The 57,671-nt window shown below is 39.8% G+C and carries 46 protein-coding genes and 2 pseudogenes (2 of these 48 only partly in view); 26 read left to right on the forward strand and 22 right to left on the reverse strand.

The features are described from left to right. On the forward strand, window positions 1-955 hold the 3' portion of the coding sequence (locus tag EU510_RS08825; RefSeq protein WP_149593173.1) for a threonine/serine exporter ThrE family protein. 272 nt of this gene lie to the left of the window's left edge; only the last 955 of its 1,227 coding nucleotides appear in the window; the start codon falls outside the window, past its left edge; the stop codon is at window positions 953-955. 61 nt (window positions 956-1,016) lie between these two features. On the opposite strand, the gene EU510_RS08830 is transcribed toward EU510_RS08825, so the two are convergent. From EU510_RS08830 to poxB, 3 genes are all read right to left on the reverse strand, one after another. Further along, complete coding sequence (locus tag EU510_RS08830) at window positions 1,017-2,075, reverse strand: alcohol dehydrogenase family protein (protein ID WP_149593174.1); 1,059 nt, start codon at window positions 2,073-2,075, stop codon at window positions 1,017-1,019. Continuing rightward, on the reverse strand, window positions 2,075-2,593 hold the full coding sequence (locus EU510_RS08835) for a TetR/AcrR family transcriptional regulator (protein WP_149593175.1): 519 nt from the start codon (window positions 2,591-2,593) through the stop codon (window positions 2,075-2,077). Before EU510_RS08835 ends, EU510_RS08830 begins: the two co-directional genes overlap by 1 nt. A gap of 147 nt (window positions 2,594-2,740) precedes the next feature. Continuing rightward, complete coding sequence (poxB, locus tag EU510_RS08840; protein WP_149593176.1) at window positions 2,741-4,465, reverse strand: ubiquinone-dependent pyruvate dehydrogenase; 1,725 nt, start codon at window positions 4,463-4,465, stop codon at window positions 2,741-2,743. Between the two features lie 322 nt (window positions 4,466-4,787). Here poxB and EU510_RS08845 point away from each other — a divergent pair, with 322 nt between their 5' ends. Then, a complete protein-coding gene (locus tag EU510_RS08845; RefSeq protein ID WP_149593177.1) occupies window positions 4,788-6,443 on the forward strand; it encodes an RluA family pseudouridine synthase in 1,656 nt (551 codons plus the stop codon). Window position 6,444: 1 nt separating this feature from the next. On the opposite strand, the pseudogene EU510_RS19955 reads toward EU510_RS08845, so the two are convergent. Then, window positions 6,445-6,664, reverse strand: a pseudogene (locus EU510_RS19955) (DUF6500 family protein). Between the two features lie 28 nt (window positions 6,665-6,692). Next, on the reverse strand, window positions 6,693-6,950 hold the full coding sequence (locus EU510_RS08855) for a hypothetical protein (protein WP_149593178.1): 258 nt from the start codon (window positions 6,948-6,950) through the stop codon (window positions 6,693-6,695). Between the two features lie 659 nt (window positions 6,951-7,609). Here EU510_RS08855 and EU510_RS08865 point away from each other — a divergent pair. Beyond that, window positions 7,610-8,035: a hemerythrin domain-containing protein gene (locus tag EU510_RS08865; RefSeq protein ID WP_149593179.1), complete on the forward strand. Its 426-nt coding sequence runs from the start codon at window positions 7,610-7,612 to the stop codon at window positions 8,033-8,035. A gap of 93 nt (window positions 8,036-8,128) precedes the next feature. On the opposite strand, the gene EU510_RS08870 is transcribed toward EU510_RS08865, so the two are convergent. Beyond that, on the reverse strand, window positions 8,129-8,542 hold the full coding sequence (locus EU510_RS08870; RefSeq protein WP_002960120.1) for a hypothetical protein: 414 nt from the start codon (window positions 8,540-8,542) through the stop codon (window positions 8,129-8,131). Window positions 8,543-8,970: 428 nt separating this feature from the next. Here EU510_RS08870 and EU510_RS08875 point away from each other — a divergent pair, with 428 nt between their 5' ends. The 10 genes from EU510_RS08875 (at window position 8,971) to EU510_RS08920 (ending at window position 25,025) form a co-directional block, all read left to right on the forward strand. Continuing rightward, on the forward strand, window positions 8,971-11,331 hold the full coding sequence (locus EU510_RS08875) for a TonB-dependent receptor (protein WP_149593180.1): 2,361 nt from the start codon (window positions 8,971-8,973) through the stop codon (window positions 11,329-11,331). Window positions 11,332-11,355: 24 nt separating this feature from the next. Further along, window positions 11,356-13,509 (forward strand): FAD-dependent oxidoreductase, encoded by a 2,154-nt coding sequence (locus tag EU510_RS08880; protein ID WP_149593181.1) that lies wholly within the window; start codon window positions 11,356-11,358, stop codon window positions 13,507-13,509. A gap of 2 nt (window positions 13,510-13,511) precedes the next feature. Next, on the forward strand, window positions 13,512-14,330 hold the full coding sequence (locus EU510_RS08885) for a DUF547 domain-containing protein (protein WP_149593182.1): 819 nt from the start codon (window positions 13,512-13,514) through the stop codon (window positions 14,328-14,330). Then, window positions 14,317-15,651 carry an ABC transporter substrate-binding protein gene (locus tag EU510_RS08890; protein WP_149593183.1) on the forward strand — a complete coding sequence of 445 codons (1,335 nt, stop codon included), beginning with the start codon at window positions 14,317-14,319 and terminating at the stop codon, window positions 15,649-15,651. The genes EU510_RS08885 and EU510_RS08890 overlap by 14 nt, the downstream gene beginning before the upstream one ends. Further along, window positions 15,648-17,402: an ABC transporter permease gene (locus tag EU510_RS08895; RefSeq protein WP_149593184.1), complete on the forward strand. Its 1,755-nt coding sequence runs from the start codon at window positions 15,648-15,650 to the stop codon at window positions 17,400-17,402. Before EU510_RS08890 ends, EU510_RS08895 begins: the two co-directional genes overlap by 4 nt. 22 nt (window positions 17,403-17,424) lie before the next feature. Beyond that, window positions 17,425-18,063, forward strand: coding sequence for an ATP-binding cassette domain-containing protein (locus EU510_RS08900; RefSeq protein WP_149593185.1), 639 nt, complete (start codon window positions 17,425-17,427; stop codon window positions 18,061-18,063). 27 nt (window positions 18,064-18,090) lie between these two features. Further along, window positions 18,091-18,738 carry a CDP-alcohol phosphatidyltransferase family protein gene (locus EU510_RS08905; RefSeq protein ID WP_149593186.1) on the forward strand — a complete coding sequence of 216 codons (648 nt, stop codon included), beginning with the start codon at window positions 18,091-18,093 and terminating at the stop codon, window positions 18,736-18,738. Further along, window positions 18,728-19,519 (forward strand): sterol desaturase family protein, encoded by a 792-nt coding sequence (locus tag EU510_RS08910; protein WP_149593187.1) that lies wholly within the window; start codon window positions 18,728-18,730, stop codon window positions 19,517-19,519. The genes EU510_RS08905 and EU510_RS08910 overlap by 11 nt, the downstream gene beginning before the upstream one ends. A 367-nt stretch (window positions 19,520-19,886) precedes the next feature. Further along, window positions 19,887-22,013 (forward strand): glycoside hydrolase family 16 protein, encoded by a 2,127-nt coding sequence (locus EU510_RS08915; RefSeq protein WP_149593188.1) that lies wholly within the window; start codon window positions 19,887-19,889, stop codon window positions 22,011-22,013. Window positions 22,014-22,091: 78 nt separating this feature from the next. Beyond that, window positions 22,092-25,025: a TonB-dependent receptor gene (locus EU510_RS08920; RefSeq protein WP_149593189.1), complete on the forward strand. Its 2,934-nt coding sequence runs from the start codon at window positions 22,092-22,094 to the stop codon at window positions 25,023-25,025. 245 nt (window positions 25,026-25,270) lie between these two features. Here the strand turns inward: EU510_RS08920 and EU510_RS08925 are convergent, their stop codons facing one another. After that, on the reverse strand, window positions 25,271-26,029 hold the full coding sequence (locus EU510_RS08925; RefSeq protein ID WP_149593190.1) for an SDR family NAD(P)-dependent oxidoreductase: 759 nt from the start codon (window positions 26,027-26,029) through the stop codon (window positions 25,271-25,273). A 130-nt stretch (window positions 26,030-26,159) separates the two neighbouring features. Between EU510_RS08925 and EU510_RS08930 the strand changes: the two genes are divergently transcribed. After that, window positions 26,160-27,062 (forward strand): LysR family transcriptional regulator, encoded by a 903-nt coding sequence (locus tag EU510_RS08930; RefSeq protein WP_008134514.1) that lies wholly within the window; start codon window positions 26,160-26,162, stop codon window positions 27,060-27,062. A gap of 62 nt (window positions 27,063-27,124) precedes the next feature. Next, a pseudogene (locus EU510_RS08935) lies at window positions 27,125-27,298 on the forward strand (IS110 family transposase); the annotation flags it as partial. A gap of 40 nt (window positions 27,299-27,338) precedes the next feature. Here EU510_RS08935 and EU510_RS08940 read toward each other — a convergent pair. The 3 genes from EU510_RS08940 to EU510_RS08950 all read right to left on the reverse strand — a co-directional run bounded on the left by EU510_RS08940 (window position 27,339) and on the right by EU510_RS08950 (window position 30,109). Then, complete coding sequence (locus EU510_RS08940; protein WP_149593191.1) at window positions 27,339-27,626, reverse strand: hypothetical protein; 288 nt, start codon at window positions 27,624-27,626, stop codon at window positions 27,339-27,341. Window positions 27,627-27,740: 114 nt separating this feature from the next. After that, on the reverse strand, window positions 27,741-28,121 hold the full coding sequence (locus EU510_RS08945) for a hypothetical protein (RefSeq protein ID WP_149593192.1): 381 nt from the start codon (window positions 28,119-28,121) through the stop codon (window positions 27,741-27,743). A 467-nt stretch (window positions 28,122-28,588) separates the two neighbouring features. Next, window positions 28,589-30,109, reverse strand: a complete 1,521-nt coding sequence (locus EU510_RS08950) for an aldehyde dehydrogenase family protein (protein ID WP_149593193.1) — start codon at window positions 30,107-30,109, stop codon at window positions 28,589-28,591. A gap of 162 nt (window positions 30,110-30,271) precedes the next feature. Here EU510_RS08950 and EU510_RS08955 point away from each other — a divergent pair, with 162 nt between their 5' ends. Together EU510_RS08955 and EU510_RS08960 are read left to right on the forward strand one after the other, a co-directional pair. Next, window positions 30,272-31,168: an AraC family transcriptional regulator gene (locus EU510_RS08955; protein WP_149593194.1), complete on the forward strand. Its 897-nt coding sequence runs from the start codon at window positions 30,272-30,274 to the stop codon at window positions 31,166-31,168. A gap of 80 nt (window positions 31,169-31,248) precedes the next feature. Next, on the forward strand, window positions 31,249-32,280 hold the full coding sequence (locus tag EU510_RS08960; RefSeq protein WP_149593195.1) for a LacI family DNA-binding transcriptional regulator: 1,032 nt from the start codon (window positions 31,249-31,251) through the stop codon (window positions 32,278-32,280). 70 nt (window positions 32,281-32,350) lie between these two features. Here EU510_RS08960 and gtfA read toward each other — a convergent pair whose 3' ends face one another. After that, window positions 32,351-33,823, reverse strand: coding sequence for a sucrose phosphorylase (gtfA, locus tag EU510_RS08965; RefSeq protein ID WP_149593196.1), 1,473 nt, complete (start codon window positions 33,821-33,823; stop codon window positions 32,351-32,353). 176 nt (window positions 33,824-33,999) lie between these two features. Between gtfA and EU510_RS08970 the strand changes: the two genes are divergently transcribed. From EU510_RS08970 to EU510_RS08980, 3 genes are all read left to right on the forward strand, one after another. Beyond that, window positions 34,000-35,226, forward strand: coding sequence for an MFS transporter (locus EU510_RS08970; RefSeq protein WP_010553613.1), 1,227 nt, complete (start codon window positions 34,000-34,002; stop codon window positions 35,224-35,226). Between the two features lie 172 nt (window positions 35,227-35,398). Then, on the forward strand, window positions 35,399-37,789 hold the full coding sequence (locus tag EU510_RS08975; protein WP_149593197.1) for a TonB-dependent receptor: 2,391 nt from the start codon (window positions 35,399-35,401) through the stop codon (window positions 37,787-37,789). Window positions 37,790-37,902: 113 nt separating this feature from the next. Continuing rightward, a complete protein-coding gene (locus EU510_RS08980; RefSeq protein ID WP_149593198.1) occupies window positions 37,903-38,850 on the forward strand; it encodes a carbohydrate kinase family protein in 948 nt (315 codons plus the stop codon). Between the two features lie 44 nt (window positions 38,851-38,894). Here the strand turns inward: EU510_RS08980 and EU510_RS08985 are convergent, their stop codons facing one another. The 4 genes from EU510_RS08985 to EU510_RS09000 form a co-directional block, all read right to left on the reverse strand. Further along, on the reverse strand, window positions 38,895-39,347 hold the full coding sequence (locus EU510_RS08985; RefSeq protein ID WP_149593199.1) for a nuclear transport factor 2 family protein: 453 nt from the start codon (window positions 39,345-39,347) through the stop codon (window positions 38,895-38,897). 156 nt (window positions 39,348-39,503) lie between these two features. Continuing rightward, window positions 39,504-39,884, reverse strand: coding sequence for an STAS/SEC14 domain-containing protein (locus EU510_RS08990; RefSeq protein ID WP_002960091.1), 381 nt, complete (start codon window positions 39,882-39,884; stop codon window positions 39,504-39,506). Window positions 39,885-39,982: 98 nt separating this feature from the next. Continuing rightward, complete coding sequence (locus tag EU510_RS08995; RefSeq protein WP_149593200.1) at window positions 39,983-40,675, reverse strand: cupin domain-containing protein; 693 nt, start codon at window positions 40,673-40,675, stop codon at window positions 39,983-39,985. Window positions 40,676-40,724: 49 nt separating this feature from the next. Beyond that, window positions 40,725-41,345: a glutathione S-transferase family protein gene (locus EU510_RS09000; RefSeq protein WP_149593201.1), complete on the reverse strand. Its 621-nt coding sequence runs from the start codon at window positions 41,343-41,345 to the stop codon at window positions 40,725-40,727. Window positions 41,346-41,731: 386 nt separating this feature from the next. Here EU510_RS09000 and EU510_RS09005 point away from each other — a divergent pair, with 386 nt between their 5' ends. Beyond that, window positions 41,732-42,250, forward strand: a complete 519-nt coding sequence (locus EU510_RS09005) for a TetR/AcrR family transcriptional regulator (protein WP_149593202.1) — start codon at window positions 41,732-41,734, stop codon at window positions 42,248-42,250. Between the two features lie 84 nt (window positions 42,251-42,334). Here EU510_RS09005 and EU510_RS09010 read toward each other — a convergent pair whose 3' ends face one another. The 5 genes from EU510_RS09010 to EU510_RS09030 form a co-directional block, all read right to left on the reverse strand. After that, the gene (locus tag EU510_RS09010; RefSeq protein WP_149593203.1) at window positions 42,335-43,804 is read right to left on the reverse strand and encodes a carbon starvation protein A; all 1,470 of its coding nucleotides are present in this window, start codon (window positions 43,802-43,804) and stop codon (window positions 42,335-42,337) included. Window positions 43,805-44,063: 259 nt separating this feature from the next. Continuing rightward, window positions 44,064-44,981 (reverse strand): carbohydrate kinase family protein, encoded by a 918-nt coding sequence (locus EU510_RS09015; protein WP_149593204.1) that lies wholly within the window; start codon window positions 44,979-44,981, stop codon window positions 44,064-44,066. A 2-nt stretch (window positions 44,982-44,983) separates the two neighbouring features. Next, window positions 44,984-46,507, reverse strand: coding sequence for a mannitol dehydrogenase family protein (locus EU510_RS09020; RefSeq protein WP_149593205.1), 1,524 nt, complete (start codon window positions 46,505-46,507; stop codon window positions 44,984-44,986). A 60-nt stretch (window positions 46,508-46,567) separates the two neighbouring features. Next, a complete protein-coding gene (locus EU510_RS09025) occupies window positions 46,568-48,289 on the reverse strand; it encodes a purine-cytosine permease family protein (RefSeq protein ID WP_149593206.1) in 1,722 nt (573 codons plus the stop codon). Between the two features lie 210 nt (window positions 48,290-48,499). After that, on the reverse strand, window positions 48,500-49,174 hold the full coding sequence (locus EU510_RS09030) for an HAD family hydrolase (RefSeq protein WP_149593207.1): 675 nt from the start codon (window positions 49,172-49,174) through the stop codon (window positions 48,500-48,502). 426 nt (window positions 49,175-49,600) lie between these two features. Here EU510_RS09030 and EU510_RS09035 point away from each other — a divergent pair, with 426 nt between their 5' ends. After that, a complete protein-coding gene (locus tag EU510_RS09035) occupies window positions 49,601-51,127 on the forward strand; it encodes a catalase (RefSeq protein ID WP_149593208.1) in 1,527 nt (508 codons plus the stop codon). 94 nt (window positions 51,128-51,221) lie between these two features. Further along, complete coding sequence (locus tag EU510_RS09040; protein ID WP_410477412.1) at window positions 51,222-51,683, forward strand: ankyrin repeat domain-containing protein; 462 nt, start codon at window positions 51,222-51,224, stop codon at window positions 51,681-51,683. A 100-nt stretch (window positions 51,684-51,783) separates the two neighbouring features. Here EU510_RS09040 and EU510_RS09045 read toward each other — a convergent pair whose 3' ends face one another. Beyond that, on the reverse strand, window positions 51,784-53,832 hold the full coding sequence (locus tag EU510_RS09045) for a TonB-dependent receptor (protein ID WP_149593210.1): 2,049 nt from the start codon (window positions 53,830-53,832) through the stop codon (window positions 51,784-51,786). Window positions 53,833-54,213: 381 nt separating this feature from the next. Here EU510_RS09045 and EU510_RS09050 point away from each other — a divergent pair, with 381 nt between their 5' ends. Both EU510_RS09050 and EU510_RS09055 read left to right on the forward strand, forming a co-directional pair. Next, the gene (locus EU510_RS09050) at window positions 54,214-54,510 is read left to right on the forward strand and encodes a hypothetical protein (RefSeq protein ID WP_010553597.1); all 297 of its coding nucleotides are present in this window, start codon (window positions 54,214-54,216) and stop codon (window positions 54,508-54,510) included. Next, on the forward strand, window positions 54,507-56,063 hold the full coding sequence (locus EU510_RS09055; RefSeq protein ID WP_149593211.1) for a PepSY-associated TM helix domain-containing protein: 1,557 nt from the start codon (window positions 54,507-54,509) through the stop codon (window positions 56,061-56,063). Before EU510_RS09050 ends, EU510_RS09055 begins: the two co-directional genes overlap by 4 nt. A gap of 115 nt (window positions 56,064-56,178) precedes the next feature. Here the strand turns inward: EU510_RS09055 and yddG are convergent, their stop codons facing one another. Continuing rightward, window positions 56,179-57,087 carry an aromatic amino acid DMT transporter YddG gene (gene yddG, locus EU510_RS09060; protein WP_149593212.1) on the reverse strand — a complete coding sequence of 303 codons (909 nt, stop codon included), beginning with the start codon at window positions 57,085-57,087 and terminating at the stop codon, window positions 56,179-56,181. Window positions 57,088-57,581: 494 nt separating this feature from the next. Between yddG and EU510_RS09065 the strand changes: the two genes are divergently transcribed. Next, on the forward strand, window positions 57,582-57,671 hold the 5' end (the start) of the coding sequence (locus EU510_RS09065; protein ID WP_024597735.1) for a TetR/AcrR family transcriptional regulator. Its footprint extends 564 nt past the window's final position; only the first 90 of its 654 coding nucleotides appear in the window; it begins with the start codon at window positions 57,582-57,584; its stop codon lies off the right edge, out of view.

The following is a 57,671-nucleotide window of genomic DNA, read 5'->3' on the forward strand; positions in this document are numbered from 1 at the left end:
TCAAATGCTTGACGACAAGCTAACTTTACAAGAAGTTGACGCCCAGCTAGATGCTATCTACGACATGCCAAACCCATACAATAAACTTGTTACGGGCGTTGCCTTTGCAACTTCTGGTGGTGCGTTTGCAATGTTAATGGGTACTAGCTGGACTGATGTTATTTGGTCATCGCTTCTTACTTTGGTTGTTTATGTGTTTGTGCTTTGGTCTGGACGCTCAAAACGCGTAGCCCATATGCTTGAGCCATTGGTAGCCATAATATCGGCAATACTTGCATGTGCAGTAAGCGTGTACATAACGCCTGAAATAAACATACGCTTGGTGGTACTTTCGGCCATTATTGTATTTATACCCGGTTTAGCACTTGCACTTGGTTTGGCAGAGCTTGCAGCGCGGCATTTAGTATCGGGTACGGCAAGAGTCATGGACTCGTTTATGCTGTTATTTAAACTGTATTTTGGCGGTTTTATTGGTATAGGTATTGGTTTTGCACTTTTTGGGCAAGCTGACTTTGTACAACCTGAGCCATTACCAAAGTGGACAGCATGGCTGGCTATATTTTTACTTTGTAGCAGCCTAATCGTTATTTTTAGAACCAAACTTAAGCACGCTGTGTGGTCTATTGCGTCAGGGTTTATAGCGTACGGCACCAGTATTGGCTCGGCTATGTATCTTGATTACACGTTAGGTACGTTTGTGGGTGCTTTATCGGTGGGTATTTTTAGTAACTTGTTTAACCGCGTTGCTAATGCGCCGGCCTCTATTGTTGCCATGCAAGGTTTAATTGTATTAGTACCAGGAAGCAAAACGTATATTGGCTTAAACTCACTTATTGAAGGCCAAGACTTTGTATATGCAGAGCACATAGGTCAACAAACGTTTTTAATATTTATGTCGCTTGTTGCAGGACTAATATTTGCAAACGTGGCTCTTCCGCCTAAAAAGAGTTTGTAAAACCCCTTTGAGGCAAAAGCTCGCTGCTCATTTTACAGTATCGCGAGCTTTTAAAATAAACTTAATCACTATGAGGGATAGTTAATACAATCTTACCCACGTGTTGTTTTTCACTAAACGCCTGCTGTGCATTTACTATTTGTGTAAGAGGAAAAGTATGCGCCACGATTGGCTTTATTTTGTCTTGCTCAATAAAGCGTATTAAGTTTTTAAATACCCCAGCCTCTAACTCTGTGCAGCCAAAAAAGCTTAAATCTTTTAAATAAAGTGTGCGTATATCAAGCTCAACTAACGGGCCACCAATTGCTCCCGAAACCGCATAACGCCCTTTAGGTTTTAATACGTCTAATAATTTAGGCCATTGCTCACCAGCAACTAAATCAACAACAACATCTATACTGTTTTTTCCTAATGCTTGGACTAAATCGTCTTCGCGAAAAATAACTTTATCTGCACCTAAATCTTTTAATTGCTGCGCCTTACTTTTACTCGTAATAGCTACAACGTACGCACCACGCGCTTTAGCTAGCTGCACTGCAGCTGAGCCTACTCCGCCAGATGCACCAGTAATTAAAACGGTTTCGCCGTGTTTAGCGTTAGACCTATAAAGCATGTTTTCGGCTGTCGAGTACGAGCAAGGAAATGATGCAAGTTCCACATCACTATAATGACTATCAACTTTATAAGCATGACTGGTATCAACAGAGGTATATTGTGCAAAACCACCATCGCATTCAGAGCCAAAATACCACGGTGTTTCAAGCTCTTTACCATCCGCATTAACAATACAAGGCTCTATAAGCACGCGCTCGCCAATTCTGCTTGGCTTTACATTATTACCAACAGCAACAATAACGCCGCACACATCAGCACCTTGAATACGTGGAAATACCAGAGCATTACCAGACCAACTTGCATCCTCACTACCTTCATCTTGTTTAGAGTACCAAGCTAAACGCGTATTTAAATCGGTATTATTAACACCCGCTGCCATAACTTTAATTAAAACATCGTCTGCGCCAAGTGTTGGTAGCGCTATGTTTGCCGCGTATTTAAGCATACTAAAGCCACCGTGCCCTGTAAGCTGAACACCTTGCATAGTTTTTGGTAAGTGAGTCATTAACTTTTCTCCTTCATTAGTAATAAAGCGCTCTGCTGCGCAGAAATAACGGCGGTGTCACCCATTACAGGCCATGCACTTGAAACGCCTTCGTGCAGTAAAAATAAAACATCGGCAAGTGACTGCTGTAGACTTTGCTGTGCAAGCAATTGCCTCACCTCATTTTTGTGTTTTTGCACGGCGCTACTAATTTCTAAATCATCAGGAAAAGCACTCAGCGCATTAATCGACAAACAGCCATTAGGGGCAAATTGCGCCATCCAATGCTTTAATCGTGAAAAAATATGCACTATACAATCGGCTCCCTTAGCTGGAGCGTTTTCGAGTAAAAATGCGATATAGCGCTGATGTCGATACTCAAGTGCAGCAACGATCATAGCTTGTTTTGAAGGGTAATATTTATAAAGCGTACGAAGGCTAACGCCACTCAGCTTTTGCAATTTTGCGACGCTTGGCTCAGCAAAGCCATACTGACTAAAGGCGACTTCTAAAGCCCCTGCTATTTCCTGTTTAAGCATAGTATCAGACCTATGTAGAACGAACACTCTACCTACATGGTAGAGCATTCATTCTACATGGTCAATATTCAAAAAATTATACGGTTTTATTAATTAGCACTCGTGCAATTTTAGAGCGCTATCAATTTGCTAAGAAAAGTAATTCACTTAGCGTGACCAGTTAGTTTTGGCAAGCTCTACAATCTCGTTTCCTTTGCCGTTTATCAGCGCCTTCATCATGTAAACACTAAAGCCTTTTGCTTGCTCTAATTTGATTTGCGGTGGCATTGAAAGCTCTTGTTTTGCAGTATCGACTTCTAAAACAACAGGTCCTGAGTGATTCATCATTTCGTTCATTGCCGATGGTAATTTTTCAGGGTCGTCCACATGAATCCCTTTTAAGCCACAGGCCTGTGCAATGTTAGCAAAGCTTGGGTTTTCTAAATCGGTATCGCTTGATAAAAACCCACTGGCTTTCATTTCCATAGCCACAAAACTAAGTGAGCGATTATTATAAACAACAATCTTTATTGGTAAATTAAGCTGCTTAAGCGAGATTAAATCGCCCATTAACATCGAAAAGCCACCATCGCCACACATTGCAATTACTTGGCGGTCTCTATCTACAGATTGTACCCCCATTGCCTGCGACATCGCATTTGCCATAGAGCCGTGATTAAACGAACCAATTAAACGGCGCTTTCCATTCATTGATAAATAACGCGCAGCCCACACTGTTGGTGTACCTACATCACAAGTAAAAACAGCATCGTCAGCTGCTTTATCGTTGAGTAAACGCGTTAGGTATTGCGGGTGAATTAAATTTTGCGAGGTTTTACCGCTGGCAAGTTCATCGAGTTCTTGTCGAGACTCTTTGTAGTTTTTAACACTTTTTTCTAAGTGCGAACTTGTCCGTTCACCTTTAATATAATCAAGCAGTGAGGTCACTGAGTTTTTGGTATCCCCTAGCACGCCACAGTCAATTTGCACGTGTCGCCCGAGTGAAGCAGCCTGATTATCAATTTGCAATATGGTGGTATTTTCAGGGTAAAAAGCACGATAAGGAAAACTAGTACCAATCATTAATAACGTATCGGCTTCTTGCATTGCATGATAGCCAGACGCAAAGCCAATAAAACCGGTCATACCCACATCGTAAGGGTTATCGTATTCAATAAATTCTTTACCGCGCATGGCATGCACAATCGGTGCTTGTAATTTTTCGGCTAGCGCAACAATTTCGTCGTGGGCATCTTTACAACCTGCACCACATAATAAGGTTACTTTTTTACTTTTATCAAGGTGAGTTGCCATTGCTTTAATATCAGATAAAGCGGGAGTATACGTTGCAGGTTTTGGCACGTTCCATTTTGGCTTGATAGCTTTAGGCATATCTTTTAATGCAATGTCGCCAGGTAGCACAAGTACACTTACGCCTTTGTTTAGTATTGCTTGTCGCATTGCGGTTTCTAGCAGGTACGGCATTTGCTCAGGGCTCGACACCATTTCACAATATACACTGCATTCTTTAAATAACTCTTGCGGATGGGTTTCTTGAAAATAACTACTACCAATTTCAGATGAAGGAATATGTGCGGCAATAGCTAATACCGGTACATTATTACGCTGACAATCAAATAAGCCGTTAATTAAATGAAGATTACCCGGCCCGCAAGAACCCGCACACACCGCAAGCTCCCCTGATAAATGCGCTTCGCCACCGGCTGCAAATGCGGCAACTTCTTCATGTCGCGTTCCTAGCCATTCAATTGTTCCCATTTTTCGCAGACTTTCACTAATCCCGTTAAGTGAATCACCAGTCACTCCCCAAATACGTTTTACGCCCGCTTGTTCGAGGGTTTTAGTGATAAAACTTGCGATATTTTGACTCATAATATAGAACTCCTAAATATTCAGTTATTCTGTAAATTGATTTTTCGCCTCTGATCTATCAGGTAAGTCATAGTTTCGAAATGCGCTCAATTATTGAGAATCGATAAGCTTAGGTATTTTGATAATGATAGATATATTACTACTGAGACTTTACTAACAAACGATACTCGTAGGTTTGCTGCCCCCCCCATATTGATACATAAAACATGAATGTCCGCTTTAAAGTGTTTATGAATATGCGGGTGCGAGATTTTTAGTGGCTTAACTATGAATATGTTATTATGCGCTCAATTATTTTACTGAATGCTTTTCTCTTACTTCTATGTCAAATTCTGCTTCTTGCTTTACATTATTCTCTCAAAATATTGATGCTCTCGCGCTTCCTGAAAAGTTTACTTTCCCTTTTTATTACGAGCCGCAACCATTAGCTGTAGCCGCCACTAAACAATTACAGCAGCAACTTGAAACGTTAACGCATTTAAAAGCAGAAAATGCAGGTAAAATGTTTGGGGTTTTAGTGGTGCAAAATGCTAAGCAACAATTAGGTTTTTTAAGTGCTTATTCGGGACAAGTTGAAGGTGATAAAGGTAATATTAGCTTTGTGCCGCCTGTTTCTAGCATGCAACTGCAAGACGATACCTATTTGGCTCAAAGTAAAATAATTAACGATATTAATGCTCAAATTGAGCAGTTAGAAAATAGTGAACAAATGCATGAAGTTAATAGCAAACTTGATGATGCAACACAGAGTTACCAGCAAGCGCTATTAGCTCAACAGGCCATTATGCAAGCCGGTCGCCAGCAACGAAAAATACAACGTACCGAAGGCGAATTAGAGCTTAGCGAAAGTGATTTTGAGCAGTTAAAAAATAAGCTTGCAGGACAAAGCATCGTAGAAAAAAAGCAACTACTGGCACTTAAATCCTATTGGCAAAATATAATCGAGTCACTGCAGCAAACACACATCAATATTTCTGATGAAATTGCTCATTTAAAAAAGCGCCGTAAAACGCTTTCTAAAAGCTTACAAAAAAAGTTATTTGCGCAGTACCAATTTTTAAATGCAAATGGAGAAACTACAGATTTAAATGCTATTTTTGCAGCATTACCTGAGCACACACCTCCTTCGGGTGCTGGCGATTGTGCAGCGCCTAAATTATTACAATACGCCTATAAACATGACTTAAAGCCACTTGCTATGGCTGAATTTTGGTGGGGAGCAGCGCCTAAATCTGCAATTAGGCAGCATAAAAATTACTACCCTTCTTGTTACAGTAAATGCCAACCAATACTTGGGCATATGTTAAAGGGTTTAAACGTTGAAGATAACCCGCTACTTATCAACCCAGCTCAGGGTAAAGATTTAAGTATTGTTTATAAAGATGACGACTTACTTGTGGTAAATAAGCCCGCTGAGTTTCTATCGGTACCTGGCGTTAATATTGATGACTCAGTTTATATGCGAATCAAAACGCAGTTTCCAGAGGCATCAGGCCCACTAATTGTACACAGATTAGATATGTCGACTTCTGGGTTATTGATGATTGCACTCAATAAACGCGTGCACAAAGCACTGCAAAAGCAGTTTATTGAACGCACTATAGATAAACGTTATGTCGCACTAGTCGATGGAAATGTGAGTCAAGATAGCGGCGAGATAAACTTGCCGCTTGTGCTCGACTTTGATGACAAGCCGCGCCAAATGGTGTGTTACAAACACGGTAAGCCATCACTTACTACCTGGCAGGTTTTAGAACGTAACAACAATATTACCCGATTACAGTTATACCCTAAAACAGGGCGAACTCATCAACTAAGAGTGCATTGCGCGCACAGCTTAGGTTTAAACATGCCTATTATAGGCGACACACATTACGGACAAAAAGCCGATAGATTACATTTGCATGCAGAATACTTAGCATTTACTCACCCAATTACGCTTAAACGATTAGAGTTTGAAGTAGCCGCAGATTTTTAAGCTAAAGCTCATCTAAGATCATTTGTTTGATGGTCTTTGCTTTTACAAAATGATCTAATTTATGAGTGTGTATCCACCAAGTAGCTGCTTCCATGAGCAGCTCTGGGTCGTCGTTTTTATTGGCAAAAAATGCATAAAAAGAAAGCCCAACGTTTTCGCCTTTGGCTGCTATTTTTTTTATCGCATACGGTAATTATTTTTGCTCTTAGTTCTTCTTTCATACATACCTTTAATCATATTAGTGCCGCACTACTGAAACACACCATTTAAAACACTAACAAGTATTTGTAAAAGACTTCTATCAACCACACCATGATTCTCAAGCTCTTTATTAGGCGTATTTACTTTTGTAGCTTTGCATTCATTATCTAATGACTCGTTTTTACGTGTATCTGTTTCGTATGCAATATCAGCTTGTTCCATACATTTTGCCGAGCCTGCGTAAGGCTGCGCTGCACAAGCGCTTAATAATAAAAAAAGTGAAATTGCTATCAACAATTGCTTCATAACTAATCCTATTTTTACGCAACTTATTTACTTTAAATTACAGCTGCAAGTTAGCCCATTTACTTTTCTACCACCATTACAAAAAATTCAAAAAAGAACGTCCCGATAACATCAAAAAAGTATCATTTTTTTCATCCTTTTTAATTTGTGCGCTAATGCATTGATTGTAAACCTGTGAGCTTGTTTGAGCACCATTTCGATCAAACGTTTCGCCTTTTCAATGCATAAGTTAGGGTCAGAACGCGAGGCAGTACTACATGCACTCAGTAGAGCCCACAGCAATAATGCGGCGATGGGGGTTTTTATGTTCATCCTTAAACTATCCTATTAAGTTAACGTGCTACCTGCATTTATACCGATTGGTATTATATGTGGGAGTAACATATAGGTTGTAGCTAAATAACGCTGCTACTTTATCACTGCAATAAAATAAACAATCAGTAAATATTTGTAAGGTTCTGTAGGGATTTATACTCACTTTTATAATTGAACTACGCAAAAACCTGAAATTATTGCATTCATGCAAATGTAAAATTTACAGTGATAGCAGCCTAAGAATAAAAAAATTAAAATATATTCATTAAAATACAATAACTTAATATTTGGCATTTCGTTTGCTAGTTAGTGTTATAAGCAAATAAATTGTAAAAGGACTAATTATGAATATTTTTGAAGCACTACGTCATGACCATGACAAACAACGAGAATTGGTAGATGCGCTTATTCAAACACACGGCGACACAGAGCAGCGCCACAAGCTAATGGATGAGCTAAAAACAGAATTAGAAGATCACGCAAAATTTGAAGAACGTTACTTTTATAACCCACTTATGTTTGATGACTTAACTCATGAAAAAGCGCGCCACAGCGTAGCTGAGCATCACGAAATTGATGAATTAATCGAACAACTTGAAGATACCAAAATGAGCTCATCTGCATGGTTAGTTGCAGCTAAAAAGCTACACCATTTAGTACATCATCATTTAAGTGAAGAAGAACACGAAGTGTTTCAATTAGCAGGTAAAGCACTTACTGAAGGGCAAAAAGAAAGCCTTGCTGAACAATACAACGACGCTATGCATTAGTTGGAAACACGCAAACCGACTTCCACACACTCCCTGTGTACTTATTGGTTATAAGCCTTATGGCTTATAACCAATTTTTTTGCATGTACTTTATTACTTTACAGTAAATTTCACGTCTTGGTCGCGTAATAAGTAAAGTGCAAAACACGCAGCCCACATCGGCCATGCAGTAAAGAATAATAAGTTATTAAAGCCATCTATGTACTGATTGTACGAAGAAAGCGTAGATAACCCATGCATTACAAAAATGATACCGTACGTTATACGCTTTTTAATACCTGCTAAAAACGCTAAAACAAGCACTAACTGCACCGCACCAATAATGTAAGCCACTATATCTGTAGAGCCACTAATACCGTAAAAATGCTCAAAAATACGCGCGCTATGCCCAGGATTAACAAACTTATCGAATGTCCACATAACCATTACAATAAACACGCCTAAACGCAAAGATAAAAGTGACCACTGCAAACGGTTTTGCACATCAGAATTCATTGAACCTGTCATAAAATTTCCTTAAATGAATATTAATAAACATAGAAGTAACCTAGACCGTATAAGTTATTTTTTATTTCAAAAAATTTCAAAAATTTTTAATTAAATTCATTAGTTAAGCCATGCAGTACTGAAAGTGAAGCTAATTTAAGCAATTTAAAAATGCTGCATAAAAGTTAACAACTTTAAAATGTTAGCAGGCTGAAAGTAGTCTATAATTAATAAATCTTATTAAAAGCAATTATTTATATCTAATTGAATACAGTTGCTTCATTAACATTTTATCGACTAATAAAACAATAGTACTTAATTACCAACTTTATAATGCATCAGTTTTGTTATGTTCTAAAAAACAAAAAGAATCAAAATTTTACTGAAAGTTATTTTTAATCCTTTCGGTCTTTATCGCCAACAACATTTTAACCGCAGAGAGAAAACGTTTGAAACACGCATATTTAGCACTTTCCTTAGCCACCATATTAAATACACCACTTAATGCTTTTGCAGCCGAAGAATCAAAAACAGCAAAAGAAGGCGCAATTGAGCGTATTGAGGTGGCAGGCCAAGTTATTAAATCTCAAGGTCTTTCGGTTAAAAATGCCACTGTAGACGGCCCTTTTGGCGACAACTTAGCTCTACAAGATATAGCACGTTCAGTAACACCAATTTCAAGTGAGTTAATAGAACAACTTAATATTACGAGCCTACAAGATGTACTTGCAGTAAGCCCTAATACCTATTCAGCCAGTGGTTTTGGGGCACCAAGCTTACCTACTATTCGTGGCCAATTAGGTGAGCTTTTCCAAGATGGTACACGCCGCCAAGCAGGTAATAATGGCTTTGGCGTGCCATTATCGTTCAACTCTATAGAACAAATAGATGTAGTAAAAGGCGCGCCACCGGTATTATTTGGTTCAAGCCAACGCAACGGTGGTTTTGTAAACTTACATTCTAAAAAAGCATCAACTGACGACAGTAAAGGCAAAGCAACTGTATCTGCAGGTCGATGGGATCAGTACAGTGTTTTAGTGGATTACAGTGCACCTATAGTAAAGGACAAAGTAGGTTTTAGAGTAAGCGCTGAGCACATTGATAACGGCAGTTACTACGACTTTTCTGGCACGAAAAGCGACAGCCTATTTGCAGCACTTAGAGTGTTACCTGATGACAAGAGCAGCTGGGATATTAACTTTGAGTTATACCAAGTTGAGTTTACCGATAACGCCGGTATTAACCGCCCTACTCAAGCGCTAATAGATAATGGCCTTTATATTACCGGCCAAGGCGTGCAAGCAAATGGCAGCACAGTACCGGCAGCAGGTTCAATAATCTCACCTACTGGGCAAGTAAAAATTGACCGTAGTACAGTACTTACCGATCCTGATAATCAAAATGAAGCTACTACCTATTTACTACACAGTATTTATAAGCGTGAACTTTCAAACAATGCATCAATTAAAAACATCACGTATTTTCAGCACTTACAACGTGAAGAAATTGCACAAAATAGCTTTGTTGAAATTATAGATGGTGCCGATACCGCGCAAAACCGTACCGAGCTTACCTACCTTTGGAATAGCGATCAGCAAACAATTTTTGCTTTTGATGTGCGTTATAACCGCGTATTAGGTTATAGCCAATTTACAACAGAAGCCGACTTACCGATTGATTTAACTGGCCCAATTTCAAATCGCCGCATTCCTTTAACTAATGCACAACAAGCACGTTTAATTGAAATTAGCCCAGGTGTATTTGTATCACCTGGTGGTCAGTACGATATTAATAACGATGGCAGCGGCGACTTTAACTTATCAGATACTACCGATTCGCGTTCATGGCAAACGGGTTTTGCTATTCAGCAAGATTCTGATTGGACCGATAAGTTTCATACAAGTGTTGGCTACCGCATAGATTTTTATGACGTAGACGCGCACGACCCAATAGCACCAGAAGGTGAAATTGCAGCGAGCGATAGCATTAACGATAAGCTACATTCGGGGCAAGTAAGCTTTAATTACCGATTAAACGGTGATTACACCACTTATGGTGCCGCAAGTTATAACGAAGCCACATCAAATAGTATGGCTGGCGGTACGTCTCTTGGTGGCGACAACACGATTAGTGCGCAAAACTTTTCAACCGAAAATACCTTAGTTGAATTTGGTTTAAAATACGCACCAACCGACAGCGATTGGTACGCCGATGGTGCAGTGTTTAGCCAACGTCGTAGTTTACGTAATCGCGATGGTAGTAATACTGGCATTCGTACTACCGGCTTTGAAAGCCAAGTATTTTACGATGCTTACCCTTATTGGTTAAGTGCCGGCTACAGCTATATTGATGCTCGCTACGATAATTCTGCAAGCAGCCAAGATTCGGCTCAAGTCGCTGATGCATTTGACAACTCACGTCCAGATATTATTGCAGGTACCAGTGTTGGCGCACCTAGCTTTACCGCTTTTGCACCTTCAAACACCCGTGTACAGGGCATTCCTGAGCAATCTTTCAGCTTTAACGGAAATTATTCAATTAATTCGAAATGGCAAACGGGTTTTTCAGGTCTATATACAAAGAGTTACCCATTAGACTTTTTGGCGACAGTAAAAATTCGTGATCAGTACACACTAAACGTAAATACTAGCTATGCTTTTACGCCTAGTACCAAGTTACGATTAGATGTGAACAACGTGACGAATCAAAAAAACTGGCGCCCAGTATTTGAAGGCGGTTACTTTGGTGCGACTTTAGCTTTTCCTGAGTTGCCAATTAACGCCAAGCTTACGCTTACCCATAATTTTTAAAGACAAGTTTGAAAGAGAGAGAACATGATTAAAAAAATATTTCTATTATTGATTGCAGCGGCCGCCGTCGGTCTGTTCTTTCATTTTGACTTACATCAATTACTTACGCTTGATGGCTTAAAAGGGTCGATGGATCAATTTAACCAATACAAAGAGCAGTCACCATTACTCGTTATTGGTGGGTTCTTTTTACTATACGTAGTAGTAACTGCTCTCTCTTTACCAGGCGCCGCTATTTTAACACTTGCCGCAGGTGCATTGTTTGGCTTAGTTGAAGGCTTATTAGTTGCATCTTTTGCCTCAACTATTGGCGCAACACTTGCCTTTTTAGTATCGCGTTACTTACTGCGTGACACTATTAAACAACGTTTTCCTGAGCGCTTAGCCGCCATTGATGCAGGCGTTGAAAAAGAAGGTGGATTTTACTTATTTACCCTTCGTTTAGTGCCAGTGTTTCCATTCTTTTTAATTAACTTACTAATGGGTGTTACTTCAATAAAGTCATGGACTTACTACTGGGTAAGCCAAGCAGGTATGCTCGCCGGTACATTTGTATTTGTTAACGCAGGTACACAACTAGCGCAAATAGAGAGCTTATCTGGAATTTTATCATTCAACTTAATCTTATCATTCGCTTTATTGGGTATATTCCCATTCATTGCTAAAGGAATCTTAAACGTGTTTAAAAAACGTCGCGTATACAAAAACTACACTAAGCCTAAAAAATTCGACCGTAACATGATTGTTATTGGCGCAGGCGCAGGTGGTTTGGTAACAAGTTATATAGCAGCTGCTGTTAAAGCAAAAGTAACCCTTATTGAAGCGGGCGAAATGGGCGGCGACTGTTTAAACTATGGTTGTGTTCCAAGTAAAGCAGTTATCAAAAGCGCTAAAATTGCAGAACAAATTCGCCATGGTGAAAACTACGGCTTAGAAAACGCAACACCGCAGTTTTCGTTCAAAAAAGTAATGGCACGTGTACACAAAGTAATTGCAGATGTAGCACCGCACGACAGTGTTGAGCGCTACACCGACTTAGGCGTAGATGTTGTAAAAGGTTACGGTAAATTAATCGACCCGTGGACTGTAGAAATTAAACTTAACGACGGTGGCACGCAAACACTCACCGCTCGTACTATTGTGATTGCCACTGGCGCACGCCCATTTGTACCGCCACTACCTGGTATTGAAGAAACAGGTTATGTAACAAGCGATACATTGTGGAATAAATTTGCAGAGCTAGATGAAGCCCCTAAAAAACTTGTAGTACTTGGTGGTGGTCCAATTGGTAGCGAATTAGCACAAAGCTTTGCACGTTTAGGTTCAAGCGTTACGCAAATTGAAATGGCGGAGCGCATCATGATCAAAGAAGATCTTGAAGTGTCTACTTTTGCTCACGAAGCGTTAACCGAAAGCGGCGTTAATATTTTAACATCGCATCAGGCATTACGTTGTGAAGCTCGCGATGGTAAAAAATTCATTATTGTTAAACATAATGACCAAGAAATCGAGATTGAATACGACGAGCTATTATGTGCTGTTGGCCGAAGTGCACGCCTTAAAGGTTACGGCCTTGAAGAGCTTGGCATTGAAACAAACCGCACAGTAGTAACTAACGAATACTTAGAAACACTGTACCCTAATATTTTTGCAGCAGGCGATATTGTAGGTCCATACCAATTCACACATGTTGCAGCCCATCAGGGTTGGTACGCTGCGGTAAATGGCTTATTTGGTCACCTTAAAAAGTTTAAAGTAGATTACCGTGTTATTCCGTGGACTACGTTTATTGACCCAGAAGTGGCACGTGTTGGCTTAAACGAGCAAGACGCAAAAGACAAAGGCATAGATTACGAAATTACTCGCTTTGAATTTGAAGAGCTAGACCGTGCAATTACCGACAGCGCTACAGAAGGCTTTATTAAAGTAATTACACCCAAAGGCAAAGACAAAATATTGGGTGTTACCGTGGTATCTGAACATGCTGGCGATTTAATTGCTGAGTTTGTACTGGCAATGAAACACGGCTTAGGTCTTAACAAAATACTCGGTACTATACACAGCTACCCTACTTGGGCTGAAGGTAATAAATACGCAGCAGGTGAGTGGAAACGCGCTCATGCACCTGAAAAAGTGCTTAACTTGCTTGAAAAATACCACACTTGGCGTCGAGGTTAATTATGTTTAAAACTCCTCTAAAAGCATTGCTACTTGGTTCGGCCTTAGTTGTAACATCGTTTGCAACGTCATTTTCGGCCCAAGCCCAAAACATGCACGATAGCTGGAACGCATTGTTAAATAAGCATGTTGTTGCTATTAACCATAATCACAGTACTGAGGTTGATTACGCTGCTATAAAACGTGAGCATGCACAGCTAAAAACGTATTTAGATTCGTTAACGGCTGTAACGCAAAGCGAATTTGACGCATGGGAAAAGCCTAAGCAACTCGCTTTTTTAATCAATGCTTATAATGCGTGGACTGTTAAACTTATATTGACTAAGTACCCTGATATTAAGTCAATTAAAGACTTAGGGAGCTTTTTTAGCTCACCATGGAGTAAAGAGTTTGTGCCATTACTTGGCAAAACTCGCAGCCTTGATGATATAGAGCATGGTTTAATCCGTGGTAGTGGTAAATACAACGACCCACGCATTCACTTTGCGGTAAATTGCGCGAGTATTGGTTGCCCCGCATTACGTGAAGAAGCGTATACAGCCACTGATTTAGAAAGCCAATTGCAAGAGCAAACGGTGCGCTTTTTATCAGATATGACACGCAATATGGCTCAAGAAAATACGCTAAGCGTGTCTTCAATATTTAAATGGTACGGCGATGACTTTGAAAAAGGTTTTAGAGGTGCAAACACGCTACAGCAGTTTTTCTTGCAATACAGCGATGCACTTAAATTGATACCCGCTCAGCAAAAAGCACTTAAAAATGATGACATGAAAGTTAAATTTTTAGACTATAACTGGGATTTAAATGTTCGCCATTAAGTTTTGGCAAACACAAGCGCGATACAGCTTTTGCTGTGTCGCGTTTTGCGTTTGTACAATCGCAAATTTAGCTGCTTTTTCGAGCATCGCGTTTGCTAATACCGTTATTAACTCAAATAGTAAAAGTAATTTAGTAATAAACACACAACAGGGATCTCGCTGGCAACAAGTTCAAGCACTTGGTAGCAATCAAGATGTATACTTTTATGCATGGGGCGGCGACGCGCAAATAAATGCTTATATTCAATGGGCAGCCCAGCAAGTTAAAACTAAGTACAACATTAACTTAGTGCATGTAAAACTAAGCGACACCAGCGAAGCAGTAAGCCGTGTACTTGCCGAAAAATCAGCAAACAATAACAACCAAGGCAGCGTAGATTTAATGTGGATCAACGGGGCTAACTTTGCCACCATGAGTGAGCACTCTCTGCTTTTAAAGCAATGGGCAAATAAACTCCCCTACTTTGCATTAACCGATCCGGCTAATAACCCTGCTGTAACCTTTGATTTTGGTTTACCTACCAATGGGATGGAAGCGCCATGGGGGCAAGCGTCACTTACGTTTTATTACGACAGCATTGCAATAAATGGTAAGGCAAACAATAAATTGCCGACGACATTAAACGAATTATTAAACTGGAGCTCACAAAACCCTGGTCGCTTTAGTTACCCAAAGCCACCTGACTTTTTAGGTATGAGCTTTTTAAAATACGCCTTAGTTGTACTGCATCAGCAAAGCAGCGAAAACGTTAAAGCGCAGCTAAACCAACCAGCTACAACTAAAAATACTGCACAAGTATTAAACCCACTGTGGGACTTTTTAGATAAACTACACCCAACTCTTTGGCGTGGTGGCACTCATTTTATGCAAAGTGGTGCTCAAATGCGCCGCCTTGTGGACGATACAGAATTAAGTCTCGCATTTACTTTTTCATCACCTGAAGTACCAGCGGCTGTAAAACGCTATGATTTACCAAACAGCATTCGCAGCTATGCAATGAGTGATGGCAGTTTAAGTAATACCCATTTTGTGGCAATCCCTTACAATGCAAGCCACCAGCAAAGTGCGCAATTAGTGGCTAATTTTTTAATGAGCCCTGAAGCGCAAGCTCATAAACAAAAAGCGCATATATGGGGCGATAAAAGCGTACTTATTCAATCAACGTTAACGCCTGATCAGCAAACCTTATTTAAAACAGCTAAACCGCACCCAAGTGCACTGCCTTTAAACAGTATTAAACGCACATTGAGCGAACCTCATCCAAGCTGGGTAAACGCCATTATGCAAGGTTGGCAAACCCGTTATGGAGTAAGCCAATGAGCGTTATTTCAAAAAGTGTACCTGTAAATACCAAAGCAACAACGCAGTGCAGCACCGATATGTTTACGCGCATTGTAAAATTTAGCCCGCGATTTTTACTCGCTTTACTTATACTACCCGTACTTGGTGGCTTAATTAGCGTATTGCTGCCTGCCTTTGGTTATGCGCCCGTACTTGAGCAAACAACGTTTAGCTTGCAAGGTTTTAATGCCCTTTGGCAAACACCCGGCCTTACCCAAATGGTTACCTTAAGCGTTGCAACAGGCTTAATAAGTACTCTGCTTGCATTTATCATTACTTTAATGATTCTAGCTGCGTTTTTTAATAGCCCGTGGCTTAACCGAATTCAGCGTTTATTGAGCCCTATATTAGTTATACCTCATGCCGCAGCGGCTATTGCGGTGGGGTTTTTAATAGCCCCTTCAGGTATGATTTCACGCTTAGCGTCGCCTTGGTTAAGCGGCTGGGAACTTGCGCCAAACGGTATGTTTCCGCATGATTCGTTCGGTATTAGTATTATTTTAGGCTTAACACTCAAAGAGCTTCCCTTTTTATTACTAATGGCACTGGGCGTACTTGCTCAACCTGAGCTTGGAAAAAAATTACGCCAACAACATAAGGTTGCGCTTAACTTAGGTTATTGCCCAATGACCGCCTTTTTTAAAGTAATACTGCCAAGCCTTTATCCACTTTTACGTTTGCCCCTTTTAGCCGTGCTTGCCTATGCAAGCGCCAGTGTAGAAATGCCACTCATATTAGGCCCAAATACACCACCCACGTTGGCCGTTGCAATAATGCATTGGTTTAACGATGTTGATTTAAACCTGCGTATTAAAGCCTCAGCAGGTGCTTTATTACAACTAGCTGTTACAGGCGGTTTGTTAGCGCTTTGGCTTGGCGGGGAAAAGGCCGTAAAAGTGCTCTTTAGCGACTCTCTTACTAATGGAGTGCGCGAATACGGCGGATTTTATTGGCAAAAAATAACGGTAGTACTCACCACATTAGTAATTAGCTTTATACTGTTGTCACTTATTGGTCTAGTTATGTGGTCGGTTGCAGGTTTTTGGCGCTTTCCAGATGCAATGCCTGAGCAATTTACACTACTGCATTTTAAAAGTGCGCTAATGCAAATGGGCAGTCCGCTTTTTAATACCCTAGCAATCGGTTTAGTAACCACACTATTTGCCATTATTCTTACTTTATTGTGTTTAGAATCAGAGCCGTTGAGTGACAAACCTATTTCTCGTTTTACCAGTTTAATTATTTACTTGCCGTTATTAGTACCCAGTATTGCCTTTTTGTTTGGGCTAGTATGGATACAACAATTGGTAAATAACCAAGCCGCATTTTTTAATGTAGTACTTACTCATTTACTGTTTGTGTTGCCTTACGTGTTTTTGTCACTTGCGAGCAGTTATAGGCGCTTAGATCCTCGTTTTGCTCATGTTGCTGCAAGCTTAGGTGCAGCGCCATGCAAGGTGTTTTTTAAAATAAAACTACCTCAATTGTTTGCTCCTATTTTAATTGCAGCCGCACTGGGTTTAGCAATTAGTTTTGGGCAATACCTCCCCACGCTTTTAGCTGGCGGCGGGCGCATAGCCACAATAACAACCGAAGCCGTTACGCTTGCCAATGGTGCAAGTAGGCGCACCAGTGCAGTGTATGCCATTATGCAAATGGCATTGCCATTAATTGGCTTTATACTAGCGTGGGTTTTACCTAAGTATTTTTTTAAAAGCGCACAACGCTAACCCATAAATTAAAAGGTTTTTAATGCAGTCATCTTTAGAGATTAAAAATTGTGAGCTTTATCGTCAACACGAGCAATTACTTAGTTTAAACGAGCAAGTAAAAGGCGGTGACATACTTACCATTATGGGGCCATCAGGCAGTGGAAAATCAAGTTTATTAAACTGGCTTACCGGCACATTACCCAGCGGCTTTAGCGCAAATGGTGAAGTGTGGCTTAACGGTGAAAACATTAATAACTTACCTACTCATTTACGTCACATAGGAGTACTTTACCAAGACGCGTTATTATTTTCGCATTTGTCGGTAAGCGGTAACATTGCCTTTGCTATGCCTAAAGGCAATAAAAAACATCGCCTCGACAAAATAGACCATGCGCTTGAGCAAGTAGGTTTAAAAGGGATGGCAAACCGCCACCCTGACAATCTCTCAGGGGGGCAACAAGCCCGCGTTGCTTTACTGCGTATGCTATTGAGCGAACCAAAAGCCATATTACTTGATGAGCCATTTAGCAAGCTCGACACCCAATTAAGAGTAGATACCCGCGAGCTGGTATTTAGCCAAATACGTGAGCATAAACTGCCCGCTATTATGGTAACCCACGATCATAGTGATGCAGAGGCCGCAAACGGCAAACTGATCACCTTAAATTTAGCCAAATAAACACACAAAAAGCACAAGGCACCAAGCATGTTAGACAAATACATCACCCCGGTAATAAAGCCACTGTTAACCCCTGTTGTAGCGTTAATGCACAAGCGCGGTATAACGCCTGACCAACTCACTGTGGCCGGTTTTTTAATAGGGCTATTGGCTGTGCCATTTATTGCGTTTGAAATGTGGTACGCAGCGTTAACAGCTATTGCTTTAAATCGTATTTTAGATGGGCTGGATGGTGCATTGGCACGCCATGCAAATTTAAGTTCAAGCGCTGGCGGTTTTTTAGATATTACCCTCGACTTTTTATTTTACGCGGCTATTCCGCTTGGCTTTATTTTGGCAAACCCCGAGCAAAACGCCATTGCCGGTGCGGTATTACTGGCCACTTTTATTGGTACGGGCTCAAGCTTTTTAGCCTTTGCCATAGCCGCCGAAAAATTTAAACTCGAAAAACCGCAATTTAAATACAAAAGCTTTTACTACTTAAACGGCTTAACCGAAGGCACAGAAACCATAGCGCTGTTTATTGCCTTTTGTATTTGGCCGCAGCACTTTGCCATAATGGCGAGTATTTTTGCCACTGCGTGCGCTATTACTATTTTTACACGTATACATGGTGGTTATAACACGTTAAAACTCCAAGAAGCCGATAAGGTTACACAAGCCAATGAGTCATGAAATTTGGTGGCGTTTAGGGTTCTTTTTTAGCATTTTGGTTATTATGATGCTGCTAGAGTCACGAATGCCCGCACGTAAATCACCTATAAAAAGTAACACCCGATGGTTTGCTAATTTTGGACTCGTGTTTGCTTCATCACTAATTGCGCGCTTAAGTGTACCAATCGGTTTAACCGCCGTAGCGCTTTATAACCAAGAGCACGGTATCGGTTTATTTAACCAAATAGCCATACCAAGTATCGTCGCCATTATCTTAAGCATGCTACTGCTTGATATACTTATTTATTGGCAGCACCGGCTGTTTCATCAAGTGCCGATTTTGTGGCGCTTGCACCGTGTACACCACGCCGATGCACATGTAGATACCAGCACAGGTTTGCGCTTTCATCCTATCGAAATTGTGCTGAGCATACTTATAAAACTCATTGCAGTAACTGCTCTTGGCGTACCTGCTATTGCGGTACTTATTTTTGAAATTGCACTTAATGGTTTAGCACTATTTAATCATGCAAATATACGCCTACCTAATGCTATTGAAAAGCCGTTGCGTTTAATATTAATGACGCAAATATTACATCGAATTCACCATAGCCAAGTAGTTAGTGAAACTAACTCAAACTATGGTTTTAGTGTAATTTGGTGGGATAAATTATTTGGTAGCTACAAAAGTGAAGCAAAAAAAGCAGATTACGACATCGACATTGGTTTAAAAGAATACCCAAACCAAAAACAAAACGCCTCCCTTTGGGGATTACTTATTATGCCATTTAAAAACAAATAACTGATAACGTTTGTAACCGGCTTGCCTAAAAAAAAGCCAGTTTTTAGAGGTTTAATAATGCATACCAAATTATAAAATTAATATATTCTTTCAACCACAGTCAAAAAAAGAGTTGAAAACACCACTTTAAAATCTTTTTAAATGAGATTAATCTATTAATATATAATGTTATTTTTTATGAGTAGCTCAATTGGTAAACTGGTCTTACCGTAAACTAATTGTAAATAAAATAAACAAATATGTTGACCATTAACGCACTGCGCAATATCATTTGTAAGCGCTTACAAAACACAACGCAAAAATGTAAGCGCTTACAGTATGAAAAACAATTAATCTGACAATAATCTGTTGAAACCGGGGTTCAGTTATGAACATTGAAACAACGCACATTACACGTTTACTTGCCGCTATCTCTCTAGTTACGTTAGCTGGCTGTGGTGGCGACTCTGCCACTAAATCAAATTTTGAAAATGTAGATGCCTCTGAGCCAGTATCAGATTGGCAAATGGTTTGGAGCGACGAGTTTGAAGGCTCAGCCATTGATACAAACAAATGGAACTATGAATTAAACTGCGATGGCGGTGGTAACAACGAGAAACAGTGTTACACCGACAGCGAGCAAAATGCATTTATTGCAGACGGTGTGTTAAACATTGTTGCCCTCCCAGCGACAGAAGGTGCAGAAAAACCGTATACCTCAGCACGCCTAAATACGCGTTACAACGCTGACTTTACGTATGGTCGCTTTGAAGTGCGCGCCAAACTTCCATCAGGACAAGGTAGCTGGCCAGCATTTTGGATGCTGCCAACTGATGAAGTTTATGGTACTTGGCCTCGTTCTGGCGAAATAGATGTTTTAGAATCAGTAAATCTTAAAACACCGGATGAAGACGGCGGTATAGAGTCTAGTATCCACGGCACCCTTCATTACGGACGCGCGTGGCCAGATAACAGTTCTACTGGCAAAGAATACAAATTCCCTGAAGATACTAATCCAGCAGATGATTTCCACACGTATGCTGTTGAATGGCAAGAAGGTGAAATTCGCTGGTACGTAGACGGTTATCTTTATGCAACTCAGCGTCAATCTGAGGTTTTATATAATTCCAAAAATGAGCCTGCGGGTTTAAAACATCGTGGTTGGTTTGCAGAATACTTTGAACAAGGTTCTGGCGAACTTACAACGCACTGGGATAGCGCACCATTTGATAAAGACTTTCACTTATTGCTAAACCTAGCTGTAGGCGGCGACTGGCCTGAAAACGTTAATGATTTAGGTATAGATGCTAGCGCATTTGAAAATGGCCAAACCTTTGCTATTGATTACGTACGTGTTTATCAATGTGCATCAAATCCTGATACAGGTAAAGGTTGTGAAACCATTCGCCCAGGTTACAACAGCTTAGACGATGCCTTGCTTGAAGGTGATGCACCAGTTCCTATAGCTGGAGGAGTTACTCCATTAACCATATTTGGTGATTCTTTTAATATTAATTGGCCTGCGTGGGATTGTTGCGGAGGCTCAACTCCTGCAGTAGTTGTTGATGAACAGCAAGGTAATACAGTTGAATTTAGTGTTGGTGAAAACCCAACGGTAAACGGCTTTATTTCAAGAACTGAGAATATTACTGATGAGTCAGGTGTTGCCTCTCCATTTGATGCAACGCCACTTCTAGCAGAAGGATATTTTCAATTTAAAATGAAAGTAACTAGCGCACCTGCTGATGCAAACTCTACATGGGTTGTTAAGCTTGAAAGCGCAGGAGATGCCCCTACTGCAGCCGAATTGCCTATTACCCAAAGCGTTGAAGGTATTGCGCCTGTTGTAGGTCAATGGCAAACATACACATTTAAATTAACCGATCTTGTTGCTGCAAACTTAGATATTAGTGCTATTGATGTAGTTATGATTTTCCCTGCGTGGGGCACTGGTAATGGTGCTGTTTATAGAGTTGATGATGTAAAAATAACTCAAGATTTCCCAGAACTTGATGTGTTCTCTGATACCCAAAATCTTGATTGGCCAATGTGGGACTGCTGTAGCGGCTCTACGCCAGTGGAAGTAATGGATGATGAAGAACATGGTATAACAGCAGAATTTACAATAAATGATACGCCTACTGTAATGGGCTTTAATAGCCGCACATCTGTTGGTGGAAGCGGCGAGGCATTTGATGCAAGCGCTATCATAACGGTTGGTCAAATTACGTTTGATATGAAAGTTACGAGTATGCCAAGCACACCCGATGCCCCATGGTTTTTCAAAGTTGAGTCAAACGAAGGTGACTCTGCCGCAGAGCTTGCACTTACTGAAAGTGTTGAAGGCATTGCCCCTGTTTTAAACGAATGGCAAACATATACTTATACGCTTTCTGATTTATCAGCTGCCGGTTTAGATGTAAGTGCAATAGATGTATTAATGATTTTTCCTAATTGGGGCCAAGGGGCTGGCGCAACATATCGTGTTGATAATGTGACAGTTTCAAACCCATAATTAAGATTTCACTGACAAATTCTAGGTGCTTACACTGCACCTTCTCTCTTGAACAACATTTTATAAAGCAGAGCTATTATGAACACATTCAATTTTAAAAAGAGCCAACTTGCGGCTTCTGTGTCTCTCATCATTGCTGCGAGCACATTAAACACAGCTATTGCGGCAGAAGCACAAACAAACGTTTCATCTGATGTAGAAGTTATTGAAGTAAAAGGTATTCGTGGTTCACTTATTCGTTCTATGGATATGAAACGCGACTCTTCTGGCATTGTTGATGCCATTTCGTCTGAAGAAATGGGTAAATTCCCAGATACCAACTTAGCAGAATCATTACAACGTATTACCGGCGTATCGGTTAGTCGTGCAAACGGTGAAGGTAGCCAAATTACAGTACGTGGTTTTGGCCCTGAGTTTAACTTAATAACCTTAAATGGCCGCCAAATGCCGGGCACAGGCTATACACGCTCGTATAATCTTGAAAACGTTGCCTCTGAGGGCGTAAGTGCCCTTGAAGTATTTAAAACAGCACGTGCAGACGTACCAAGCGGTGGCTTAGGTGCAACGGTAAATATTTCTACCGCGCGCCCTTTTCAAAAGCCGGGTCAAAACTTTTCAGCTACCGTTAAAGCAAATCACGACTCGTCAAACGAAGCTGGCGATGACGTAACACCAGAGTTTTCTACTGTTTACAGCAATACTTTTGTAGATGACACTTTTGGTTTTGGTTTTTCATTTTCGCACCAAGAGCGTGACTTTCAAAAACAAAGTGCCAATATTCAAGGCTGGCAGGCAAACGTAGACTTACCTGAATTAGATAGCAGCAACGTAGTTGATAACCGCACAGACCCTGCAGGTAACTACTACTTCCCTAAAGACATGAACTACTCGATTGAAGATGTAGAACGTGAACGTACAAACGGACAAGTTACCTTTCAATATGCACCGGTAGATGGCTTTGTAGCAACACTTGATTACACAGCAAGTAAAGCAGTTACAGGTTCTCAGAGCATTGGTTGGGGTATTTGGAACGACTTTGGTAGCAATATTAATGGCTACGAACTAGATGAAAATGGTACAGCTGTTTATGCTGATATTAGCGGTAACGATGCGTCATTCACAGCCAATAAAGGTACTACAGAAGTAAAAGCACGCTCACTTGGTTTAAATCTTGATTGGGAAATTAACGACACATGGCACGTAGAGCTTGATTACCACGACTCTAAAAATGAGACTGACAACGGCGCCGATGACGGGCTAGGCAGTACCGGCCAAGTGATTTTGGGCTCAGATCAGCTTGCTAATAAAATTTACGATTACCGCACTGGCGAAATCCCAAGTGCACAAGTTAACTGGTTAAACGGCACAAGCGAACTAACACCAGGCGAAATTGACTCAAACTTTAGTCAGTTTACTCACTCACCGGGTGAGTCAAACATTGAACAGTTACAACTACATACTACGTGGTATAACGAAAGCTACGACATTGGTTTAGTTAAAGTTAAATTTGGCGCATCACGTACTGAGCAAAACACCGGTGGTTACACCGCGTGGAGTGGTTTAGTAGGTGGCCCTGGTTTTAACCCATCTTACACAGAAATATTCCCAGATAGCATGTTTACCCGTCACGATACATCGGGTCTTTTAGACCAATTTGCTGGCGGTGGTAGCGACTTACAACCTAATTACTACTACACGTATGACTTCGATGAAGCAGTAGCACGCCAAATTGCTTATTTAACAGCAGATGTAACAGGCTCAGATGCATACGCAGCTAATGCTTACATGGATGGTATTGATAGCGAAAGCTACGTAGAAGAAATCACTAATAGCTTTTATGTTCAATCAAGCTGGGAATTTGACGTAAGTAACTACTACGTAAAAGTAAATGCAGGCCTACGCTATGAGCAAACAGACGTAACCAGTACTGTACGTCAACGCGTTGAAGATCAAGTTAATTGGATTAGCGCTTCTGAGTGGATCATGCAATACGCTGCTGGCGGCGATGATAACTTCTTAGAGCAACAAGGTGATTACGATGTTTTACTGCCTTCAATCGACGTAAGTGTTGATTTAACTGAAGACGTAGTAGCCCGCGTATCTTGGGGTAAAACAATGTCGCGTGCACCACTAGGTAATTTAGCCGGTGGCCGCAGCTTAACAGGCAGCCCAAAACCAGGTTCTCGTACAGGTAGCCAAGGTAATACAAACTTATTGCCATTTGAATCAACAAACCTTGATTTATCACTTGAGTATTACTACGCAGAAGGCAGCTACGCGTCTGTTGGTTACTTTAAAAAAGATGTTGATAACTTTATTCAAACCACCATTACGCAAACTACTATTGATGGCTTACACGATATTTTAAACGGCCCTCGTTACTTACAAGCCGTAAGCGATATTGAATCACGTGGTGAGCAAGCAACAACCGACGCTATTTTTGCACAAATGATTGCCAGCGGTTACGGCAATGCAAATGGCGTTATTGAGCCAAACAGCGAAGATCCGCTAATTACATGGAATATTAGTCAACCGCAAAACACCGACAGTAAATCGGTAGATGGTTTTGAAGTAGCTGTTCAGCACTTAATTGGTGAAACCGGTTTTGGTGTAGGTGTTAACGCAACATTTGTAGATGGCGACGTTGAATTTGATAGCGAAAGCCTTGATCAACAAGCACCGCTTACAGGCTTAAGTGACTCAGCTAACTTCCAAGGCTTTTACGAAAAAGACGGCCTATCAGTTAAAATTACTTACGCATGGCGCGACTCATACCTAATTGGTGTTGGCCAAGCTCAAGGTTCAGCTGATGCGCCTCCGCAATATGCTAAAGCCTACGGCCAATGGGATATGAGCGTTAACTACGATGTAAACGAAAACGTAACGGTATTTTTTGATGGCATAAACTTAAACAATGCCACCGAAGAAGGTTACGGACGTTACGAAGAGCAGTTCTTATTTGCTAATCAATACGGTCCTCGTTACTCAATTGGTGCTCGTTACACGTTCTAACTAAATTTCCTTTAGTAAAAAATGCAAAAAACCGCTCACTGAGCGGTTTTTTTATTGTCTCAAGTTATAATTTTTTAATAAATGGTACCAATCTGTTTATATATAGGGACTACTTAACGTTAAGAAAATTACGCTAAAACTAGACAAAAATTTTTGTACCTAGTTGTTCTAAATAAAAATTTCAGCGACATTATAGTGCAATTTAATTCACTAAATTGCTCAAAGATTCATGCCGGTTGGTATGATTATATATACATACCGCCCGATACCTCAAGCCGTTGACCTGTCATCCAACGGTTTTCGTCCGCTAATAAGTTAGCAATCATAGGCCCTATATCGTCTGTTACACCAACTCTGCCCATTGCCGTTTGTGATGTAATAAACGCATTTACTTCATCGTTATCACGAACGACACCATTACCAAAGTCGGTTTCAATTGCACCAGGAGCTACAACATTTACCGTAATATTTTTAGGTGCAAGTTCTTGAGCTAAATACCTTGTCATTACTTCTATTGCACCTTTGGTCATTGCATAAGTAATATGACCGGGTAATGAAAAACGCGTTAAACCACTTGATAAATTAATAATACGACCACCGTTTTTTATAAAGGGTAACAATGTTTGGGTAACAAAAAATACTCCCCTTAAGTTAATATTTATTAACGTATCAAAAGTTGATTCACTTGTGTCTGCAAAACTGCTAGTAAGCCCCACCCCTGCATTATTAATTAAGTAATCAAACTCACTTTGTTGCCAATGAGTCTGCAGGACATTTTGTAGTTGTTGTGCAAAATCCTCAAAGCCGAGCATATCACTTACATCTAATTGCAATGCAACCGCTTTAGAGCCTAGCTCCTGTACTTGCTTTACAACCTCTTTTGCTTCTTTTTCATGACGACGGTAAGTAAAAATGCAATCGATATTTTGCTTTGCAAGGCAAAGCACCGTGCTTTTACCAAGCCCACGATTACCACCGGTGATCACTGCAATTCGTTTGTTCATTGTTATATCCTGTTGAAAATAAAAGCGGGGAGTTAAATAACTTCCAAGCCAGTATATTTTTTCAAGCAACAAAGATAAACAGGCTGAAAAGAGTTACACTGTTCAAAATAAACGAACAATAAACGGTATTATGAAGGACCTAAACGCAATACGTATTTTTATTAAAGTAGCGCAACTCAGTAGTTTTTCTAAAGCAGCAACAAGCTTAAATCTTCCTAAGTCAAGTGTATCGCAAGCAGTAACCATGCTTGAAAGTACATTAAATACGCGTTTATTACACCGTACTACACGCACTGTAAATATGACTTCAGACGGTGAGCTATTTTATCAACGTGCACTGGGAATTATTAGCGACGCTGACGATTTAAAAAATTTATTTGTAAGTGAGGATAAAGGTTTAACAGGCCGAATACGTGTAGATATGCCACAAGCTGTTAGTCGAGATACCATAATTCCAAACTTAAGTTCGTTTTTAAAAATGCACCCAAATCTTGAAATAGAACTTGGCAGCTCCGATAGACGAGTAGATGTCATTAAAGAAGGATTTGATTGCGTAGTAAGAGTGGGCGAACTTACCGACTCATCGTTAATTGCACGACGTTTGGGCAGCTTTAAAGTTTTAAATTGCGTAAGCCGTTATTATGTAAAAAATCATGGTTTACCTAAAACTCTTAACGATCTAAAAAATCATTACATTGTTCGCTACAGTCAAACACTTGGTATCCCTGATCCGGGTTTCGAATATTTAGATAGCAATAATCAATTGCAATCAATAACGATGAAAAGCCAGCTTACTGTTAACTCCTCAGAGGCATATTTAAGCGCAGTACTGAGTGGTTTCGGGCTTATTCAATCACCTATTCACGGTATAAGTAAATACCTTGAATCTGGCGAACTTATACAAGTTTTGCCTCAATACGCGATGCCCGACCTACCAATCAATATTTTGTACCCAAATAGGCACCATCTACCCAAGCGCGTAAGTGCATTTATGCTTTGGCTTGAAGAACAATTGAGCGTCTTTACAAAGTAATAATCTGTGCGTTATTCATTTTGCGCTAAAGCATCGTTACTTAGCCACGATAGTTGGCAGCAAGAAGCAAAGGAAAACCTCATAATAGCATCATCAGATCATTGGCATTTAAGTGGATACGAATCCTATTTAGGTGCTGGAAAACACATACGCCCTACGATGAATCAACTTACTTAACCGCATTGAAAAGTAAGGGATCACCGCTGTTAAAATTTGCGGTGGAAAGTGAGCTTTAGCGCTTGCTGTCCACCTCAGGGCGTGTTGTTATATTTAAATTTAAGATAGCCTAGTTATTATTTTGGCAACCCATTTATCAAGGTGCTTGCTAGGTGCGAAAGATAAAAACATACCAATAATTGGAAATATTCCAGTAAAAATGGCGGCAATTATTTTAGAACCTTCATCTTTAGTTGGTACACCGTTTATTTCAATTACGGCATTTGGATCTAATGCTGCTTGAACAAAAATGAAAACTAATATGCTTCCAATGATTATTAGAGTTCCACCCGCAAGCCGGCTTAAACCTACAACTATATCGACTTTTTTCTGTAATTCAGCGTCCATACTATCCTTTAAATATAACGCCCACTTAAGCGGACAAAAATTGTTGGCTATAATGTGGAGCGAAGCGAAACGTAGCCAACTGTTTTTGTTCCGTTTAAAGTTCTTGTTAGGCATTTAATTGCACAATACAACATCTAATTTCATTTTCATTTCGGCTAACTGGATACCTGAAGCTTTAATATCTTGATCTGTCCATTTAGAAGGGTTTAGCCAATAAACGCCCTTAATTTGACACAATTTTTGCATTTTTTCGAAGCCAGCATTTGCACACTCAATAGATGCTTCATTCCACAACTCAGTCAATTCATGTTTAGCATCCGATGAACTTTCATTCATCGCTTTTCTAGATAAATACCCTTCTGTTCTTAGAACGGCTTTATTAAGAGCTAATAAAGCATTCTTTTCTTTCTCATCATTTTTATGCCCTTCATTTTGAAGAACTGCGATATACGCAGATATAGCGCCAATAGCGGCGATAATTTCTAAACCTGTCATTGTAATTTACCCTTATATGAGAATATGAATGCCTAACAATCTTGTCTACGACATTTGTCGCTTTATAAACCGACAAATGTCCATATATTACAATGCGTTTATCTTAGCCAGCAAATAACCGTCTGTAAACAACTAGTTAACTACAAAGAAATCTCCGTTAATGCTGTAATACACCTAAATGGAGGAGATCAGTAATATCCGACAATGCATAAATCACTGCTAATTTTTAGAGCAACTTTTATAAAAAGTTAATATCGTAAAATCGTTTTTTAACGCAGGTAATGAGTTATTAAAACGCTTAGGTTTTAACATTTTGAATACAGCTGGTATTGTACTTATATATTACAACACGTTTGAAATAGTGTTGTGAGCACTGTGAAATAAAAGCACTTTAAATAAAAAAGCGCTACAAATATGCAGCGCCCTCATTACTTAATGGTTGTTGTGTTTAAGTTTGAACTGTTTTATTAAAAAAAGCCGAGCGGATCTTCGCTGTAGCTCACTAATAGGTTTTTAGTTTGTTGGTAGTGATCGAGTGCTAGTTTGTGTGTTTCACGCCCTATTCCTGATTTTTTATAACCACCAAATGCAGCATGTGCTGGGTACATGTGGTAACAGTTTGTCCACACTCGACCAGCTTCAATTTTACGTCCCATGGTATAAGCACGATTCATGTTTCTACTCCACACCCCTGCACCTAAACCAAACTCAGAGCTGTTGGCAAGTTCGAGTGCTTCGGCTTCATCTTTAAAGGTCGACATTGAAATAACAGGGCCAAAAATCTCTTCTTGGAACACACGCATATCGTTTGTGCCCTTTAATAACGTAGGCTGTATGTAATAACCACCATTTAAATCGTCACTTAGCTGCTCTACATTGCCACCTGTAAGTACCTCTGCACCTTCTTTTTTGCCTATTTCAATGTAGCTCAGTATTTTATCAAATTGTGCTTTTGAAGCTTGTGCGCCCACCATTGTTTCACTGTCGAGCGGGTTACCGCGCTTAATTTTTTGAGTGCGCTCGAGTATTCGCTCAATAAACTGCTCGTAAATATCTTCTTGAATAAACAGCCTTGATGGGCACGTACACACCTCGCCTTGGTTAAAGTAAGCAAGTACGGCGCCCTCTATTGCTTTGGATAAAAACGCGTCGTCTTTTTCCATTACATCATTAAAAAATATATTAGGTGATTTACCACCGAGCTCGACCGTTGAAGGAATAATATTTTCAGCAGCGCATTTCAAAATATGTGAGCCCACAGGCGTTGAACCCGTAAATGCAATTTTAGCGATACGCTTGCTTGTTGCCAGTGCTTCACCCGCTTCTTTACCGAAGCCGTTTACTATATTTAATACGCCTGCAGGGAGTAAATCGCCAATTATCTCCATTAAAACTAAAATAGAAGCAGGTGTTTGCTCAGCCGGTTTTAAAATTACGCAGTTACCTGCAGCAAGTGCTGGTGCGAGCTTCCAGGCAGCCATTAAAATAGGGAAGTTCCACGGAATAATTTGCCCAACAACACCTAGTGGTTCGTGAAAATGATACGCAACGGTGGTTGCGTCTATTTCACCTATAGTGCCGTCTTGCGATCGTAGGCATCCTGCAAAGTAGCGAAAGTGATCTGCCGCTAGCGGAATATCTGCAGCGAGTGTTTCACGAATTGCTTTACCGTTATCCCATGTTTCGGCAACAGCTAGTAACTCTAGGTTTTGCTCAATTCGGTCGGCTATTTTTAGCAGTATGTTACTTCGGTCGGTCACCGATGTTGTGCCCCACTGCTCTCGCACTGCATGCGCTTTGTCGAGAGCCAGCTCTATGTCGTCTTTGTCTGAACGCGGTATTTGGCAAAATACCTTACCGTTTACTGGGCTTATATTATCAAAATATTGGCCATTTACAGGCTTTACCCACTCTCCGCCAATATAGTTTCCGTATTGTTGTTTAAAGTTTACGAGTGCGCCGTCGCTACCTGGATTTGCATATATCATGTGTGTGATCTCTTTATTGTTGTTAGCTAAAAGTCGAACATTTATATAAAACAAAATGCTTTATATTTAATCGACATTAAACTAACAAGCGCCTAAAAACTTGATTAGCTGTCCACAAAAGTTGTCTGTGAGTCCAAACTAATAAAAACCTAAAGGATTGATATGCACACATCTCAGTTAAACAAAAAACGCCAACAACTTGATGTTTTAATTGAAAACAAAGTCTCGTTTGCCGCAGATAGCAGTGAGTTGAGTATTTACGACACGTACCAAAGCGCACAAAAGGTGGCACTGCATTCAAACGAATTACTGTTTTGTGCAATGCTCAGCGGTAAAAAAGTAATGCACGTAGAAAGCAGCCAATACCATAAAGCCTTTTTACCCCACGAGTCGTTTGTATTAGCGCCAGAGCAAGGTGTATTAATTGACTTTCCACAAGCCTCAATGCACGCACCAACTACGTGCTTAGCAATTGAAATAAGCAAAGATAAAATAAACGCTGTGGTAAATGCACTTAACATGCAGCAAAGCTTTGCACACGATGACGGCTTATTCGAATATGTTCCGCAGTTGGTGCACAGCCAACATAATAGCCAAACACAGCAATTATTAGAGCGCATGGTGCATTTATTTAGTGAGCAAGGGGCACAGCGACATTACTTAATTGATTTGTCGTTAAACGAATTGATCACCCGTTTATTACAACAACAAAGCCGCGAGCTATTGCTGGCTAGCTGCGATAAGCCACGCCTTAAAACAAAAGTCAGCGATGCCCTGCTTTATATTGAAGAACATTTAAATGAAACGCTCGACATAAATACCTTATGCAAAATAGCATGTATGAGCCGCAGTAAGTTTTATCAGCAATTTAAACTTACATTTGGCACTAGCCCAGCCCTTTGGCAGCAACAGCTAAGACTAAAAAAAGCGCGTACCCAATTACTACAAGGCCATGCAATTAGTAAAGTTTGCTTTGATGTTGGATTTAATAGCGCAAGCCACTTTAGTCGCCTATTTAAACAAACCTTTGGCATTGCGCCTAAAGAGTGCCGACATTAGTCCTAAAATCTTATTTTTTTACTTTGCTAACGCCCTGAATATGTTAGTTTATTAACATGAGTATTGAGTAAAGAATTGGTATGAGTAAGCAAACCCGCTGGACCCTTAAAAGTATTGCTAAAGAGCTAGGTGTCTCTAACGCGACAGTATCTAATGCGTTTAATCGCCCTGATCAGCTATCGGCTAAACGCCGAGACGATATTCTCGCAGCGTGTAAAACTTTGGGCTATTACGGGCCTAATAAGGCCGCGCAATCATTGCGTAATGGCACATTTAATATTGTTGCTTTAGTGCTGCCCGATAGTGTGGAGTATATGGTGTCTGACCCCGTTGCTAGTAGCTTTATGCGCGGTGTTACCTCAGTGCTTGAAAAAAATGGCATTAATGTTTTATTGTTTTCAGGTAATAGCGATAACCTTAACAACGTGGTCGACTTTGTAGATGGCTTTATTTGTTATGGCCGCCCTCGTAATAACGCGTTAGTTGAGCAGTTAAAAACAGTGTCTAAACATGTAGTGACAATTGATTTTGATATTGCTCGCAATGCCTCTGTAAATATTAATAACGAGCAAGCAAGTTACGAAATAGCTAAACACGTACTGCATAATCAAAACGATAAAGTGGCTATATTAGGGCTTAGATTACTTGATGAAAACGTATTATGCCGGGTGTATGAGCATCACGAATTTGAAACCGGACAATCTATTTCGCATCAACGTTTACGTGGTTATCAACGTGCTTTAAGCGAGGCAAATATTACGGTAGCTGACGATCGTATTTGGAACATTCCTGAAAGTAGCGAACGTTTTGCCAATATTGCTGCAAAAGAAGTACTTAGTGCATCACCGCGTCCTAACGTTATTATTTGTATGAGTGATTTAATTGCCCTTGCCACAATGCGAGAAGCAATAAAACAAGACATAAAAGTAGGTGAAGAACTGCGTATTGTAGGCTTTGATGGTATTGATGAAGCAGCCCGGTTTGTACCTCGCCTCACCACCATTCATCAAAACAGCCAAGAAAAAGGCGTAATGGCCGCCGAGCTATTTATATCAAAAGAAGAAAGAATATGTGATGTAAGTTACGAGCTAGATGTAGGTGCCAGCGGTTAGCCATTATGTTAAAAAGCATTTAGAACAAAAAAGCCAAGCTATATACTTGGCTTTTTGTCTTAACATTAAATTAAGCCAACAATGCATTTAAGCTTATCGTTGTTTCATCATCGCCATTAACTTGAGTAATCAACGCATCACGTGTTTTAAAGTTAACACTTAATGCAATAGACTTATCTTCTAGTTGCCATGTTAAACAACACTCTCCCTCTGCACCATGAGCGCTAAACTCGCCTGCAAAAGCAGGATGTTCATTGCGTAGCTTAATGAGCTCTATTAAACCTTTTACTACAGGTTTATCTAGCGCATATTCAATTTTTTCATTATTTAGATACGGGCGGTTAATATCGCGACCCACATTGGTTCGCGCAAGTAGCTCCATATCATTTTCACAGGCAAATAAGCCGCCGTAATAAACTTGTGGTACACCTGGTGCAAAAAATTGAATTGCACGCGACAGTAAGTAATCAAAGTCTTTAGCGCCTAATGCGTTGTAGTACGTACAGTTAACTTGATATAAGTCGACATTACTCGCCGCAGCGCCCGTAGCTTGGCGGCTTTGGTTGTTACTGTTGGCATGCATTGTTTCGACTAGGTTATCAATCTGCTGTGCATTTAATAGCCCTGGTTTGTCGCCCATTGGACCTGCGTCAATAATGCCAATACCGTCGTGTGTATCAAGTACAGTTAAGCAATTGCGTGGCGAAATTTGTAACCATTTGAGCAGTGCATCTACATCGTTATTAAATAAGCTGTGTAAAATAAGTGGTGGTAACGCAAAGTCGTAAACCATATTTACACGTTTTGCCACTTCTACCTGAGTTTGATAATGGCTATGTATTTCTGCAATGGTTTCCATGCCTAAATCGTTTGCCTGCTTAGATAAGTTATCTAGGTAGCCAAACGTTTCATCAAGCATAAAGCAGTTAGTGCCCGCTTGCTTAATGGCGTAACCCGCCGCATCTAAACGAATAATATTTACATTGTTAGCCGAAAATTTAGTTAGTACGTTATTTAAATACGCAACACCGGCTTCTACTTTTACGTTTATATCGATTTGATTGTCGGTAAAAGTGGTCCAAAAGTCATACGTTTGCCCGTCGCCACACTGCATTGGCGTAAAACAGCTACCTGGGCGTGGGCGGTAAATTGCTTTTTGCTCAGCTTCGCTCATACCATTTGGAAATACATCTTCTTTGGTTAAAAACAAATCCCAAAATTCTGATTGCTTACCTTTAGCTAATACATCTTGAAATTGAAAAGACTGCGCCGATACATGGTTAACAATCAGGTCTGCCATTAAGTCGAGATCTTTACCTAATACCTGTATGTCTTCCCAAGTGCCTATTCTAGAATCAACTTCACTATGATCAATAGGGTCAAAGCCAGCATCGCTGCCATCAATAGGATTGTAAAATGGCAATAAGTGCACACCACCAAATACGCCTTTTAAAGGGCCGTTTAAAAGTGTGGTTAGCGCGCCTATATTTTGGCCAGTGATTCGATCAGCATATGTGATCAATTGAACTTTATTCTTCATCATTGTGTGATTACCATGTTGAAACTTAATCGATTAAGATATATCTTTAACTAGCGAGTAAGAATTTACAAGTAATTTTTAATAATTTTACATACAAATTTCGTGGCTCACGTAATACTACAGTAAGCAACTGACTGACTTACGAAGTGTTAATAGAGAATTTAACGAGGAATAAACACATGACAAAATCACACACACACGTAAGCAGCGACCCACTGCAACAAATACGCTGGCTTACATACATGATGTTTTTTATGTTTGCCATGACCTCTGACGCAGTCGGCATGATAATCCCCGAACTTATAAAAGATTTCGGTTTGAGCATGACTCAAGCTAGTGCATTTCATTACGCTCCCATGGCATTAATAGCCTTTAGTGGATTATTTTTAGGCTTTTTAGCTGACAGCCTTGGCCGTAAAAAAACCATTATGCTAGGTCTATTAATATTTTCTGCGAGTTGTTTTTTATTTGCATTTAGCACCAGTTTTACTTTCTTTTTAGTATTGCTTTGCTGCATAGGCTTGGCCATTGGTTTATTTAAAACCGGCGCACTGGCATTGCTTGGCGATATTTCACATAGTAACGATGACCATACTAAAACCATGAACAAGGTTGAGGGCTTTTTTGGCATTGGCGCTATTGTAGGCCCTGCCCTAGTTGGTGTTTTATTAGTGCAAAACGTAAGTTGGACATACCTGTATATTACTGCGGGCGTAATGTGTTTAGTTCTTGCTTTATTAGCATGGCGCGCAGACTACCCTGACGTAGTTAAAACAACTGAAAAGCCAGCCTCTTTGGCCACCACCCTAAAAATGGTAAAAAACCCTTATGCACTTGGCTTTTCTTTGGCCATTGCACTTTATGTAGCGACTGAAGTGGCTATTTATGTATGGATGCCGACGCTATTAAAGGACTACACAGGCTCTTGGCCGCTCCTTGCCACTTATGCACTTACTATATTTTTTATACTACGTGCTGCAGGTCGTTTTATTGCCGTATGGTTACTAAACCGTTATAGCTGGCAAGGTGTTATGGCTTATTTAAGCTTAGGTATTGCGCTTTGTTATGTGGGTACACTTATTGGTGGTGTTGATTGGGCTGTAGGGTTATTACCTCTTTCAGGTTTATTTATGTCTATGGTTTATCCAACTTTAAACTCTAAAGGTATATCGTGCTTTCCTGCTGAGCGCCATGGAGCCGTAGCCGGCGTTATATTATTTTTCACCGCATTATCAGCTGCTTTAGCTCCTTTATTTATGGGTATGATCAGCGATTACTTTGGCCATGTGCGCTATGGCTTTTACTTAGCAACAGGGTTTGCCGTGATTTTATTTGTAGCTATGTTGTTCAATTATTTACGCGACCCATCAATGAGTGCTTTACAAGAAAATAACCCAACAGCTTAATAAACTTGTATCTCAATACAATAAAAAAACACTTTTAAAATCAATATATGAATAATAAAAGAGCAAATTAAACACAAAATGATTTGCTTATTGTAAAATATTTGTTATTTTTACTTAATCGATTAAGTAAAAATAACAAACCCTACTGGGATCAACACAACGAGGCGTTCACATGACAACACACAATACACCTTTATATTTAATCAGCGCTTTAGCACTTGCCGTAAGTCAAGGCGTTAACGCACAAGAAACAGATCAAGCAAAACCTGAAGCATCTCAAAACAAAGGTCTTGAAACAATTGTTGTAACCGGCGTACCACGTCGAACAACAATCATGGCTTCAAGCGTATCAGTTAGTAGCGTGTCACTTGAACAAGTTCAAGTGTCTACTCCTCGCTCAACAGCCGAGGCTTTTAGAATCATCCCTGGTATTCGTGCAGAATCGACAGGTGGCGAAGGCAATGCAAATATTGCTGTACGTGGCCTGCCTGTTGCTTCAGGCGGTGCAAAATTTTTACAATTACAAGAAGATGGGTTACCTGTAATGCAATACGGTGACATCGCTTTTGGTAATTCAGATATTTTTATGCGATTAGATAACACTGTGCAAACTATCGAATCGATTCGTGGTGGCTCAGCATCTACTGCAGCAAGTAATGCACCTGGTGGCATTATTAACTTTATCTCTAAAAATGGCGAAAACGAATCTGGCAGTGTATCTACAACACTTGGCTTAGATTACGACAACGTTCGTACAGACTTTGAATACGGCACTTACTTAACCGATAGCGTGCGTTTTCATGTTGGTGGCTTTGTTCGACAAGGCGAAGGCCCGCGCGAAACAGGTTACACGTCTAATAAAGGTGGTCAAATAAAAGCTAACCTTACAAAAGATTTCGACAACGGTTACGTTCGCCTTTATTACAAACACTTAGATGATAAGAGTGTTGGCTACCTTCCTATGCCAATGTACTCAAATGGTGACTCTATTGCTGGCTTTGATGCGCAATCAGACACACCTCACTCAGCGTTATTTACTAAAACAGCACGCTTAAATGGTGAAAACCAAATCAGTAGCGGCGATATCCGCGATGGTATGAATCCAAAGGTTGATTCTGTTGGTTTTGAAGCTGTATTTGATTTAGATAACGATTGGCGTATCGAAAACCGTTTTCGTAAATCATCAATAAGCGGCAACTTTAATTCACCTTTCACAGAACAAGTAGGTAGTGCAACATCAATTGCAGAAAGCATTGGTGGCGTGGGTGCAACCTTGAGCAACGCGAACACCGGTGAAGCGTTTAACGATGGTTTAGCAATGAAGATGGTGACATTTGATGTCACAATGAATGACTTTGGCTCTATAGTTAATGACTTTAAATTAACTAAATCGTTCGATGATGATACCAGCCTTACATTTGGTTACTATGCATCTACGCAAAATATTGCGATGTCGTGGTTATGGAACTCTTACGTAATGGAGCTCAAGGGTGACAATGCTGCATTATTAAATGTAACAGGTGCCGATGGCACTGAGTTATCTGAAAACGGTTTATACGCTTACAGTGCATTTGGTAACTGTTGCCAACGTGATTACGATACAGAGTACGATACTCGTGCACCATACGTTGCATTTTCTACTAAATTAGGCGACGTAAGCATTGATGCAAGTGCTCGCTACGACAGTGGTGAAGCTCGCGGAACATACGCAGGTGCAGTGACTTCAACAGTAGATATGAACCGCGACGGTGAAATATCAATCCCTGAGCAAAACGTTGCAGGTATTGATACTGCAAACGCAAGTCCAGTAAATTACGACTGGAACTATTCTTCTTATTCAATTGGTGCTAATTACCAAATTGACCCAAGCCTTGCCACGTTTGCACGTATAAGTAAGGGCGGGCGAGCAAACGCCGACCGTCTTTTATTTGGTAAAGTACGCGCCGACGGCTCTGTTGCAAAAGAAGACGCTGTTGATGAAGTAAACCAGTTTGAGTTTGGTGTTAAAAAGCGCTTTGATTCGTTATCAGTATTTGCTACTGCGTTTTTTGCCGAAACTGAAGAGCAAAACTTTGAAGCAACATCACAAACATTTTTTGACCGTGAATACGAAGCAAAAGGGATTGAGATAGAATCTACTTACTTTATTGATGCATGGGATTTTCGTGGTAATTTAACCTGGACCGATGCAGAAATAGCAAAAGATGCGCTTAACCCAGATGTTGTAGGTAATACGCCACGTCGTCAAGCCGATTTAATTTACTCATTAATGGCACGTTACAACTATGAAAAAGGCGCTGCAGGGGTAAGTTTCATTGGTACTACCGATGCGTACGCTCAAGATAATAACGACTTGCAATTTGACGGCTACACACAGGTAAATGGCTTTGTAAGTTATGATTTATCTGAAAACCTAAATATTGCGCTTAATGTGAACAACCTATTTGACACAGTAGGTATTACAGAAGCCGAAGAAGGCTCAGTACCTGAAAACAACATTATTCGTGCCCGTGCTATTAACGGCCGCACAACGTCGGTAACTTTAAAATACGCTTTTAACTAAATGTGTGTATTGCGCTGCGGTGAGTAATCACTGTAGCGCCTTTTAAAGAATGAATAATTAACACCCTTCACGTTTTTTAGCCTAGCCTTGCTAGGCTTTTTAGGATATACCAAATGACCAAACTTCTGTGCTTAGGCGAGCTATTAATTGATATGCTGCCACAAGATGCTAATAACTCTGCCTATTTACCTATATCAGGTGGCGCACCAGCCAATGTAGCTGTTGGCTATGCAAAACTCGGAGGTGAAGCTTCATTTTGTGGTGGTAGAGGGGACGATCATTTTGCCAATCAATTAAGTAATGCATTAGCGCAATACAATGTAAATACAGACTATTTATTTACCATTGCAGGCTCACAAACCGCTATGGTTATAGTAAGCCTTGATGAAACCGGCGAGCGTAGTTTTGGCTTTTATCGCCATAACACAGCCGATGTACTATTAACCCCGGCGCATTTAACGCATATAAATTGGCAAGAAATAAGCACACTACACTTTTGTTCAAACACATTGACCGAATCAGCAATTGCCAACACAACAGTTAAAGCGCTAGAACTTGCAAAAGCGAATAATAAGCTCGTCAGTTTTGATGTAAATTTACGCTACAGCTTGTGGGAAAACACAAGCGATATAGCAAGCAATGTAAAAGCTTGTTACACCTATTGTGACATAGTAAAACTCTCGCGTGATGAGCTTAATTTTTTAGCTCAGCATAGTGATACAACGAGCGATGATTACATTCAAACGCTATTAAATACCGGAGTAAAACTGGTGTTTTTAACCGATGGGCCAGAGCCTGCCAAGGTTTACCACAGCGCATTTACACTTAACGAATCGGCACCAAAAATAAACGCCGTAGATACAACAAGCGCAGGGGATGCATTTATAGCGGGGGTTTTATACTACTTAAATAACTTGGGAAGTGATTTACCACTAACAGATAAACTAAATGATAAAGCGAGCGTAAAAGACGCCCTGCACTTTGCTCTTAAATGTGGCTCTAAAGCGTGTTTAGCTAAAGGGGCATTTCCGGCATTACCTGTACTGGCTGATGTAATTTAAATGATTAAAGCCCCATATTACGGGGCTTTAAATCAGAGTTATATCTATTGCTTTATAAAGGTGACACCTTTAGGTATTTCATCTTGAGGTAACCGAGTAGAGTGCATTTGCGATAACAACCATTTATCGCCCACTTTTGATACAACAACACTTTCTAACCAATAAATATCAATACTTCTTTCGGTGTTTTTAATATTGGCTTTATTCCAGTAATTAATAAAAGCAACATCTCCTTCTACACGCGAATTTATAACACTAAAATGATTTGTTCGTATGTAATCAGCGGGCTTAACAACATTTACAAAGTCATCAATAGTCCACACTTCTCCGTGCTCTAAAAGCAGGAATGAATCATCAACAGCCGCGCGCATTTTTGCGTGATCAAAGTTAGATACAGCTAAAAATAAATCGCTTACGGGCGTAAATATGGTGCTGTCTTTTGCATGTATCGATGTAGAAAATATCAGGAATGTAATAAAGGTAAGTACTTGTTTCATTGTTTTTATAATGTGTAGTTTGCTCAATAATAATTAGTGTATTTTAATACAGCAGTGTTAACAATTGAAATAAACCGAATGTAACTACCTAACAATGCTACCCATAGAGCAAAAAAGCACTCTATAAGAGTGCTTTAATTTAAGTTTTCAATAAAGCTATTCATCTAGCCAATCTATGGCTGCGGTAGCATTTTCAAAGTATTGAACCTCACCCGATATGAACCAGTTACCTATTTTAGCCATTCGAGCTTGCCACTCTTTATTACCGTAAATAGCTACTTTTTTAAATTCTTTAGAGTGCTTAACACCTAACTTGAGGTCGTCCCACGCTGCGCGTAATTCCCAACCTTCAAGTTCGCTACCATCTATTAAGGCGTTTACAACTGGGTGCTTCACTTCGCCAAGAGCTGAATTTATCATTGGGGTAATTATTTTGTAGTCGTCGTGAGTAAGCGTACCAACGGCTTTAAGTTTTAAAAAAAACTCTCTTCCTGCACGTTCAAGACCAATCGATAAACCATGTGTTGTGTGTACCATTACTGCTCTCCTTAAATAGGCTGAGCGGTAAAAGTACACCTTCTAAAATTAATTAGTCCTGAACTAAATCAATAAATAATCTCAAATAAACGACTCAGTTACGCATTTTGTACGCGAGATATCTGGTTTTCTACATCAGTTAAATGGCCCGTTTTAAGCCATACTTTTGCACCATTAATTCCCGCTTTAACGTTAACGGAGCTATTAATAGGCACTCTTAACCAACTGTTTTTTACAAGAGTATCGGCTTGCTCTTCCAATGAGCCTTCAAGTACTAGCAGCTCTGCTCCACCTTTTGCGCTTATAACCATGCAGGCATTGGGCTCAAAGTGCAACAAGCTTACCTCTTCAAAGTCATCTTTGTATAAAGGGGTTACGGCTACATTGTTAAAACTAGGATGCGCCGTGCTTTGCATCAAGTCTGTTTGCAAACGCACGTGCGTTCGATCCCCTGGCTGAAACTGCCATAACTTTACAAATATAACGCAGCCATTTTCAGACCCCGGTTTGTGCTTTGATTGCGGTGGATTACGAATATAAGAACCTGCCGCAAAGTCACCATGTTCATCTTGAAATACCCCTTCAAGCACAACAAACTCTTCACCGCCTGTATGTACATGCGGCGAAAATTCACTGCCAGGTGCATAACGAACAATGGTCGTTGCGCGAGCAACTTCGTCGCCCACTCTATCGAGCGCTCGCCTATCAACCCCCGCCATTGGCGATGCAACCCACGGGAGCGTTTCGCTATGTACCACAACTCGTTGACTAAAATCGGCAGCAATTTTCATATTTGGCTCCTAACCGTAACTCCACTTAAATTTTAAACTAACAACCTAATTAACCAGCAACACTTGGGCGTTTTGCCACTTTTTCTTGCCATGCAACTAAATGGGTAAGCTCATTCGGGATTACTATTTGGGCAAATCCAGCAAATACCAGCCCAGCATACAATGTAATATCAGCAATACTAAACTGCTCACCGCCAACAAACGCCGATTGCGCCAATACATCATTAAAATAGCTAAACCCTTGGCGTGCTTTTTCGCCTTGTTTTTCACCCCAAGCCACATTTTGATACGTTTCAAGCTCTGGACCTAAGCCATCAGTTGCATGATGAAAGTAAGCTGCCACAGCGTCAAGCACCATAGATTCTGCGCGCTTTTGCATCATGTTAATTACTGCACGCTCTTTTGCGGTTTCACCCATTAAAGATGGGCCTTCAAATGTGGTATCAATATACTCAGTAATAGCGGTACTTTCTGATATAAACGTGCCGTCATCTAGCTCTAATACTGGCACACCTGCTAATGGATTTTTAGCTAAAAAGGCTTTTGTTCTGTGTTCACCATTTAATAAGTCAACAGGTACAAACTCAACATTCGCAGTGGCATTTTTTTCAGCTAAAGCGATACGAACACGAAGTGGATTTGGAAAGTTTTCTACATCATAAATTTTCATAGCAATCTCTACCTTTATTGTTTAGAAGTGAATTAACGGCAAACCTACCTACCGATAGGTAACTTATAATGTTAAACCAAATTTAAGTCAACGTTTAAATTATTCTAATTTATAGGATTTAACTTAATTCGTAATAAAATTAGGGGGTTGCTTAAAAGTAAAAACGCTTGTAAATAACTATCTACTGGTCGATAATTTTACTATGCCAATTGCATTAAATAAGCGATCTATTATTGCGCTAAGAAAATAGTGCAATAACAAAGCAAAATTATGACAACTATTTGTTCTTTATGAATAATTTTTAACGCGGTTAGTGAGTTATTTAATGCGATACAATGATCATGTTTTAATAAAATTGGTATTGCTACGGATAGGAAATATTAAAAATGAGTAAAAAAGAAGCTTTATTAAAAGCCGCTGAAAACAAGGTGCGCCTTGGTGGGTACAGTAATTTTAGTTTTAGAGAGCTCGCCAGCGAAGTCGGCATTAAAAGCGCCAGTGTACACTATCACTTTGCGACTAAGGCCGATTTAGGTGCAGAGCTTGCTCATCAATATACTGATTCTTTTTTAGCTGCGTTAGGCGAGCCAAGCGAGCTTAAAGCAAGCGGTAAAAACCCTATTGATGTGTACACTCAGCTTTTTAGAAGTGCATTAGTAACCGACAAAAAAATGTGTTTATGTGGTTTACTAGGAGCTGAAAGCGATAGCCTTCCAGATAAAGTACGCCTTGAAGTAAAACGCTTTTTTAATCAAAACCTAACATGGCTTAGCGCTGCGCACTTAGCTAATGGTGAACTCAACCCTACTAAAGCGGCCATTCAAACAGTGAGCTTGCTTGAGGGCGCTATGATGATAAGCAAAACGCTCGACGATAATAGTTACTTTGAACTTGCAACTCAGTAAAACCTAAATTTAGTATACAAAAAAAGCGAGCTATTCATTATGAATAGCTCGCTTTTTTAATGCTTGAAATAACTTATGTGATTATTAAACCGCTGTTGGTTTAACTTTATGCTTAGAGTGCACAATTGCTAAAACAATTAAGCCAATCACTGTTATTACAGCGCCAATAGGTTTACCTAAATCGCTTGATAAGTTAAGACCAATTGCGGCAGTACCAATATAAGAAACCGTTACCGCTGTTGCTATCACAGCAGGAACACTGGCAATCCAATGGAATGTGCCACGGTCAAACAAGTACTTAGTGGCAAGCCATAATACGCTTGTAGAAAGCAGCATGTTTGAAAATGCAAAGTAGCGCCAAATTAATGAGAAATCGAGCTTCGTCATAAAGTACGCTATGGCAAGTATAGGTAACGCCACTAATAAGCGATTACGTAAACTTTGTGGAATATTAAACGCATCAACAACTGTTAAACGTAGTGAGCGGAACGCTGTATCACCAGAAGTAATTGGGAATACGGCTACTGCAATAATTGCCATTATACCGCCAAATACGCCTAAGTAACTGTTAGCTACATGGTTAACAACTAAACCTGGACCACCTTGATCAAGCAACGCTTTTAAGCCCGCGTAACCATCTGGGAACGCTGCAATACCAGCAAGTGCCCATACACAACCTACAATACCTTCACACATCATAGCGCCATAATAAACTGGACGTACGTATTTTTCGTTAGTTAAACAACGCGCAATAATAGGCGCTTGAGTAGAGTGAAAACCACTAATAGCACCACAGGTAATTGTTATAAATAACAGTGGCCATGTCGGCAATCCATCTGGGTTTGGCTCTAAAAAGTCATGTGCATGGTCAGCTTCAAAGTAAGCTAAAAAGTCACTTGGTACCGGTAAGTGCGGCGCATTAATAAGTAATGAAATAGCAATTGCCACTGTCATTACAATCATTAGGGCACCAAAAATTGGGTAAAATTTAGTAATGATTTTATCAATTGGTAGCAAAGTGGCTAAAAAGTAATACGCTAAAATAGCAAGTACCCAAAAGGTATTATTTGCCAGTATTGTACCTTCAAAAAAATCAAGGTTACTTAGCAAACCTGCAGGGCTCATAATAAATACTACACCTACAAAAAACAGTAGCATGGCAGTAAATACAAGCATAAAGCCTTTAAATACAACGTTGTAATAATGGCCTGCAATTTCTGGTAAGCTTTTACCGTCTTCTTTTATACTCATTACACCTGAGAAGAAGTCGTGTACAGCGCCACCTAAAACATTACCAAGTACAATCCATACTAGTGCAACTGGTCCGTATAAAGCACCTAAAATTGGGCCAAATATTGGACCTACGCCAGCAATGTTTAAAAACTGAATTAAAAATGCTCGTACAGGGTGAATAGCTACATAATCAACACCTTCGCTAAAGCGTTTTTGTGGTGTGTCAGCAGTCGAATCCAAGCCGGCTTGTTTTTCAACAAATGGGCTGTAAAACTTATAGCCCAGTATTAAAATAGTGAGGCAGATAAAAAAGATGATCATAAAGCACGTTTCTCTTTTTGTATTTTAGTTATAGAGCGCATTGTGTGTCGCCCCGCCTTTTCAATCCGTGAATAATCGACGAACGATAACAAAGCTTTAACCCTCAAACAATAAGACGTTTAGCTAATACAATAATCGATATAAGCCACTATTTACGCAACCTGCGCACTTAACACTCACTTATCGCTTGCGTCTTATTTTAGGCACAAAAAAAGCGGTTAAACTTTTACGTATAACCGCTTTCACACACAATATCTTTTTAAAGTGGGTTCATAAACTCACTAATTTGTTGATGCGTTAAAGTAGGTGTTGCACCAGAACTTTCGGCGACCATTGCTCCAACGGCACATGCAAAGTCAACGGCATATTGCGCGTCGTCGTTGCTACAAAGCTGATAAATTAGTGAACCTAAAAACGAATCCCCTGCGCCAACAGTGTCAATTACGCTAATTAAATAACCTGAATTATAAAAATTTTCGCCTTTGATTGTTAATAAAGCACCATGGCTACCTTTAGTTACACATAAGTAATCGGTATTTGTTTGCTGTGCTATAAACGCTAAATTTTGTTCAAGCGAATGAAACTTACAACCCATCGCTTTTGCTATTTCGTATAGCTCTTCATCGTTTAATTTAATAAAGTCTGCTTTATTCATTAAATCTACAAGTGTTTCTAGTTTGTAATGCGGCGCACGTAGGTTTACGTCAAATACTTTAAAGTTTGCTACATCAACGAGTTGATTTAATGTTGCTAAAGACGCTTCGCTTCGCCCAATTAGGCTGCCAAATACAAACACATCGCTACTTTTAACTTTACTAAGTAACTCATCGGTAAGCGCTATATTATCCCACGCAGTGTCTGCCACTATTTCATAGCTTGCAGAGCCACCACTGTCGAGTGTTACCTCAACCGTGCTAGTTTTTTTATCACTATTAATATCAATGTACTCGCAGCTTACGCCCTTGCTAGTAATTTCGCCTAGTAGCTCAGCGCCTAACTCGTCGTTACCAACAGCGCTGATCATGTCGGCTTTAATGCCAAGTGAATTAATGCGCACACACATATTAAGTGGCGCGCCACCTAAGCGTTTACCTGAATCAAAACAATCCCACAGCACTTCGCCAAAACAGCTAACACTTACGTTTTCGCTTGATTTATGATTAATTAAAATGCTCATAATTAGTTACTCTTTTGATCAAGTACGTTTTTCATAATGGCTTTAACTTTACTTGCAGGTGCATATAAAGCTTCAATGTTATTTTTGTAATGAGTAGTAAATTCATTTTGATCGCTTAAGTTACCAAATAAACTAGTAAGCGATAAAAATGCTAGCGGCTGTGTATGAGTTTTGACTGCAGCTTCATGCAGCTCACTTTGCATTGCATCAATAACTTCTAACTTATTGCCTTGCTCATCAACTTCTTTATCACTGTAAAAACACCATGCAGCAATTACAAGCGCAGCAAGAGAAACATCACGCCCATTCGCTAAGTTTTCGTTAATAGTAGCAATTAAAAATTTAGGAAGCTTTGCGGCACTTTCTGAGCAAATGCGCGAAAGGCTGTCTTTAATATTAGGATTAGCAAAACGCTCTATTAACGTATCTTTGTAACTTTCAAGGTCAATGCCTTCAAGTGGTTCAAGATTTGGCGTTACTTCTTTATCCATAAAAGCACGCAGGTATGTGGCAAATAATTCATCAGATACCGTTTCGTCAATAGTGCCGTAGCCATGGATTGAACCTAATAAACCAAGCACAGAATGCCCTGCATTTAGTAAACGTATTTTCATGGTCTCATAAGGCGTTACATCAGTAACAAACTGTGCACCAACAACGTCCCAATTTGGGCGAGAGTCACTAAATGTGTCCTCTATTACCCATTGTGTAAACGACTCACAGGTAATTGGCCACTCGTCGCTAACACCATATGCATCAACCACGTAATCAATATCACTCTTTTTAGATACCGGTGTAATACGGTCAACCATCGCATTTGGAAACAATACGTTTTGCTCAATCCACTCACTTAGGTCTTTGTCTTGCTCTGTGGCAAAGGCTAAAAGCATTTTGCGTGTTACGTTACCATTGTGCTGAATGTTATCGCACGACTGTACTGTAAATGCGCCTAAGCCTTGCTCTTTACGCAGTTTTAACGCTGCAGTAATGTAACCAAACGCTGTAATTGGGTCGTTTGGGTTATTAATGTCGTTAATAATATCTGGATTACTGTAATCAAACTCGCCCGTTGCAGGGTTAAAGTTGTAACCGCCTTCAGTAATAGTAAGCGACACAATTTTAGTATCGCTGTGTGCTAGCTTATTAATTACCGCTTGTTTGTCCTCTGGAGCAAACAAAAAGTCGATCATTGAGCCAATTACTTTGTTATCTATTTTACCGTCTGGGTGTCTAACAGTAAGCGTGTAAAGGTAATCTTGCTGCTTTAAAATATCACGCAGACCACGGTTACCCTCTAAAAGGCCAACACCACATATACCCCATTGCTCAGAGCCCGGAGTTTTTAAAAGCTCGTTAACATATACGGCTTGGTGAGCACGATGAAAACCGCCCACACCAATATGTACAATACCGGCTTTAACTGCGCTACGGTCGTAGGTTGGTGTATCAACATGGCTTGGTAATTGAGCCAAGCTCTGTTGGTTTAGCCCTGTAACTAGAGCGTCAGTGTGTTGATGTTGCGTCATGGTGTGACCTTACTAAACAAAGATAAAATATAAATTACGATACTGTATTACGATAAGTAATTACGATGCTGTATTGAGTACTTTATGGCGTTTTAACGACCAGTACGCAGTAACAAAATAAATAACAGTACAAATAAAACAGGCTATTTCGAACTGCGATTTATTAGCGCTGTACATACTCATAGTTTCACTGAAAAACATCACTTGGCTGGCAAATATAAAAATAATAACCAGTGAAACCGTAGAAACCGCATTAAGTACTTTGGTAAATACAGAGCTGTCAATTACTGGCTTTGGAATGTCTTTAGCCTCAGCTGCTTGATATTCTTTGATATCACGCTGCTCTTGCTCTTCTGCTGCAATCTCTTGTGTGTAATCGTCGCCGGCGCCATATTTTTTAGCTAAAAGCGTGTAAATAACAATGGTGAAAATCCACGTAGGAATAAACAAGTAGTAAAACGACATTACATCAATAGCATTTAAACCAAAGCCAAACACAAGCGCCAGCGCCCAAGATGCTATAGCCGGTACGCTGCGGGTAATGTTTTTATATTTAGCCCAGTAACGTGTTAGGCCAATTTTAGGAAATAACACATGTTCAGCAAACACAATGCCGCCTACTGGCACAACTAATAAGCCTGCGTAGGTAAGTAACGGAAGCATTTGTGAAAATACAAACGGGAAACACGCAATAATCACAGTTACAACACCTACAATAGCGGTTGTGCGTTCACGTGATTGATTAACAAATATAGATTGTGCTGCAAGGCCTGCACGATAAAGGTTTGCGTTAGCTGTAGTCCAACCGGCAATAATTACAATAACAAAGCCAGTCCAACCTAATGCATGGTATGCAACATCGCCCGGATCAAGTGATGAAATAGTTGTTTTAAGTAATACCGCAACGCCTGCGCCCATAATACCGGCAGAGATCCACGCTAAGTAATGACCAAAAAACATACCCACACCAGAAAACAAACCATAGCTTTTGCGTTTAGCAAATCTAAAAATAGCCATGTCGATTAAACCAAAGTGAGTAATTGAGTTAGCAGCCCATGCAAAGCCAATCACTTCTAATAGGCCAATGCCCTTTTCACCATCGGCGTTAGTGCCTGTCCATATGGAGGAGTCGCCTATGGTCATAAAGTCGCTAAAGCTACTTAAAGAGGTAGAACCTAATACGTGATTTGAAAGCTCAGGGAATAACGCGAACGAGCCTGCAATAAATATAACAAATAACCACGGCGCACACAGCTTTGAAAAGTCAGCAACCGTAGAAAAGCCATACATCGCAACAAATACAACAATAGAGCCAACAGCTAAAACAATGGCTACAAACCAAAAGCTATTTGGATACCAATCAAGTTGCGCAGGTATATCAAACAAAAACCGCACGGCGGTGGAGGATACCGTGATCATAGCGGCCGATATAACACTAAAAATAACCACGTTAGCCCAGTTATAGAGCTTGGTCATTGAGTTACCAGCAATTTTGTTTAAGTAGTTATATAAACTTAAGCGGGTTTCTACTGCAATGGGTGCAGTAATTAGCCACCAAGAACACATTGCTAACAGGTTACCTATTAATAAACCAAGTAGAATGTCGATGGTTGAAGCGCCTAATGCAACAAACGTTGCACCAATAACAAATTCAGTAGCCGCAACATGTTCGCCAGCATATAGCCCTGCAAAATGTTTCCAGCCGTGAAGCTTATTATTAGCAACAGGAAGTTGCTCTTCGTTTACATCTTTAAATGTTTGTGTGTGTGGACTCGTTGCCATGGTATTTCCTATTGTTAACAGCAAAGTACTTAATACCTAAATACTTCGCCTTTTATAATTTGGCTTATAAACGCATGATGTTTTGCCATGTTTTGTTTTATTTTTAGTAAAGCAAAACCATCTACATTTATATTTTGCGTTTGCTTGCCTGTCAGTGTGTAAGGCGAGCAAATCACGTTTAAAACTTTGTTTATTTAAAAAGCCGCGTGTTTACTGCTTTTTAAGCGCAGGGTATGCACTAAAAAAATCTTGCCAATGCGTTAAATGATCAACATTTGGGTAAGCACTGTGCACATGATTAACAGAGCCTTGCATATGTTGCCCACCGCTGTAATGCAGTACTTGCATATTGGCGTCAATTCCTGCATTTACGCCGGCTTTACTGTCTTCAATTACTAGGCAATGCTCTGGCTTTACACCCATTTGCTTAGCTGCATGTAAAAATAAATCAGGCGCTGGTTTACCACGCTTAACTTCGCTGCTGGTAAAAACCGTATCGCTAAAGTACTTACTTAAACTCACTACGCTCAACGCTTTTGCGGTGCGTGCTGGGCTGCTGCTAGTAGCTATACAAATAGGCACAGCTAAATTGTTAAGTACGTCTTCTATACCATCAGTTGTGGTTAGTCCTGTTTCAAATTCGTTTAATAGTGCCTCGCGGTAGTCACCTTCAAAGCTTTCAGGAAGAGTGACATTAAATGCATCCGCTATTTTTTGGCTTACTGTTTTAAAGTTGCAACCTAAAAAGTGTTGCTGTACATAAGCGCGGTCAATCTCAACGCCTTTTTCAACAAGCATATTAATGAGTACTTGTGCGCTTAAAATTTCGCTATCAATAACAACGCCATCACAATCAAATATCACTAGCTCAATATTAGTATTCATCTTGTCACCTTATTAAAACTGTTTGGTTTAGCTAATTTAAGTATAACGAGTTAAGCGCGATTAATATTGTGCAACTTTTTAGTGCAACTCAGTAATGAGCATAAGCTCACCGGTTGAGCATATTCCCTTTATTGCGCGAATATGTCAACACACTGTAAGTATAAAACGCACCAGCTTGGTAAAAATACCGCCAGATAAAACTAAAAACCTTTGTATTTAATAAATTTTATAAAAGCATATTGCGACTAAGGTCGTAGTAAAAAATTACATTAATGTAAAAAGTGTATCTGCAAACTCATTTCATCTGTTTTACAAATCACATCAATCTAATTAATCAGTTTTACCGAAGTTAATAAAATCAATACTATCGTTAACAGATTAACAGCCTGCACCACTGCCGGCACTTTTAAATAGATGAGGTCGACAATGAATACTCAAATAAACAAAACAAAATTAACACTAACTGCACTAGCACTTGCAATGGCATTACCGGCAAGCGCAGCAACAACACTTACTAAAGATAACGGCGCAGCTGTTGGCGACAACCAAAATTCAATTACTGCAGGCGAACGTGGCAGTGTATTACTAGAAGACGTGCAACTAATTCAAAAACTACAACGCTTTGCACGTGAGCGTATTCCTGAGCGTGTTGTGCATGCTCGTGGTACTGGCGCACACGGTGTGTTTGTAGCATCAAAAGAGCTAGACGATTTAACAATTGCAGCACCGTTTGCACAAGCAGGTAAAGAAACAGACGTATTTGTTCGCTTTTCATCTGTAATCCACTCTAAAGGTAGCCCAGAAACACTGCGTGACCCACGTGGCTTTGCAACTAAGTTTTACACAGACCAAGGTAACTGGGATTTAGTAGGTAATAACTTACCTGTGTTCTTTATTCGTGATGCAATCAAATTCCCAGACATGGTGCACTCTTTAAAGCCATCTCCGGTTGATAACATTCAAGATCCTAACCGTGTATTTGATTTTTTCTCGCATGAACCAGGTTCTACACAAATGCTAACGTGGGTTTACAGCGACTACGGTACACCAGCAAGTCTTCGTAAAATGGACGGTTGGGGTGTACATGCATACAAAATGATTAATAAATCGGGTGATGTTAAATACGTTAAGTTTCATTGGGTAAGCCAGCAAGGCATTGATAACCTTGACGCAAAAGAAGTGGCAAAAGTACAAAGCCAAAACTTTCAACATTTAACACAAGATTTATACACTGAAATAAACAGAGGCAATTTCCCAAAATGGGATCTGTACATTAAAACGCTTGATCCATCGCAGCTTGATGACTTTGATTACAACCCGTTAGATGCAACAAAAATGTGGTTAGATATTAAAGAAACTAAAGTAGGAACAATGACCTTAAACCGTATGCCAACTAACTTCTTCCAATCTACGGAACAAGTAGCAATGGCACCGGCAAACATTATTCCAGGTATTGAGCCATCAGAAGACCGTTTATTACAAGGTCGTATGTTTTCTTACGCTGATACACAAATGTACCGCCTAGGTGCTAACCACCAGCAATTGCCAATTAACCGTGCAAAAGTTGAAGTGGTTAACTACAACCAAGACGGCGCAATGAACATTGGTAACACAACAAGCAATGTGAACTACCAGCCAAGCCAAGAAAACGTAGCTGAAAACCCAATTGCACGCAGAAGTAATACAGAGCTTAAAGGCTTTGTACAACAAGCAGCAATTAAAAAGCAGCAAAACTTTGCTCAAGCAGGTGTTTTATACCGTGGCTTTAGCAAACAAGAACGTACAAACCTAATAAATAACCTAGCAGGCGATTTAGGTAAAGTGCAAAACAGCAGTGTTAAACACAAAATGCTTAGCCACTTTTACAAAGCAGATAGTGAGTACGGTACACGCTTAACTAAAGCTGTAAACGGCGACCTTAAAATGGTTAAACAACTAGCCGCTAAGCTTTAATAATTTACCCAACCTAGAGGAAGGGCTGACTCCCCCTTCCTCTTTTTTAAAAAAGGTAAACCGTATGCGTAATTTACTTATTATAATTACTATAATGATGAGCTTTTCAAGTTTTGCCAATGAGCCGCAAAGCCCTGTAAATGAGCCAACAACCGCCCAAACACAATACCAAAGCTTATTTGCTTATTACTTTGCCGCAGCACGCACCGACGACACCGCAGTAATAGAGCAATTTGTAGATGCCGGTATTCCTATCGACAGCTACAACAACAAAGGCTACACCGCGTTAATGATTGCCACTTATCACGGTAATAAAAACACGGTAAACACGCTTTTACACTTAGGTGCTAATGCCTGCATGGAAGACAACCGAGGCAACACTGCACTTATGGCCGCTATATTCAGAGGTGAATTTAGTATTGCTAAAACACTCGTATCACTTGATTGCGATAACGCGCATCAAAACAAAGCCGGTCAAACAGCCGAGCAATTTGCACAAACATTTGGTCAACAAAAAGTTATAGAGTTACTAGCACAGGTAAATAATGCAAAATAATCTGCACGCAACAAAAAGCCCTAAAATAATAGGGCTACTTTGTTTATTAAAATTTACTACTTAATTTTAATAGTCTGTCTTACTACTTAATTAATACATGTTAAAAACGATACGTTACTGAAGCACCTAACGTTTGAGGATTCACTACTGCAACATAACCTGTTGGGTAGGGACCACTTGCAGGCTCAACTGACGTAAATGCTTCTTCATCTAATGCATTATTAATAAAAGCACTCACTAACCAATGATCGCTGTTATAGCTTATTGTTGCACGCGTAATTGTATAACCTCCGGCAACACGCTCTTCTGTATTAGTTAAATCTCCATAGTAATCGTCTACATAATTAGCGCTCACATTTAACTTTAAGCTGTCTGTAAGCCAATGCGATAAACCTAAACTTGCAGTTAACTCTGGTGCTGAGTTTAATTCGTTACCCACTGCATCTGAATAAGTCGCTGATTCATCTATTTTAGTTTTTAACAAACCTAGCCCTGCATGTAACTGCCATTGCTCACCTAACATGCTATATGCTTCAAGCTCTAAGCCATAGCTATGCGCATCGTCAATATTAGTGATTTTTCGACTTGAGCTTAAAGCTTGATAACCATTAAAGTTATTGTAAAAAATATTAGCACTAATATTTAAATCACCATTATTTAGTACGCTACGCGAGCCTACTTCATAGGTATTTACTGATTCTTGCTCGTAGTAATAGTATTCTTGTGCAGCAAAATCTAAGGCACCACCACCTGCGTTATAACCACGACGAGCACTTGCCGATAAGGTCGTGTTGTTAGTTACTTTATATTGAACAGCTACCGTAGGTAATTTTATCGTATTAGAATTATCTAATTGCTCAACTAACCTACTGCCGCCAAAAGCCATATCAAAATTACGAAGTTGTTCTTCACGCTCAACTCGCAGCCCCGCTGTTAACGTAAGCTCATTTGTTAACTCAAAGCTTGTTTCGCCATAAATTGCTTTAGAGTCACTACTATCGTCACCAAAATAATTGGTTGCACCAACGCTTTTAAAGTCTTGTTCACGGTCAAAATAAGCAATACCTACAAAACCCGAATAAAAATCACTATTTAAGCCAAAATTTAATTTACTATCAATTGTGATATTTTTTTCATCCATAAAAATATCAGACTCCGCACTGGCAAGTGCCTCATATGCTTCAAAGCCCCATTCATAATCCATATAAGCGAGTAATATATCGAACGAAAAGTTATCATTTATTTTATAATCAATATTTACCTGAGTCGTGTCTGACTGGGTATCCATATCGCGCTGAAATAAAGGCACATAATCAAACGGTTCATCACCTTCAAAGTACTTACGACCTGTATTACCCTCTTCACTGTAGGTAGAGTAAGTTAGCTGTACAGCTAAATCTGTTGTTGGGGTATACAGTAATTTTGCACGCGTACTACTGGTATTAAGCTTATTTAAGTTTTTATCTGTTGGATTGGTTCCATGTATCGTTGGGTTGCTAAAGGTTTCACCATTTACATATTGAGTAGACAAACGAAATGCTAGTACATCCTCAATTAAAGCCCCCGAAACAACAGCGGCTGTATCAAGGTAACTATCTTGATTTCTATACCCAACGCGTACAGCACCTTCAAAATCTTGTGTTGGTGCTTTGGTTGTCATATAAACTGCACCACCAATGCTATTACGACCATTGCTAGTTGACTGCGGTCCACGGTATACCGCTATTTGATCTATATCCCACAAACCTGTATCACCGGTTAAATCAGCTACAAACGGCTGACTTACACCATCAACAAGCGTTGATACTCTTGCTTTAGAGCCACCACTAAATGAGTTGAAACCTGTTGCACCACCATTACCCGACACACCGCGCATATCTGGCACGGCTCCAGTAAGTACCACTACATTTGCCATTTCTGCCAAAGCTTCTGAAACAGAACCTAGTTGTCCATTTTCTAATAGTGACTTATCTACCACGGCAACCGATGTAATCGTATCTTTGAGTGACCTTTCGATTTTTTCGCCTGTTACAATAATTGTATCTATTGATTCTCGACTTGTTTCATCAGCAAATGCATTGCTTTGAGCTAATAACAAAGAGCCTGTAATCAGTAGTGAAAGTTTATTAGGCTTAAATGAAGCTACCACCGTTATTTCCTTTTATGGATAGTTGTTTTATTTCTCGAAAAAATAGCACAAACACACACTTGTTGCAATTGAGTTTAATTATCATTTAGAATAGCAATACCATTAATGAGTGTTTTAATTTATGTTGCAACTTACCCTTTCTCTTATTTTATTTACTGCTACATCCCTGTTTTATCTTAGTAACCGCCACCAACGACTTCTAAGCAAACCCATTAATAAAAGTTGGCGCAAGCTCGCATTTATCCTTTTTGTTATTGCAATACCATTAGCCTTATATGCTTTTTCTAATGCGGCAGCCGTATTTTTTATCATTTTAATGATAATGCTCGCTTTAATAATAATTCCGCTCGTAAGCCTGATTAAACACAAGGAAGTAAAATAATGTCATCTGCACAAAGGCAAAAAATAAAACCAACTTGGCTTGGCAAAAGTTTGGCAGGTTGTTTTTTAGGGCTAGCGCTTGCGTTTATTCTCGTTGCTTTTTTTGCATGGTACGGAGCGGGAGGCATAGATGCGCCCGACAAAGTGCAATTTAATATGTGGATGATACCCATTTTATGGTTAACTATTTTTAGCTTTACCTACCTGTTTAGTTCGGCAAAAAATGCTTGGCTGACGCTTGGGGGATTAAATATAACGCTATATAGTTTATTTATAATTTTAAGGAATTGGCTATGAGAGTAAGAGCCGATATTTTGCGTACCTACCAAGGCGTGCATACATGGACAGGAATAATTGCAGGTTTAGTACTTTTTATAGGTTTTTATGCTGGTAGTTTAACCATGTTTAAACACGAATTAGCACAGTGGGCAAAACCCGCCAGCGCACCAGTGACTACACCACACACTAACAATCACCAAACATTAGTTAACCAAGCAATCGCTAAGTACCCTGAGCAAATGGGCAATGGTTTTTCTCTCGACTTATTAACAAATCAAGCGCCACTATCTTGGTATAGCCAAGGTAAAGAGCGCGGAATGAAACTTGATAATCAATTACAGGTGCTCTATTTAAACCAGCAAAATGATCTTGTAATACAGCAACAAAATGAGAATAAACTTGCAGATTTAATAGATTACTTACATCGAACCGCAGGGTTTGCAGGCGAAATTGGGCACGACCAATCGGGCGTATATATACTTGGTATTGCATCTGCGCTGTACTTTTTAGCATTGGTGTCTGGCGTAATTATTTTACTACCTACGCTTGTAAAAACCTTTTTTGCAATTCGAAAAGAAAAAGGCGCCAGTCGCTTTTGGCTCGATAGCCATAATTTAGTTGGGATCGCCAGTTTGCCTTTTCATTTAATTATAGCGTTTACTGTGGTGGTATTTGCATTTCATGATCTGGTTTATGATGGTCTATCAGCATTTTATGACGATAAATCCTTTTTTCAACGACCTGCCCCAGCAGCACATAATTATCATATTGCAAACTTACCAAGCATAAATAAGCAGCTCTTAGCGGCAAAAAACTACGCCCCAGGTTATGAGCCAATTCACATTACATTTAATCGTTTAAATACAAACAGTCCTACAGCAACATTAAAAATGAGTAATAGCAGCGCTGTCGTTCGCGGACCTGATACCGACTACTTATTCTTACACCCCTATACATTAGAAGTACTTAACTCAAGCTACCCGCAAGGAGATGATGGTGTTTGGGGTAACATAGTAGGTAGTTTCTTTTCACTTCACTTTGGTACTTATGGAGGTGAATGGGGACGTTGGGGGTATTTTGTTATGGGACTACTTGGCGCATTCTTATTTTACTCTGGTAACTTATTATGGCTAGACAAGCGCTTTAAACAAGATGCCAACAAACGAAGTACACGATTTATGGCAAATTTAACAATTGGTGTTTGCTTAGGGTCAATGATTGCAGTGGTTGCCACTTTATTACAAGCTAAATGGATTAACCAATATATGGGTAACGCAAATTACAGTTATCTCTATAGTTACTATTTGGTATTTTTTGCCTTTGTTGCCTATACCTTTTTTAAAGGAACTCATCACGCTAGCTATTGGGGCTTAATGGGTATTGCACTTTTATCTGCTGGAATGGGAGTTTCAACACTTATACAGGCTTTATTAGCTGATGATTTTTTAAAATATTATCAAAGCGGTTTTGTTGATATTAGCGCTGCAGTATTTGCGTTCATATTTTATCATTGTGCAAAAAAAGTTAGAAATAAATCAGTAAGCTATGCAGTTATACCTGCAAAATTATAAAGAAAAATTTAATAAGGCGTATTGCACGCCTCATTAAAGGTATAAATTTAGATTTAAAATATAAAATCATTAAACCATTAAATATCAGCACCTTAAAAGAGTTAACTAAAATAGATTAGTTTACTGTGCGTTTAGGCTTTTCTCGCGTTACAAAGTAGCAAATTAGCGAGCCCACTGTTACCAGTACTACCCCTTGCCAAAACGAAGCACTCAGCGTAATAGATAAATACAGCGCCGAAATAATAGTAGAAAACACCGGTGTAAAGTACGAAAGCGTACCCAACAGCATTAAGTTACCGCCAATAATAGCTTGATTCCACAGTGCATAACCGCTCCCTACTACTACACCGGCTAATAATAACGTCATGCTTGAGCTGAGTGAAAACGTTAATGGCGCTTCATTACTAAAACCATATTGCGCCCACAAACTCATTGCCGTAACAGTAAAAAATAGCGTAATAGCATTTTTACCATTACTCAGCTTTTGCGTCACTACACAATAAATAGCCCATATAAACGCAGCAGCTAATGCCATTAGATAAGTAGCAGGGTTATCTGCAAAGTTAGTAACAAGCGTATCGAGAGACATTTCTTGATCGCCCGTAATGCACCAAGCAACACCTAAAAAAGCAATAATTATGCTTGGGTAAACCCAGTAACTTACTTTTTTACGACCAATAATAATAGAGAGTAATATTGTTAGCGTGGGCCATAAATAATTAATAACCGCCATTTCCATCGCCTGATGACGACTATTTGCCATACCAATAGAAAGTGCCAAACAAATTTCGTAAGCTACAAATAATAAAGTACCTACTACCAAGTAGCGTTTCGAAAAACCACTAAACTTGGGCACTCCCATAACCAAAATTAAAAATATCGCACTGACAGAATACATAGCCGCAGCACCGCCAATGGGGCTAAACAACTCAGAAATATCCCGTAGTAATGCCACTAAGCAGCTCCACAGTAATATTGCAGCGACTCCATACAGTGTATATTTATTTTTGCTTATAAAATCCATTTGCCAACCCAAAAGTACTACTCGTAAATTTGAAACTAAACTAACAGTAATTATTTAATTAAACAATAAGGGTCTGTTGATCTTTCAAGGTTAAATTTACAGCAGTCTGTTTGGTATTTAGGCAAGGCAGAGCCTATATAGTGTGGTTATTCCCCATTAATGGGCGATAACGTAGCATTAATGCCAAACAGGCGCTGCCCAAAGGGTTCTTCCTAGGGGCTATTTACTCTTTGTTGCCTACATGGATGTAGGTAAGGGGCGTGAGCAGGACGCGGAAGCTTTGCTCGGTTTTTACTTAGCCCACTAGGTTACAAACCTCGCGCCGCGATTAAATAGCCCCTAGTTTGAACAAATTTTAATCCGCAAAGATCAACAGACCCTAAAGTTAATAGATTAAACCTCTCGCCTGTTTTTAACATTCACCCTTTTTAGTAATTGACCTTTTGGTCAGTAAAGCTACAATCAATCAATACGTTAAACACGCAAACTCTATAATGACCACACAAATAAAACCAAATAAAAAAGAAGTGACACGCGAGAAAAACCAAAAACTAATTTTAGATGCTGCCGAGCAATTGTTTTCG

It is taken from the genome of Pseudoalteromonas sp. FUC4 (genome assembly GCF_008370255.1).
Classification (GTDB): Bacteria; Pseudomonadota; Gammaproteobacteria; order Enterobacterales; family Alteromonadaceae; genus Pseudoalteromonas.

Excerpts from the sequence above, each read along its gene's own strand:
- EU510_RS08830 (WP_149593174.1), bottom strand. The coding sequence starts at position 2,075 with ATGACTCACTTACCAAAAACTATGCAAGGTGTTCAGCTTACAGGGCAC.
- EU510_RS08835 (WP_149593175.1), bottom strand. The coding sequence starts at position 2,593 with ATGCTTAAACAGGAAATAGCAGGGGCTTTAGAAGTCGCCTTTAGTCAG.
- poxB (WP_149593176.1), bottom strand. The coding sequence starts at position 4,465 with ATGAGTCAAAATATCGCAAGTTTTATCACTAAAACCCTCGAACAAGCG.
- EU510_RS08845 (WP_149593177.1), top strand. The coding sequence starts at position 4,788 with ATGTCAAATTCTGCTTCTTGCTTTACATTATTCTCTCAAAATATTGAT.
- EU510_RS08855 (WP_149593178.1), bottom strand. The coding sequence starts at position 6,950 with ATGAAGCAATTGTTGATAGCAATTTCACTTTTTTTATTATTAAGCGCT.
- EU510_RS08865 (WP_149593179.1), top strand. The coding sequence starts at position 7,610 with ATGAATATTTTTGAAGCACTACGTCATGACCATGACAAACAACGAGAA.
- EU510_RS08870 (WP_002960120.1), bottom strand. The coding sequence starts at position 8,542 with ATGACAGGTTCAATGAATTCTGATGTGCAAAACCGTTTGCAGTGGTCA.
- EU510_RS08880 (WP_149593181.1), top strand. The coding sequence starts at position 11,356 with ATGATTAAAAAAATATTTCTATTATTGATTGCAGCGGCCGCCGTCGGT.
- EU510_RS08885 (WP_149593182.1), top strand. The coding sequence starts at position 13,512 with ATGTTTAAAACTCCTCTAAAAGCATTGCTACTTGGTTCGGCCTTAGTT.
- EU510_RS08890 (WP_149593183.1), top strand. The coding sequence starts at position 14,317 with ATGTTCGCCATTAAGTTTTGGCAAACACAAGCGCGATACAGCTTTTGC.
- EU510_RS08895 (WP_149593184.1), top strand. The coding sequence starts at position 15,648 with ATGAGCGTTATTTCAAAAAGTGTACCTGTAAATACCAAAGCAACAACG.
- EU510_RS08900 (WP_149593185.1), top strand. The coding sequence starts at position 17,425 with ATGCAGTCATCTTTAGAGATTAAAAATTGTGAGCTTTATCGTCAACAC.
- EU510_RS08905 (WP_149593186.1), top strand. The coding sequence starts at position 18,091 with ATGTTAGACAAATACATCACCCCGGTAATAAAGCCACTGTTAACCCCT.
- EU510_RS08910 (WP_149593187.1), top strand. The coding sequence starts at position 18,728 with ATGAGTCATGAAATTTGGTGGCGTTTAGGGTTCTTTTTTAGCATTTTG.
- EU510_RS08915 (WP_149593188.1), top strand. The coding sequence starts at position 19,887 with ATGAACATTGAAACAACGCACATTACACGTTTACTTGCCGCTATCTCT.
- EU510_RS08920 (WP_149593189.1), top strand. The coding sequence starts at position 22,092 with ATGAACACATTCAATTTTAAAAAGAGCCAACTTGCGGCTTCTGTGTCT.
- EU510_RS08925 (WP_149593190.1), bottom strand. The coding sequence starts at position 26,029 with ATGAACAAACGAATTGCAGTGATCACCGGTGGTAATCGTGGGCTTGGT.
- EU510_RS08930 (WP_008134514.1), top strand. The coding sequence starts at position 26,160 with ATGAAGGACCTAAACGCAATACGTATTTTTATTAAAGTAGCGCAACTC.
- EU510_RS08940 (WP_149593191.1), bottom strand. The coding sequence starts at position 27,626 with ATGGACGCTGAATTACAGAAAAAAGTCGATATAGTTGTAGGTTTAAGC.
- EU510_RS08945 (WP_149593192.1), bottom strand. The coding sequence starts at position 28,121 with ATGACAGGTTTAGAAATTATCGCCGCTATTGGCGCTATATCTGCGTAT.
- EU510_RS08950 (WP_149593193.1), bottom strand. The coding sequence starts at position 30,109 with ATGATATATGCAAATCCAGGTAGCGACGGCGCACTCGTAAACTTTAAA.
- EU510_RS08955 (WP_149593194.1), top strand. The coding sequence starts at position 30,272 with ATGCACACATCTCAGTTAAACAAAAAACGCCAACAACTTGATGTTTTA.
- EU510_RS08960 (WP_149593195.1), top strand. The coding sequence starts at position 31,249 with ATGAGTAAGCAAACCCGCTGGACCCTTAAAAGTATTGCTAAAGAGCTA.
- gtfA (WP_149593196.1), bottom strand. The coding sequence starts at position 33,823 with ATGATGAAGAATAAAGTTCAATTGATCACATATGCTGATCGAATCACT.
- EU510_RS08970 (WP_010553613.1), top strand. The coding sequence starts at position 34,000 with ATGACAAAATCACACACACACGTAAGCAGCGACCCACTGCAACAAATA.
- EU510_RS08975 (WP_149593197.1), top strand. The coding sequence starts at position 35,399 with ATGACAACACACAATACACCTTTATATTTAATCAGCGCTTTAGCACTT.
- EU510_RS08980 (WP_149593198.1), top strand. The coding sequence starts at position 37,903 with ATGACCAAACTTCTGTGCTTAGGCGAGCTATTAATTGATATGCTGCCA.
- EU510_RS08985 (WP_149593199.1), bottom strand. The coding sequence starts at position 39,347 with ATGAAACAAGTACTTACCTTTATTACATTCCTGATATTTTCTACATCG.
- EU510_RS08990 (WP_002960091.1), bottom strand. The coding sequence starts at position 39,884 with ATGGTACACACAACACATGGTTTATCGATTGGTCTTGAACGTGCAGGA.
- EU510_RS08995 (WP_149593200.1), bottom strand. The coding sequence starts at position 40,675 with ATGAAAATTGCTGCCGATTTTAGTCAACGAGTTGTGGTACATAGCGAA.
- EU510_RS09000 (WP_149593201.1), bottom strand. The coding sequence starts at position 41,345 with ATGAAAATTTATGATGTAGAAAACTTTCCAAATCCACTTCGTGTTCGT.
- EU510_RS09005 (WP_149593202.1), top strand. The coding sequence starts at position 41,732 with ATGAGTAAAAAAGAAGCTTTATTAAAAGCCGCTGAAAACAAGGTGCGC.
- EU510_RS09010 (WP_149593203.1), bottom strand. The coding sequence starts at position 43,804 with ATGATCATCTTTTTTATCTGCCTCACTATTTTAATACTGGGCTATAAG.
- EU510_RS09015 (WP_149593204.1), bottom strand. The coding sequence starts at position 44,981 with ATGAGCATTTTAATTAATCATAAATCAAGCGAAAACGTAAGTGTTAGC.
- EU510_RS09020 (WP_149593205.1), bottom strand. The coding sequence starts at position 46,507 with ATGACGCAACATCAACACACTGACGCTCTAGTTACAGGGCTAAACCAA.
- EU510_RS09025 (WP_149593206.1), bottom strand. The coding sequence starts at position 48,289 with ATGGCAACGAGTCCACACACACAAACATTTAAAGATGTAAACGAAGAG.
- EU510_RS09030 (WP_149593207.1), bottom strand. The coding sequence starts at position 49,174 with ATGAATACTAATATTGAGCTAGTGATATTTGATTGTGATGGCGTTGTT.
- EU510_RS09035 (WP_149593208.1), top strand. The coding sequence starts at position 49,601 with ATGAATACTCAAATAAACAAAACAAAATTAACACTAACTGCACTAGCA.
- EU510_RS09040 (WP_410477412.1), top strand. The coding sequence starts at position 51,222 with ATGATGAGCTTTTCAAGTTTTGCCAATGAGCCGCAAAGCCCTGTAAAT.
- EU510_RS09050 (WP_010553597.1), top strand. The coding sequence starts at position 54,214 with ATGTCATCTGCACAAAGGCAAAAAATAAAACCAACTTGGCTTGGCAAA.
- EU510_RS09055 (WP_149593211.1), top strand. The coding sequence starts at position 54,507 with ATGAGAGTAAGAGCCGATATTTTGCGTACCTACCAAGGCGTGCATACA.
- yddG (WP_149593212.1), bottom strand. The coding sequence starts at position 57,087 with ATGGATTTTATAAGCAAAAATAAATATACACTGTATGGAGTCGCTGCA.